Annotated in this window: 53 protein-coding genes and 4 pseudogenes (1 of these 57 only partly in view); 25 read left to right on the forward strand and 32 right to left on the reverse strand. The window is 63.4% G+C overall.

Going from position 1 to position 56,208, the window contains the following annotated elements:
* Positions 1-282 precede the first annotated feature (282 nt).
* A complete protein-coding gene (locus tag AWB67_RS13260) occupies positions 283-1,554 on the reverse strand; it encodes an SGNH/GDSL hydrolase family protein (protein ID WP_087656714.1) in 1,272 nt (423 codons plus the stop codon).
* 157 nt (positions 1,555-1,711) lie between these two features.
* On the opposite strand from AWB67_RS13260, the gene AWB67_RS13265 reads away from it, so the two are divergent.
* Positions 1,712-2,884: a methyltransferase gene (locus tag AWB67_RS13265; protein WP_087656715.1), complete on the forward strand. Its 1,173-nt coding sequence runs from the start codon at positions 1,712-1,714 to the stop codon at positions 2,882-2,884.
* Between the two features lie 7 nt (positions 2,885-2,891).
* Here AWB67_RS13265 and AWB67_RS13270 read toward each other — a convergent pair whose 3' ends face one another.
* Entirely contained in the window at positions 2,892-4,142 is a 1,251-nt protein-coding gene (locus AWB67_RS13270) for a TIGR03862 family flavoprotein (protein ID WP_087656845.1), read from the reverse strand.
* 158 nt (positions 4,143-4,300) lie between these two features.
* On the opposite strand from AWB67_RS13270, the gene AWB67_RS13275 reads away from it, so the two are divergent.
* From AWB67_RS13275 to AWB67_RS13315, 9 genes are all read left to right on the forward strand, one after another.
* Positions 4,301-5,794 carry an MFS transporter gene (locus AWB67_RS13275; protein WP_087656716.1) on the forward strand — a complete coding sequence of 498 codons (1,494 nt, stop codon included), beginning with the start codon at positions 4,301-4,303 and terminating at the stop codon, positions 5,792-5,794.
* A gap of 314 nt (positions 5,795-6,108) precedes the next feature.
* The gene (gene paaA / locus AWB67_RS13280; RefSeq protein ID WP_087656717.1) at positions 6,109-7,116 is read left to right on the forward strand and encodes a 1,2-phenylacetyl-CoA epoxidase subunit PaaA; all 1,008 of its coding nucleotides are present in this window, start codon (positions 6,109-6,111) and stop codon (positions 7,114-7,116) included.
* 67 nt (positions 7,117-7,183) lie between these two features.
* Positions 7,184-7,468 carry a 1,2-phenylacetyl-CoA epoxidase subunit PaaB gene (gene paaB, locus AWB67_RS13285; protein ID WP_025527963.1) on the forward strand — a complete coding sequence of 95 codons (285 nt, stop codon included), beginning with the start codon at positions 7,184-7,186 and terminating at the stop codon, positions 7,466-7,468.
* A gap of 12 nt (positions 7,469-7,480) precedes the next feature.
* Positions 7,481-8,281 carry a 1,2-phenylacetyl-CoA epoxidase subunit PaaC gene (gene paaC, locus AWB67_RS13290; RefSeq protein WP_087656718.1) on the forward strand — a complete coding sequence of 267 codons (801 nt, stop codon included), beginning with the start codon at positions 7,481-7,483 and terminating at the stop codon, positions 8,279-8,281.
* Positions 8,282-8,297: 16 nt separating this feature from the next.
* A complete protein-coding gene (gene paaD / locus AWB67_RS13295) occupies positions 8,298-8,843 on the forward strand; it encodes a 1,2-phenylacetyl-CoA epoxidase subunit PaaD (RefSeq protein WP_087656719.1) in 546 nt (181 codons plus the stop codon).
* A 14-nt stretch (positions 8,844-8,857) separates the two neighbouring features.
* Positions 8,858-9,946, forward strand: a complete 1,089-nt coding sequence (gene paaE, locus AWB67_RS13300; protein WP_087656720.1) for a 1,2-phenylacetyl-CoA epoxidase subunit PaaE — start codon at positions 8,858-8,860, stop codon at positions 9,944-9,946.
* Positions 9,947-10,019: 73 nt separating this feature from the next.
* Positions 10,020-10,829, forward strand: a complete 810-nt coding sequence (locus AWB67_RS13305; protein WP_087656721.1) for a DUF1835 domain-containing protein — start codon at positions 10,020-10,022, stop codon at positions 10,827-10,829.
* Positions 10,830-10,862: 33 nt separating this feature from the next.
* On the forward strand, positions 10,863-11,468 hold the full coding sequence (locus AWB67_RS13310) for a TetR/AcrR family transcriptional regulator (RefSeq protein WP_087656722.1): 606 nt from the start codon (positions 10,863-10,865) through the stop codon (positions 11,466-11,468).
* 222 nt (positions 11,469-11,690) lie between these two features.
* Complete coding sequence (locus AWB67_RS13315; RefSeq protein ID WP_374729819.1) at positions 11,691-12,353, forward strand: GNAT family N-acetyltransferase; 663 nt, start codon at positions 11,691-11,693, stop codon at positions 12,351-12,353.
* Between the two features lie 148 nt (positions 12,354-12,501).
* On the opposite strand, the gene AWB67_RS13320 is transcribed toward AWB67_RS13315, so the two are convergent.
* A complete protein-coding gene (locus AWB67_RS13320) occupies positions 12,502-13,005 on the reverse strand; it encodes an Lrp/AsnC family transcriptional regulator (RefSeq protein WP_087656724.1) in 504 nt (167 codons plus the stop codon).
* A gap of 140 nt (positions 13,006-13,145) precedes the next feature.
* Between AWB67_RS13320 and hppD the strand changes: the two genes are divergently transcribed.
* On the forward strand, positions 13,146-14,249 hold the full coding sequence (gene hppD, locus AWB67_RS13325; RefSeq protein WP_087656725.1) for a 4-hydroxyphenylpyruvate dioxygenase: 1,104 nt from the start codon (positions 13,146-13,148) through the stop codon (positions 14,247-14,249).
* Between the two features lie 103 nt (positions 14,250-14,352).
* Here hppD and AWB67_RS13330 read toward each other — a convergent pair whose 3' ends face one another.
* Positions 14,353-14,556, reverse strand: coding sequence for a hypothetical protein (locus AWB67_RS13330; protein ID WP_087656726.1), 204 nt, complete (start codon positions 14,554-14,556; stop codon positions 14,353-14,355).
* 351 nt (positions 14,557-14,907) lie between these two features.
* Here AWB67_RS13330 and AWB67_RS13335 point away from each other — a divergent pair, with 351 nt between their 5' ends.
* A complete protein-coding gene (locus AWB67_RS13335) occupies positions 14,908-18,498 on the forward strand; it encodes an indolepyruvate ferredoxin oxidoreductase family protein (protein ID WP_087656727.1) in 3,591 nt (1,196 codons plus the stop codon).
* A gap of 77 nt (positions 18,499-18,575) precedes the next feature.
* On the opposite strand, the gene AWB67_RS13340 is transcribed toward AWB67_RS13335, so the two are convergent.
* From AWB67_RS13340 to AWB67_RS13355, 6 genes and pseudogenes are all read right to left on the reverse strand, one after another.
* Positions 18,576-21,587 (reverse strand): YadA family autotransporter adhesin, encoded by a 3,012-nt coding sequence (locus AWB67_RS13340; RefSeq protein WP_235025141.1) that lies wholly within the window; start codon positions 21,585-21,587, stop codon positions 18,576-18,578.
* Positions 21,588-21,623: 36 nt separating this feature from the next.
* Positions 21,624-21,749 (reverse strand): annotated as a pseudogene (locus AWB67_RS43345) (ESPR domain-containing protein); the annotation flags it as partial.
* A 333-nt stretch (positions 21,750-22,082) separates the two neighbouring features.
* Positions 22,083-24,242 carry a YadA family autotransporter adhesin gene (locus AWB67_RS13345; RefSeq protein WP_235025142.1) on the reverse strand — a complete coding sequence of 720 codons (2,160 nt, stop codon included), beginning with the start codon at positions 24,240-24,242 and terminating at the stop codon, positions 22,083-22,085.
* Between the two features lie 144 nt (positions 24,243-24,386).
* A pseudogene (locus AWB67_RS43350) lies at positions 24,387-24,467 on the reverse strand (ESPR-type extended signal peptide-containing protein); the annotation flags it as partial.
* Positions 24,468-24,804: 337 nt separating this feature from the next.
* Positions 24,805-27,084, reverse strand: coding sequence for an NADP-dependent malic enzyme (locus AWB67_RS13350; RefSeq protein ID WP_087656730.1), 2,280 nt, complete (start codon positions 27,082-27,084; stop codon positions 24,805-24,807).
* 270 nt (positions 27,085-27,354) lie between these two features.
* Positions 27,355-28,572 (reverse strand): MFS transporter, encoded by a 1,218-nt coding sequence (locus AWB67_RS13355; RefSeq protein ID WP_087656731.1) that lies wholly within the window; start codon positions 28,570-28,572, stop codon positions 27,355-27,357.
* 302 nt (positions 28,573-28,874) lie between these two features.
* On the opposite strand from AWB67_RS13355, the gene AWB67_RS13360 reads away from it, so the two are divergent.
* Positions 28,875-29,561 (forward strand): orotate phosphoribosyltransferase, encoded by a 687-nt coding sequence (locus AWB67_RS13360; protein WP_087656732.1) that lies wholly within the window; start codon positions 28,875-28,877, stop codon positions 29,559-29,561.
* Positions 29,562-29,645: 84 nt separating this feature from the next.
* Here AWB67_RS13360 and AWB67_RS13365 read toward each other — a convergent pair.
* Positions 29,646-30,358: pseudogene (locus tag AWB67_RS13365) on the reverse strand (response regulator).
* A 287-nt stretch (positions 30,359-30,645) separates the two neighbouring features.
* Between AWB67_RS13365 and AWB67_RS13370 the strand changes: the two are divergent.
* The 3 genes from AWB67_RS13370 (at position 30,646) to argC (ending at position 32,988) form a co-directional block, all read left to right on the forward strand.
* Positions 30,646-31,248: a YbhB/YbcL family Raf kinase inhibitor-like protein gene (locus AWB67_RS13370; protein WP_087656733.1), complete on the forward strand. Its 603-nt coding sequence runs from the start codon at positions 30,646-30,648 to the stop codon at positions 31,246-31,248.
* A gap of 95 nt (positions 31,249-31,343) precedes the next feature.
* Entirely contained in the window at positions 31,344-31,910 is a 567-nt protein-coding gene (locus AWB67_RS13375) for a flavodoxin family protein (RefSeq protein ID WP_087656734.1), read from the forward strand.
* 130 nt (positions 31,911-32,040) lie between these two features.
* Positions 32,041-32,988: an N-acetyl-gamma-glutamyl-phosphate reductase gene (argC, locus tag AWB67_RS13380; RefSeq protein ID WP_087656735.1), complete on the forward strand. Its 948-nt coding sequence runs from the start codon at positions 32,041-32,043 to the stop codon at positions 32,986-32,988.
* 228 nt (positions 32,989-33,216) lie between these two features.
* Here argC and AWB67_RS13385 read toward each other — a convergent pair whose 3' ends face one another.
* The 4 genes from AWB67_RS13385 to AWB67_RS13400 all read right to left on the reverse strand — a co-directional run bounded on the left by AWB67_RS13385 (position 33,217) and on the right by AWB67_RS13400 (position 35,821).
* Complete coding sequence (locus AWB67_RS13385; RefSeq protein ID WP_087656736.1) at positions 33,217-33,582, reverse strand: response regulator; 366 nt, start codon at positions 33,580-33,582, stop codon at positions 33,217-33,219.
* A gap of 7 nt (positions 33,583-33,589) precedes the next feature.
* A complete protein-coding gene (locus AWB67_RS13390; RefSeq protein WP_087656737.1) occupies positions 33,590-34,021 on the reverse strand; it encodes a hypothetical protein in 432 nt (143 codons plus the stop codon).
* 221 nt (positions 34,022-34,242) lie between these two features.
* Positions 34,243-34,866, reverse strand: a complete 624-nt coding sequence (locus AWB67_RS13395; protein WP_087656738.1) for a LysE family translocator — start codon at positions 34,864-34,866, stop codon at positions 34,243-34,245.
* 82 nt (positions 34,867-34,948) lie between these two features.
* Positions 34,949-35,821: an NAD(P)-dependent oxidoreductase gene (locus AWB67_RS13400; protein ID WP_087656739.1), complete on the reverse strand. Its 873-nt coding sequence runs from the start codon at positions 35,819-35,821 to the stop codon at positions 34,949-34,951.
* 88 nt (positions 35,822-35,909) lie between these two features.
* Here AWB67_RS13400 and AWB67_RS13405 point away from each other — a divergent pair, with 88 nt between their 5' ends.
* Both AWB67_RS13405 and AWB67_RS13410 read left to right on the forward strand, forming a co-directional pair.
* On the forward strand, positions 35,910-36,671 hold the full coding sequence (locus tag AWB67_RS13405; RefSeq protein ID WP_087656740.1) for a Mut7-C RNAse domain-containing protein: 762 nt from the start codon (positions 35,910-35,912) through the stop codon (positions 36,669-36,671).
* A 69-nt stretch (positions 36,672-36,740) separates the two neighbouring features.
* Positions 36,741-37,013 (forward strand): hypothetical protein, encoded by a 273-nt coding sequence (locus tag AWB67_RS13410; protein WP_087656741.1) that lies wholly within the window; start codon positions 36,741-36,743, stop codon positions 37,011-37,013.
* Positions 37,014-37,019: 6 nt separating this feature from the next.
* Here AWB67_RS13410 and AWB67_RS13415 read toward each other — a convergent pair whose 3' ends face one another.
* The 6 genes from AWB67_RS13415 to AWB67_RS39530 all read right to left on the reverse strand — a co-directional run bounded on the left by AWB67_RS13415 (position 37,020) and on the right by AWB67_RS39530 (position 41,956).
* Positions 37,020-37,331 carry a cupin domain-containing protein gene (locus AWB67_RS13415; RefSeq protein WP_087656742.1) on the reverse strand — a complete coding sequence of 104 codons (312 nt, stop codon included), beginning with the start codon at positions 37,329-37,331 and terminating at the stop codon, positions 37,020-37,022.
* A 15-nt stretch (positions 37,332-37,346) separates the two neighbouring features.
* Positions 37,347-38,654: an MFS transporter gene (locus tag AWB67_RS13420; RefSeq protein WP_087656743.1), complete on the reverse strand. Its 1,308-nt coding sequence runs from the start codon at positions 38,652-38,654 to the stop codon at positions 37,347-37,349.
* Positions 38,655-38,887: 233 nt separating this feature from the next.
* The gene (locus AWB67_RS13425) at positions 38,888-39,202 is read right to left on the reverse strand and encodes a high-potential iron-sulfur protein (protein WP_087656744.1); all 315 of its coding nucleotides are present in this window, start codon (positions 39,200-39,202) and stop codon (positions 38,888-38,890) included.
* Between the two features lie 119 nt (positions 39,203-39,321).
* Positions 39,322-40,428 (reverse strand): NAD(P)/FAD-dependent oxidoreductase, encoded by a 1,107-nt coding sequence (locus AWB67_RS13430; protein ID WP_087656745.1) that lies wholly within the window; start codon positions 40,426-40,428, stop codon positions 39,322-39,324.
* Between the two features lie 184 nt (positions 40,429-40,612).
* Entirely contained in the window at positions 40,613-41,590 is a 978-nt protein-coding gene (locus tag AWB67_RS13435) for an AAA family ATPase (RefSeq protein WP_087656746.1), read from the reverse strand.
* Positions 41,591-41,716: 126 nt separating this feature from the next.
* Positions 41,717-41,956: a hypothetical protein gene (locus tag AWB67_RS39530; protein ID WP_125477594.1), complete on the reverse strand. Its 240-nt coding sequence runs from the start codon at positions 41,954-41,956 to the stop codon at positions 41,717-41,719.
* 417 nt (positions 41,957-42,373) lie between these two features.
* On the opposite strand from AWB67_RS39530, the gene AWB67_RS13445 reads away from it, so the two are divergent.
* Positions 42,374-42,895, forward strand: coding sequence for a hypothetical protein (locus tag AWB67_RS13445; RefSeq protein WP_087656748.1), 522 nt, complete (start codon positions 42,374-42,376; stop codon positions 42,893-42,895).
* A 46-nt stretch (positions 42,896-42,941) separates the two neighbouring features.
* Complete coding sequence (locus AWB67_RS13450; protein ID WP_087656749.1) at positions 42,942-43,748, forward strand: endonuclease/exonuclease/phosphatase family protein; 807 nt, start codon at positions 42,942-42,944, stop codon at positions 43,746-43,748.
* Between the two features lie 17 nt (positions 43,749-43,765).
* Here the strand turns inward: AWB67_RS13450 and AWB67_RS13455 are convergent, their stop codons facing one another.
* Entirely contained in the window at positions 43,766-44,188 is a 423-nt protein-coding gene (locus AWB67_RS13455) for a response regulator (protein ID WP_087656750.1), read from the reverse strand.
* 261 nt (positions 44,189-44,449) lie between these two features.
* Here AWB67_RS13455 and AWB67_RS13460 point away from each other — a divergent pair, with 261 nt between their 5' ends.
* Positions 44,450-45,067, forward strand: a complete 618-nt coding sequence (locus tag AWB67_RS13460) for an alpha-ketoglutarate-dependent dioxygenase AlkB family protein (RefSeq protein ID WP_087656846.1) — start codon at positions 44,450-44,452, stop codon at positions 45,065-45,067.
* A gap of 6 nt (positions 45,068-45,073) precedes the next feature.
* Here AWB67_RS13460 and AWB67_RS13465 read toward each other — a convergent pair whose 3' ends face one another.
* Positions 45,074-45,448 carry a RidA family protein gene (locus AWB67_RS13465; protein WP_200822230.1) on the reverse strand — a complete coding sequence of 125 codons (375 nt, stop codon included), beginning with the start codon at positions 45,446-45,448 and terminating at the stop codon, positions 45,074-45,076.
* Positions 45,449-45,536: 88 nt separating this feature from the next.
* Entirely contained in the window at positions 45,537-46,550 is a 1,014-nt protein-coding gene (locus AWB67_RS13470) for a 1-aminocyclopropane-1-carboxylate deaminase (RefSeq protein ID WP_087656752.1), read from the reverse strand.
* 164 nt (positions 46,551-46,714) lie between these two features.
* Here AWB67_RS13470 and AWB67_RS13475 point away from each other — a divergent pair, with 164 nt between their 5' ends.
* Both AWB67_RS13475 and AWB67_RS13480 read left to right on the forward strand, forming a co-directional pair.
* Complete coding sequence (locus AWB67_RS13475; RefSeq protein ID WP_087656753.1) at positions 46,715-47,176, forward strand: Lrp/AsnC family transcriptional regulator; 462 nt, start codon at positions 46,715-46,717, stop codon at positions 47,174-47,176.
* Between the two features lie 20 nt (positions 47,177-47,196).
* Positions 47,197-47,694 (forward strand): MgtC/SapB family protein, encoded by a 498-nt coding sequence (locus AWB67_RS13480; protein ID WP_235025144.1) that lies wholly within the window; start codon positions 47,197-47,199, stop codon positions 47,692-47,694.
* Between the two features lie 23 nt (positions 47,695-47,717).
* Here AWB67_RS13480 and AWB67_RS13485 read toward each other — a convergent pair whose 3' ends face one another.
* From AWB67_RS13485 to arsC, 3 genes are all read right to left on the reverse strand, one after another.
* Positions 47,718-48,758, reverse strand: coding sequence for a putative outer membrane beta-barrel protein (locus tag AWB67_RS13485; RefSeq protein ID WP_087656754.1), 1,041 nt, complete (start codon positions 48,756-48,758; stop codon positions 47,718-47,720).
* Between the two features lie 122 nt (positions 48,759-48,880).
* A complete protein-coding gene (locus AWB67_RS13490; RefSeq protein WP_087656755.1) occupies positions 48,881-49,171 on the reverse strand; it encodes a hypothetical protein in 291 nt (96 codons plus the stop codon).
* A gap of 125 nt (positions 49,172-49,296) precedes the next feature.
* Positions 49,297-49,719: an arsenate reductase (glutaredoxin) gene (gene arsC, locus AWB67_RS13495; protein WP_087656756.1), complete on the reverse strand. Its 423-nt coding sequence runs from the start codon at positions 49,717-49,719 to the stop codon at positions 49,297-49,299.
* 462 nt (positions 49,720-50,181) lie between these two features.
* Here arsC and AWB67_RS13500 point away from each other — a divergent pair, with 462 nt between their 5' ends.
* Together AWB67_RS13500 and AWB67_RS13505 are read left to right on the forward strand one after the other, a co-directional pair.
* Positions 50,182-50,466, forward strand: a complete 285-nt coding sequence (locus AWB67_RS13500; RefSeq protein ID WP_087656757.1) for a hypothetical protein — start codon at positions 50,182-50,184, stop codon at positions 50,464-50,466.
* Positions 50,467-50,590: 124 nt separating this feature from the next.
* Positions 50,591-50,803 (forward strand): cupin domain-containing protein, encoded by a 213-nt coding sequence (locus AWB67_RS13505; RefSeq protein WP_235025145.1) that lies wholly within the window; start codon positions 50,591-50,593, stop codon positions 50,801-50,803.
* A 23-nt stretch (positions 50,804-50,826) separates the two neighbouring features.
* Here the strand turns inward: AWB67_RS13505 and AWB67_RS13510 are convergent.
* The 5 genes and pseudogenes from AWB67_RS13510 to ttcA all read right to left on the reverse strand — a co-directional run.
* Positions 50,827-51,275: pseudogene (locus tag AWB67_RS13510) on the reverse strand (DUF2501 domain-containing protein).
* A 62-nt stretch (positions 51,276-51,337) separates the two neighbouring features.
* Positions 51,338-52,528, reverse strand: coding sequence for an ABC transporter substrate-binding protein (locus tag AWB67_RS13515; protein ID WP_087656759.1), 1,191 nt, complete (start codon positions 52,526-52,528; stop codon positions 51,338-51,340).
* A 268-nt stretch (positions 52,529-52,796) separates the two neighbouring features.
* Positions 52,797-54,614, reverse strand: a complete 1,818-nt coding sequence (gene glmS, locus AWB67_RS13520; protein WP_087656760.1) for a glutamine--fructose-6-phosphate transaminase (isomerizing) — start codon at positions 54,612-54,614, stop codon at positions 52,797-52,799.
* Positions 54,615-54,697: 83 nt separating this feature from the next.
* A complete protein-coding gene (gene glmU, locus AWB67_RS13525; protein ID WP_087656761.1) occupies positions 54,698-56,059 on the reverse strand; it encodes a bifunctional UDP-N-acetylglucosamine diphosphorylase/glucosamine-1-phosphate N-acetyltransferase GlmU in 1,362 nt (453 codons plus the stop codon).
* 70 nt (positions 56,060-56,129) lie between these two features.
* Positions 56,130-56,208, reverse strand: partial view of a tRNA 2-thiocytidine(32) synthetase TtcA gene (ttcA, locus tag AWB67_RS13530; protein ID WP_087656762.1) — the end only. 890 nt of this gene lie beyond the right edge of the window; the window shows 79 of its 969 coding nt (coding positions 891-969); its start codon lies beyond the right edge, outside the window; its stop codon occupies positions 56,130-56,132.

Consider the following 56,208-nt stretch of genomic DNA (forward strand, 5'->3'; position numbering starts at 1 on the left):
TAGTTTTTAAAGAACATTCGCACGAACCGGCGCCCACACCTTCAGTCGCCTACAGCACTCAACTTCAGCGCTTCGTTGTGCGTCGCTGCATCAGCAGCAGAGAAACGAGATTATGAAGAATCTTTTTCCCTTTGTCAACAAGTTTTTCGCTTTCGCTTCCAAACTTACCGACTTTGGAGACCACTTGTTTCCTTCGCGGCCCTCGTCGTGAAACGAGGAGACGAATAATAGGTGAACCAGACGACAATGACAAGGGCGTGACGCAAAAATATGTTGGGACGCTCAACGCCCTTGCTGGACGGCGATCACGTCGATGGGGACGGCTTCCGCCATCGCCGCGTAGCCAGCGTCGCTCGGGTGGATGTGGTCGCCGCTGTCGTAGCGACGCAGGAGCGAGTCCGGGCGCGCCGGGTCGCGCAGCGCGCGGTCGAAATCGATGACGCCGTCGAATGCACGGCTCGAGCGGATCGATTCGTTCACCGCCAGCCGGATCTTCTCGCGCTCCGGCGGTAGCGATGCCGGCGTCAGCGTGGCCCCATATATCTTGATGCCGCGCTGGTGCGCCTGTGCGATCAGCCGCTGGTAGCCGCGGATCAGCGAGTCGGCGGTGACTTGCGTGTGCGGGTCGTCACAATCGAGGCCGTCGCGCGCGGGCATCGCGGCGAAATTGATGTCGTTGATGCCGATCAGCACGATGATCGCGCGCACGCCCGACTGGCGCAGCGCGTCGCGCTCGAAGCGGCCGATCACCGCCTCGCCGTAGCACGGCGAGTTGCTGAGCAGCCGGTTGCCGCTGATTCCCGCGTTGACGATCGCCGTCCCCGGGACGCCCTTTTCCGCGAGCCGCCGCGCCAGCGCGTCCGGCCAGCGGCGGTTGGCGTTGGGCGTCGAGCGCATGCCGTCGGTGATCGAATCGCCGATTGCGACGATGCTCTGCCCCGACGCATCGTCGACGGCGACGCTCGACAGCCACGCGTATTGCGTGAACCTGGTGCGGAAGGCGTCAGCGGCGGTATCGTCAGCGTGGTTGCCGGGAGTCGACACGTAGTTGATCTGGCTCGCTACCCGGTGCCACGCGGCCAGTTTTTGGTCCTTACCTATATAGAGGCTGACGGCGAGTGGCTGGTTCGCCGCCACATCGAAGGCGACGGGGTCGCTCTCGACCTGACCGCCCGGCGCGATCGTCACGCTCTTGTTGCCGGCGAACGTGACCGCGCGGTCCGTGCCCCGGCGCGCCGCCGCGCCGCTGCCGCTCACGGCCCGCGCGATGTGCGCCGCGTCGATCACGAGTGGCGTCGTGCCGTACACGTTGCTCAGCCGCAGACGCGCGCGCTTGCCGTCGAGGCGCGGGTAGATCAACTGCCTCACCGTGCGGCCGCCGACTTCCGGCGAGCGATAAAGCGGCGGCAAGTTCGCCTGTTGGGGGATCGCCTGGAGCGCCGTCGACCAGGCGCTGACCCAGTGGGCGTTGTCGGCGGGGGTATCGGCGAAAGCGGGGATCAGCGGCAGGAACTGGGCGCAAAGGCACGCGGCAGCAAGGATTCGAAGCGTCATTCGGTGGTCGCGGGCTGAACAAAACGTCGATTGTGCCTGATCGGTCGCGACCGTCGCACAGACTCGCCTTTCACGCAAAAACGAGACGCTTCGTGGAAAAGCCTCAGAATGTAGGCATAGGCCAGCCGGCCCCACCTCGTTTCGGTATCCAATTCGCATGCAATCCAAGAACTCCGTCAGTCTCGCCGTTAGCCCGCTTCAGCTCCATTGGGAGGAGGACGGCGAGAGCCGCTCGGCCCTTTGGCGCTCGGAAAGCGGCAACGCGCCGCCGAAGCGCGTCGTGATCGGCGACGATCAGCTCACCGCCGATTCCGCCTATCGCCTCGCGTGCGAAGGCACGGCGATCCTGTGGCGCGGCGACTTTCAGAACGCGCGGCAGTTGTTGCAGGCCGTCGTGAGACGAATCGAGAACAAGCCGAAGAAAACACGGAGGAAAGCGGACGAAGCGCCGCCGCCTTCGCCGGTCGACAGCTTCAATCTCCACCGGCTCGCGCAGTCGCAGCGCGCCCGCACGCTCGCGATGTTGCTGCTCCCGCTCGACGAGCAATACGCGATTCCACTGCGTCGCGCGCCCGACGTACGCGAGGCCTGCGAGGAAGCATACGGGCCGTCGAGCGGGCCGTCGGTGGTGTCGCTGCGTGAGGTGCTCGGGCTCGTCGGCGCGCACGAGTGGCGTAAGAAGGGCGTCGAGATCGCCGCGCTCGGGGCGCGCATCCACCCTTACTACGGCGTGTTTTCGCCGGTGCGCGGCGAGTACATCAAGCTCGTGGCAGACCAGCCGCTGCCGTCGAAGACGCTCGCGTTCGACATCGGCACCGGCACCGGCGTGCTCGCGGCGCTGTTGGCGCAGCGGGGCGTGGAGCGCGTCGTCGCGACCGACCTGGATGCCCGCGCGCTCGCCTGCGCGCATGAAAACATCGAGCGGCTGGGGCTCGCGTCGCAGGTGGACGTGGTGAAGGCCGACTTGTTCCCCGAAGGCCGCGCGCCGCTCGTCGTGTGTAATCCGCCGTGGCTGCCCGCGCGGCCGAGCTCGGCGATCGAGCACGCGATCTACGATCCCGAAAGCCGCATGCTGCGCGGCTTTCTCGGCGGCCTCGCCGCGCATCTGACGCCCGGCGGCGAAGGCTGGCTGATCCTTTCGGATTTCGCGGAGCATCTCGGCCTGCGCACGCGCGCGCAGTTGCAGGAATGGATCGACGCGGCCGGCCTGAAGGTCGACGGACGGCTCGACGTGAAGCCGCACCATCCGCGCGCCGCCGACAAAACCGATCCGCTTTACGCCGCGCGCTCGAAGGAAGTGACGTCGTTGTGGCGACTCGTCGCCGCGTAATGCACGCTCACGTGCGCGCCGCGAGATACGCGAGCGCGCCCTCACCCGCGACGATCCCGCTCGCGAGGCACGCCGTCAGTAGATAGCCGCCCGTCGGCGCTTCCCAGTCGAGCATTTCACCCGCGCAGAAGACGCCTGGCAGCGCCGTGAGCATCGAATGCGCGTCGAGCGATTCGAACGCGACGCCGCCCGCGCTGCTGATCGCCTCGGCGATCGGACGCGGGCGCAGGACCTTCAGCGGCAGCGATTTGATGCGTTGGGCGAGCGTCGGCGGATCGGCGAAATCTTCCTTGCTGACGCATTCGCGCAGCAATCCCGCTTTCACGCCCGTGATGTGCAGCCGGCTTTGCAGATGACTCGACATCGACCGGGCGCCGCGCGGATGTGTCACCTCTTCCAGCACGCGTTCCGGCGTAAGACCCGGCGCGAGGTCGAGCAGGATCGTTTTGTTCTCACCTTTGGCGCGCTCGCGGATCGGCGCCGACAGCGCGTAGACCAGACTCCCTTCGATTCCCGTCGCGGTAATTAGGCACTCGCCGGCGCGCCAGTCGATGCTGCCGTCGTCGCGCGCCAGCCCGATCGCCACTGATTTCAGCGGCTCGCCCGCGAACCGGCTGCTGAAATGCTCGCTCCAGTCGACGTCGAAGCCGCAGTTCGACGGCTCGAACGGTTCGACGCGCACGCCGCGCCCTTCGAGATGAGGCACCCACGCGGCGTCCGAGCCCAGGCGCGGCCAGCTCGCGCCGCCAAGCGCCAGGATTACGGCATCGGCTGAAACGTGCGCTTCGCCGTTGGGAGTGGTGAAGGCGAGCGCCCTCGACGCGTCGTGCGCCCAGCCGGTCCAGCGATGCCGCATATGAAACTGCACGCCCGCCCCGCGCAGCCGATGCAGCCAGGCGCGCAGCATCGGCGCGGCTTTCATGTCAGTCGGGAAGACGCGGCCCGAGCTGCCGACGAACGTTTCGATTCCTAATTCGTGGACCCAGCTTTGCAGGGCGTCGGCACCGAAACGGTTTAATAAAGGCTCGATTTGTCCAGCGCGTGCGCCATAGCGGGCAAGAAATTGCGTCGCCGCTTCGGAATGAGTGAGATTCATCCCACCTTTGCCCGCCATCAGAAATTTGCGGCCGACTGACGGCATCGAGTCGTAGACATCGACGCGCGCCCCGCCGGCAGACGCCACTTCGGCCGCCATCAGCCCGGCCGGCCCCCCGCCGACGATGGCAACGCGTGAAATTTCTGGTGATTTGAAAGACATGCTGTTCAGGCGCAAATAACGAGACGCCATTTTCGCATCGCGCCAATCGGACACCGCCGTCATTCATCAAATAACAAAAATGAATTTGTCCGCGGGCGACCCACGACGTAGCATCGCGCGATCATTGCCTCGTCAACCTATTTTTCACCAGGTATTTCATGTCAGCTTCCCTTGCGCCCGAGCGCTCCAGTGCGCCGGCCTCCCCGAGCGCCGTTGACGCGCGCCCCGTCATCCGCAGCGCCGCCGATGTCTCCAGCCTCGTCAATCGGGGCGCGGCGATCGGCAGCGACGCGCGCGTCGTCGTCGCGATCGCGCTTGGCGGCGTCTTTCTCGATGCCTACGACCTCGGCGCGCTCGCGTTCGGCATCAAGGACATCGCCCGCGAATTCTCGCTGACGCCGACCGGCACCGGTTTCGTCGCGTCGGCGATCACCTTCGGCGCGATCATCGGCGCACTGATCGGCGGCTACCTCACCGACAAAATCGGTCGATATCGCGTCTTCATGGCCGATATGTTCTTTTTCGTCGTCGCGGCTATCGCTTGCGCGCTCGCGCCGAACGCCTGGGCGCTCGGCGGTGCCCGCTTCGTGATGGGACTGGGCGTCGGCATCGACTTACCGGTCGCGATGGCGTTTCTCGCCGAATTCTCGCGGCTCCAGGGTCGCGGCAACAAGGCCGCGCGAATCGCGATGTGGTGCCCGACGTGGTACGCGGCGATCAGCGTGTCATATCTATTAGTGCTCGGGCTGTACGCGGTGCTGCCGGAAAGCCACTCCGGCTGGCTTTGGCGGCTGATTCTCGGCTTCGGTGCGGTGCCGGCGATCGTGATCATCGCGATCCGGAGCCGCTATATCAGCGAGTCGCCCGTGTGGGCGGCCAATCAGGGCGATCTCCCGGCGGCGGCCGCGATTCTCAAGCGGTCTTACGGCATTGACACGCGGGTCGACGCGGACGGTTCAGCGGCGAAAATCGCGCCGCGCAAGGCGACATGGAGCAACTACGGCAAGTTGCTGCGCGGCGTGTACCTGCGGCGGACCGTGCTCGCGACGGTCATCGCGGTGGCGTCGTCGTTTGCGTATAACGCGGTCGCGTTCGGGTTACCGGTCATCATTTCGAGCTTCCTCAAGCAGTCGATGCTGACTACGATCCTCGCCTCGCTCGCGCTCAACCTGTGTTTTGCGTTCGTCGGCGGGTTGATCGCGGTTCGGACGGTGCCAAAGGTCGGCGCGTGGAAGCTGACGGTGGGCGGCTACGCGTTTCAACTGGTCGCGCTCGTGGGGCTCGCGATCGTCGGGCGGCCGGAGAACGGCGCCGAAGTGGTCACGGCGATCGCGTTCCTCGCCGCGTTCCTGCTGGGACAGGGCTTCGGGCCGGGGTCGCACAGCATGACGTTCGCGTCGCTGAGTTATCCGACTTCGCTGCGGGGCGTTGGCGTCGGCTTCAATCAAACGCTGATGCGCTCCAGTTCGACGGTTTCGCTGTTCCTGTTTCCGGTGCTGTCGGCGGCGCTCGGGACGAAGGTGTTCTGGATCATCGCGGTCGCGCCGTTGGCCGGATTGGTCGCGTTGCTGGCGATCCGGTGGGAACCCTCTGGGTATGACGTCGATGCGGAGGACTTTGAGCCTGCACGAAAGGCTGATTTCGCATCGTGAGAAAGCGTGCGGGAACATGGGTGACACCCGTTCCCTGATACGTCGGAGGTAATTAAGGCCGCTGCGGTTGAGCGGCCTTTTTCTATGGAACGCGCGATTTGCAACGCGCCGCAGGCTCGCTGGTTCAGCTTGGCGTGCGAGGACATCGCTGAGACAGCAACGCCTCTATATAGATAGTAAATAGCGCACCGAAAATCGCTCTCTCTTCCTCGTCGAGACAAATCTCCTCTCATCAATCTCAAAAAAAGTTATAAACCGACCGGCCGGTCGGTTTATAATCGCCGAACAGCGACTTCCTTGAGCGAGCGATCGTCATGTACACCCAATCCCTCGATATCCCCGGCAACGTCCAGCCGATCGGCGCATCGGCCGATGTGAACGCCTCTCCCGAGCAGCAGCGCTTCGACGCCGTCATGGAGGCCGACGGCAAGATCGAGCCGCAGGACTGGATGCCCGAGGCTTACCGCAAGACCCTGGTCCGCCAGATTTCGCAGCACGCGCATTCGGAGATCATCGGCATGCAGCCCGAGGGCAACTGGATCAGCCGCGCGCCGAGCCTGAAGCGCAAGGCGATTCTGCTCGCGAAGGTGCAGGACGAAGGCGGCCACGGCCTCTATCTCTATAGCGCGGCCGAAACGATGGGCGTCTCACGCGATCAGCTCGTCGATGCGCTCCACGCGGGCAAGGCGAAGTATTCGAGCATCTTCAATTACACGACGCCCACGTGGGCGGACGTCGGCGTGATCGGCTGGCTGGTCGATGGCGCCGCGATCATGAACCAGATCCCGCTCTGCCGCTGCACGTACGGCCCGTACGCGCGCGCGATGATCCGCATCTGCAAGGAAGAGTCGTTCCATCAGCGCCAGGGTTTCGACGCGCTTCTCTCGATGATGAAGGGCACGCAAGCGCAAAAGGACATGGTGCAGCAGGCGGTCGACCGCTGGTGGTGGCCGGTGCTGATGATGTTCGGCCCGAGCGACAAGGATTCGATCCACAGCGGCCAGTCGTTCCAGTGGGGCATCAAGCGCATTTCGAACGACGACCTGCGTCAGAAATTCGTCGATGCCACCGTCGAGCAGGCGAAGATTCTCGGCGTCACGCTGCCGGATCCGGACCTCAAATGGAACGAGGAACGCAAGGCGCACGACTACGGCGCGATCGACTGGGAAGAATTCTGGCGCGTCGTGAACGGCGACGGCCCGTGCAACAAGGAGCGCCTCGCCACCCGCGTGAAGGCGCACGACGACGGCGCCTGGGTCCGCGAAGCCGCGCTCGCGCATGCCGAAAAGCAAGCCACCCGCGCTCACCAACAAGCTGCATAGGACGATTTTATCTATGGGGCCAGAGTAATGCGCTAAAGCGCCAACTCTGGACCGACAGGAGACAAACATGAACAAAGAATGGCCGATCTGGGAAGTTTTCGTTCGCAGCAAGCAAGGGCTCGATCACAAGCATTGCGGCAGCCTGCACGCTCCCGACGCGAGCGCCGCGCTGCGCATGGCGCGCGACGTCTACACGCGCCGGCAAGAAGGCGTGAGCATCTGGGTGGTACCGTCGGCGGCGATCACGGCGTCCGATCCGGCCGACAAGGCCGAGCTCTTCGAACCGGCCGGCGACAAGATCTACCGTCACCCGACCTTCTTCGTGCTGCCCGACGAAATCAACCACATGTAAGGCGCTAGCGACATGACGACGCCCCAGCATCTCCAGTACATCCTGCGACTCGCCGACAACGCGTTGATTCTCGGCCAGCGCAACGCCGAGTGGTGCAGTCACGGCCCGGCGCTCGAGGAAGATATCGCGCTCGCGAACATCAGCCTCGATCTGATCGGCCAGGCGCGCCTCTTGTACTCGCACGCGGCCACGCTCGACGAACAGCTCAACGGCGTGAAGAAGACCGAAGACGACTACGCCTATTTCCGCACCGAGCGCGAATTCGCGAACTACACGATCGCCGAGCTGCCGCATTTCGGGCCGCTCGCGGGCACCGCGCGCACCGAGCGCGACTACGCCGTGACGATCGTGCGCAATTTCCTGTACTCGGCGCTGATGAGCCATCTGTGGACGGCGCTCGAATCGTCGACGGACGCGCAGCTCGCCGCGATCGCCGCGAAGTCGCTGAAGGAAACGCGCTATCACCTGCACCACGCGGGCGACTGGCTGATCCGCTTCGGCGACGGCACCGAGGAATCGCATCGCCGCGCGCAGGCTGCGCTCGATTACCTGATGCCGTACACGCGCGAATTCTTCAGCATCGATGACGTGGAGACGGCGATCGCCGCCGCGGGCATCGGCCCGCTGCCGAGCGATATAGAAGCAGCATGGCGCGAGGACGTCGACGCGGCACTCGCCCAGGCGACGCTCAAGGCGCCCGCCGACGTAAAACACGTGAGCACCGGCAAGCACGGTGAACATTCCGAGCACATGGGCTATCTGCTCGCTGAAATGCAGAGCCTTGCGCGCCAGCATCCCGGCGCGAGCTGGTAAGCCCGAGGATTCCACGATGAGCGCACACGCCATGATGACCGCCGATGCCACCCTCGAACGCGCCTGGGACGTGCTGGAAAGCGTGCCGGACCCGGAAATTCCCGTGGTGTCGATCCGCGAACTCGGCATTTTGCGCGACGTCCGCCGGGGCGCCGACAACGCTCTGGAAGTCGTGATCACGCCGACCTACTCCGGCTGCCCGGCGATGTCGCAGATTGCCGAGGACATCGGCGCGGCGCTCACTCAGGCGGGTCTCGGGCCGCATCGCATCGAAACGGTGCTCGCGCCCGCGTGGACCACCGACTGGATGACGGCCGAAGCGCGCGACAAGCTGCGCCGCTACGGCATCGCGCCGCCGACGGGCAACTGCGGCTCGCAGTCGGTGCCGCAAGTGAAAACGATCCGCTTCGTTCCGCGCCCCGCCGCGAACGACAAGCCCGCCTGCCCGCGCTGCGGCTCCGTGCACACGGAACGCCTCGCGCAGTTCGGCTCGACGGCATGCAAGGCGCTTTATCGCTGCATCGACTGCCGCGAGCCGTTCGACTACTTCAAACCATATTGAGACGACCCCCGATCATGGCGACTCCGCAATTCCATCCGCTGCGTATCCGCGACGTACGGCCCGAAACCGCCGATGCCGTCACCGTCTCCTTCGACGTCCCCGAATACCTGCGCGACGCGTTCCGCTTCACGCAGGGCCAGTTCGTGACGCTGAAGACGCACATCGACGGCGAGGAGACGCGCCGCTCGTATTCGATCTGCGTCGGCGTGACCGACTACGACCGCGACGGCGAGCTGCGCATCGGGATCAAGCGCGTACGCGGCGGCCGCTTCTCGAATTTCGCGTTCGACACGCTGCAGCCAGGCCACGAAATCGAAGTGATGACGCCGGACGGGCGCTTTTTCACGCACCTGAACGCGGATCACGCGAAGCATTACGTCGCGTTTTCGGGCGGCTCGGGCATCACGCCGGTGCTGGCGATCGTCAAGACGACGCTCGAAACGGAGCCGACGAGCCGCTTCACGCTGATCTACGGCAACCGCAGCGTCGATGCGATCATGTTCGCCGAGGAACTCGAAGACCTGAAGAACCGCTTTATGAGCCGGTTCTCGCTGTATCACGTTTTGTCGGACGATTTGCAGGACGTCGAGCTGTTCAACGGCGTGCTGAACCAGGAAAAGTGCGCCGCGTTCCTGCAGACGCTCGCGCCGGCCGCCGAAATCGACGAAGCGTTCATCTGCGGTCCCGGTCCGATGATGGACGCCGCCGAAGCGGCGCTGAAGGAAGCGGGCGTGCCGCCGAAGCAGGTGCACGTCGAGCGCTTTGGCACGCCGCTGCCGCAAGCGGGCGCGCCGACCATCGAAATCACCGAGGACACGCCGGCCGCCGATCTGGAACTGATCATCGACGGGAAGAAACGCAAGCTGCGTCTGCCCTACGTGGGCGTAAGCGTGCTCGACGTCGGGCTGAAGGCGGGCCTGGCGCTCCCGTACGCGTGCAAAGGCGGCGTGTGCTGCACCTGCCGCGCGAAGGTGCTCGAAGGCGAGGTGAAGATGGAGAAGAACTACACGCTGGAGCAGCAGGAAATCGACGACGGCTACGTGCTGACGTGCCAGTGTCATCCGGTGAGCGATCGTGTCGTCGTGAGTTACGACGAACGTTGAGCGCGATATCGGTTGGCTTACACTCAGGGATCGCTTTCTGCGGTCCCTTTTTTGTTCGCCGGCCACTTTCACGATGAGCATCATCCACGTTACGAACGGCGATCACGCCGCCGACACCCTTCGCGAAGCGCTCAAGCTCGCCGAACGCGACGAGCGCGTGATCGCGCTGAAGGACGATCTCGCGGTCGGGCCGTTGAAGGGCGTCGATGACGCTCCGGAAACGCGTGCCACGTTCTGGAGGCATGTGCTGACGCGCGAGGGCAGCGACTTCGAGGCCGAGTTCGAGAAGCAGGAAGCGCAACTGCAAAGCCTCGTGCGCAACGACGCGCAGATCGTCGTGTGGCACGGCCAGAGCGCGTCCGATCAGCTCGCGCTGCGGCGGGTCGCCTATCATCTGCGCAACTCGCCGCAGCGTCTGAACGAAGCAAAGCTATCCGAACGCGACCTGCCGATGGTCATCGACGCCGACGGCCACGAGCGCCGCCGCGGCCGCGCGGACGGCATCACGGCGGTCGGCATGTTCGCCGCGCAGGAACTGCTCGCGAAACTGCCGAGCGCCGCGCCGATTTCGGTGCTGCGCATCGGCCGGCTCGCGCTCGAATGGCAGGAAGCGAAGCATATGAACGCCGAAACGCGCGGCTGGCACGAGAACACGTTCGTCTCGGGCAACTTCGCCGACATCGACGAAGCGATCCTCGACGCGCTCACTCCTGATTGGCAAGACGCGCGGCGCATCGCGGGCGAGATGATGGGCGGCGACTTCGGCTTCCTGGTCAGCGATTCGATCGCACTCTGGCGATGCCGCGAGCTGGCAGCCGCGGGACGGCTTAAACTTCGCGGCGAGCCGGGCAATATCGTCCAGGCAGAACTCCGGCGCAAATAAGCGCAGCCCTTCCAGCAATTCCACAGAAGATAAATGGCCCGCACAAGAGCGCCCGACCACGACACCCAGCGCGAGCAGATTCTCGAACTCGCCGCCGCCAAATTCGCGCAAACGAGCTACCCGAGCACTTCGATGGCCGATCTCGCCGCGGCGAGCGGCACGTCGAAAGCGCGTCTGTACCACTACTACGCAAGCAAGGAAGCGATCCTCTTCGACCTGCTCGACCGCTACACGAAGCGGCTGATGCTGATCATCGCGGAGGTGGAAGGCGCGAGCCAGCGACGCGGCTTGACCGAGCGCGAGGCGTTCGCCGAGCTGGTGCGCGCGTTTCTCGCGGAATACGAGACGTCGCACAGCCGCCACGTCGCGCTGCTGAACGACGTGAAATACCTCGAAGACGCGCAACGCACGATCGTGCTCGACCGTCAGCGCGACATCGTCGCCGCGTTCGCCCGGCAATTGGCTCGCGCATACCCGACGCGCGCGACGAAGGAAAACCAGACCGCGCTCACGATGATGGTGTTCGGCATGATCAACTGGACGTTCACGTGGCTGAAGCCGGGCGGCAAGCTGGGATATCGCGAATTCGCGGAACAAGTGGTGGACGTGATCGAGAATGGCCTGAACGGCGACGCATGAATTGTTGCGGGACAGCATGTCGAATTTACAATTCGATGTCATTGGGAGATACCGGCCCCAATTAATTGATATTTCACGACATTTTTTGTACTAAACGTTCTTTTAGAAGGCTGTCTCAGCGTCAATTTAAGGGTTTTCCCGTATCCGAATTTCACTCTTCGGTAAAATTCGTTTTGCGATGCAGCACGTCGCATGACGATTTAAGGAGAACCCATCGTGAACATCATTTTTAACCGCTTTGCCGCACCCAGCCTCGCAGCCGAACGCGCGCTGCCTGAGGCAGGTCGAACGCCGGTTCTCGTTCGCGAGTTGTCATCGGGCGACCGCGAACGTCTCCTCACCCACTTCCTCGCACTCGACGAAGACGATCGCCTGTTGCGTTTCGGCCAGATCGTGCCAGACCACGTGATCGACAACTACGTGCGCAACATGGATTTCGCGCGTGACACCGTCTTCGGCGTGTTCGACTACGAACTGCGTCTGATCGGCGTCGGCCATCTGGCCTATCTGCCAGCGGAAGGCGACAAGCGCACGGCCGAATTCGGCGTGTCTGTCCTGGAACGCGCACGCGGCCAGGGCATCGGCACGAAGCTCTTCGAGCGCGCCGCCATCCGCAGCCGCAACACGCAAGTGTCGATGCTCTATATGCACTGCCTGTCGCGCAACTCGACGATGATGCACATCGCGAAGAAATCGGGCATGAAGATCGAGTATGCGTATGGCGAGGCAGACGCCTATTTGTCGCTCACGCCGGCCGATCAGAGCAGCCTCATCGCGGAAATGCTTCAGGAACAGGCCGCTGTGTTCGATTACACGATCAAGCGCCAGGCGCGTCGTGCGTCGCAGATGTTCCAGGTGTTCATGCCTACGGCGGACGCGGCTTAAGGATCAGCGCGGGGTTGTATCGGCCAGAGTAAGCGCTAAAGCGTTAACTCTGGCCCATGCAACGAAGTTGCACTGCGAGTGGCACCGAAACAAGAAAGGGCGGCCATGACCGCCCTTCTGCTTTTTTGAGCTTCTGCGTGCGACAGCTTTATAACAGCGGCAGCGCCGTCGTTTCCTTGATGCGTTCGAGCGAGAAGCTCGTTTTCACGTCGATCACCGACGGATGGTGCAGCAAATGATCCTGCACGAAACGCGAAAAGTGCGCCATGTCCTTCACCTGCACGCGCAGCAGGTAATCCATGTCCCCCGTCATCGCGTCGCAGGCGACGACTTCCGGCCACTCCTGCACCGCCTCGCGGAATAAATCGGCGTGTGTCGCGGGATTCGACGATCGCGGCGTAAACGATGTCCCGCCGCGCTTTTCCAGCCGCACGTTCACATACGCGAGCAGCCCGAGCCCAAGCTTCTGTGAATCCAGCAGCGCGACATACCCGCGAATCACGCCGCTTTCCTCCAGCCGCCGAATCCGCCGTAAACACGGACTCGGCGACAAATTCACCCGGTCCGCGATCTCCTGATTCGACAGCCGGCCGTTCTCCTGCAGGATCGCAAGAATTTTGCGGTCAATCGCATCGAGCTCAATGTCGGCCATTTTCTGTCTCCTTCTTTTTAATCTTTGGCAGTAACTTGCGCAATCGTAGTCATCGGCGATTTATTTCGCAAGCATTCGCCGCGCGTACTTCAGTACACTTCTTCTCAATATTTCCACGCAAAGATTCGAAGGAGACACGCATGACATTCCAGGGCTGGGACAACCCGATGGGCACCGACGGCTTCGAGTTCATCGAGTACACGGCACCCGATCCCGTCGCGCTCGGCAAGCTATTCGAGCAGATGGGCTTCACCGCGATCGCGCGGCATCGCCACAAGAACGTGACGCTGTATCGGCAGGGCGAGATCAATTTCATCATCAACGCCGAGCCGGATTCGTTCGCGCAACGCTTTGCGCGCCAGCACGGGCCGTCGATTTGCGCGATCGCGTTTCGCGTCGCCGATGCGGGCCAGGCCTACAAGCGCGCGCTCGAACTCGGCGCCTGGGGCTTCGACAACAAGACCGGCCCGATGGAGCTGAACATCCCGGCGATCAAGGGCATCGGCGATTCGCTGATCTATTTCGTCGACCGCTGGCGCGGCAAGAACGGCGCGCAGCCGGGCAGCATCGGCGATATCAGCATCTATGACGTCGATTTCGAACCGATCGCTGGCGCCGAGCCGAACCCGGTCGGCCACGGTCTGACCTATATCGATCACCTGACGCATAACGTCCACCGCGGCCGCATGATCGAATGGGCCGAGTTCTACGAGCGCCTCTTCAACTTCCGCGAAGCGCGTTATTTCGATATCGAAGGCAAGGTGACGGCGGTCAAATCGAAAGCGATGAGTTCGCCCTGCGGCAAAATCCGCATTCCGATCAACGAGGAAGGCTCTGAGACGGCGGGCCAGATCCAGGAGTATCTCGACGCGTATCGCGGCGAAGGCATCCAGCACATCGCGCTCGGGACCGACGACATTCACAGCACCGTCGACGGCCTGCGCGACGCGAAGATCGCGCTGCTCGACACCATCGATACCTATTACGAACTGGTGGATCGCCGCGTGCCCAACCACGGCGAATCGGTGGCGGAACTGAAGAAGCGCAAGATCCTGATCGACGGCGTGCGCGACGAAATCCTGCTGCAGATTTTCACGGAGAACCAGATCGGGCCGATCTTCTTCGAGATCATCCAGCGCAAGGGCAATCAGGGCTTCGGCGAAGGCAACTTCAAGGCGCTGTTCGAATCGATCGAACTCGATCAAATGCGGCGCGGCGTGCTGAAAGACACCACCGCGAGCTGATAACGCAAGGCAAATAAAAAGGCGAGGATCGAAAACGATCCTCGCCTTTTTTGTTTTTGACGGCCCAAGCTCGGGGTGACGGCACCGGACAGGCCGCCGGGAATCAATCGTCCGAGTCGTCGTCGGATTCGGAGGCGGTGCGCCCCGCGTTGCCGCTTTGCGTGGACGGCACGCGCACCTGCGCAACCTGCTGCGCGGACGATGCGGTGATTTGAGACGGATTCGCGTTGCCGGCGCGAATGGGCGCGTTCATCGCGAAAAACGCGGCCGAAACCATCAGGAAACTCTGGATGTGGCGCTGTTTCATTTTTTCTCCTTCTGACTGCATGCTGCTTTATGTACGGCTAGTGCTGCTTCGTAAAGCGTGACTCCGAACTACGGTACGCAAAATGCGCAAGCGGCTGGTTAGACAGGAGTCTACCGTCCGGTTCCCGAAATCGGTCGAATTTACACCTCGTAACATCCGTGCGCAAAGCCACCTGAAAACTTCGTCAAACGGTCATAAACTTAGCTAACACGAGGATTTTTCAGCGGGTTTTTACCACTGCCGAAAAAGTCTGCAAGTCGTCACACTCACAATCCCGGCCGAAGCGTCCACAAGACGCCGAGGTCCGCAGAATGCTTTGGTGATCCCAAACTGGGTGGAGGAGTACACATAATGAATGCCCCGCTAAACGCTGAACAAAGAGCTTCGCTAGAAGCCGCACTCAAATCCGTCACGCTCGACGACAAATACACGCTCGAACGCGGCCGCGCGTACATGAGCGGCATCCAGGCGCTGGTCCGCCTGCCGATGCTGCAACAGGAACGCGACAAGGCCGCCGGGCTCAATACCGCCGGTTTCATCTCCGGCTATCGCGGTTCACCCTTGGGCGGCCTCGACCAGTCGTTGTGGAAGGCGAAGAAGCATCTCGCCGCGCACGGCGTCGTGTTCCAGCCCGGCGTCAACGAAGACCTCGCGGCCACCGCCGTCTGGGGCTCGCAGCAAGTCAACCTGTACCCGAGCGCCAAATACGACGGCGTTTTCTCGATGTGGTACGGCAAGGGCCCGGGCGTCGATCGCTCCGGCGACGTCTTCAAGCACGGTAATTCCGCAGGCTCGGCCCCGAACGGCGGCGTGCTGGTGCTCGCCGGCGACGATCACGCAGCGAAATCGTCGACGCTCGCGCATCAGTCGGAACACGTCTTCAAGGCGTGCGGCCTGCCGGTGCTGTTTCCGTCGAACGTGCAGGAATATCTCGATTTCGGACTGCACGGCTGGGCGATGAGCCGCTACTCCGGCCTCTGGGTCGCGATGAAGTGCGTCACCGACGTGGTGGAATCGTCGGCGTCCGTCGATATCGATCCGCATCGCACGAAAATCGTGATCCCGACCGATTTCGCGATACCCGACGGCGGTCTCAATATTCGCTGGCCCGATCCGCCGCTCGTGCAGGAAGCGCGTCTGCTCGACTACAAGTGGTACGCCGCCCTCGCCTACGTGCGCGCGAACAAGCTGGATCGCATCGAAATCGATGCGCCGAACGCGCGTTTCGGGATCATGACGGCGGGCAAGGCCTATCTCGACGTGCGTCAGGCGCTCGCGGACCTCGGTCTCGATGACGAAACCTGCGCGCGCATCGGCATTCGGTTGTACAAGGTCGGCTGCGTGTGGCCGCTCGAAGCGCAAGGCGCGCATGCATTCGCGCATGGGCTGGAGGAGATTCTGGTCGTCGAGGAAAAGCGCCAGATTCTCGAATACGCGATCAAGGAAGAGCTGTACAACTGGCCGGATGCGCAGCGTCCCCGCGTGTACGGCAAATTCGACGAGAAGGACGGCGCGGGCGGCGAATGGTCGGTGCCGATGGGCAACTGGCTGCTGCCGGCGCATTACGAGCTGTCGCCGGCGATCATCGCGAAGGCGATCGCGACGCGCCTCGACAAGCTCGATCTGCCCGCCGAAGTGCGCGCGCGCATCGCGACGCGCATCGCCGTGATCGAGGCGAAGGAACGCGCGCTGGCGAAGCCGCGCGTCGAAGCCGAGCGCAAGCCGTGGTTCTGCTCGGGCTGTCCGCACAACACGTCGACGAACGTGCCGGAAGGCTCGCGCGCGATGGCCGGCATCGGCTGCCACTACATGACCGTGTGGATGGACCGCAGCACGAGCACGTTCAGCCAGATGGGCGGCGAAGGCGTCGCGTGGATCGGCCAGGCGCCGTTCACGAACGACAAGCACGTGTTCGCTAATCTCGGCGACGGCACGTACTTCCATTCGGGCCTGCTCGCGATCCGCGCGGCGATCGCGTCGAAGACGAATATCACGTACAAGATTCTCTACAACGACGCGGTCGCGATGACGGGCGGCCAGCCGGTCGACGGCGTATTGACCGTGCCGCAGATCACGCATCAGCTCGCGGCCGAAGGCGCGTCGAAGATCGTGATCGTCACCGACGAACCGGAGAAGTACTCGGCGAACGTCGGCCTGGCGCCGGGCATCGACGTGCATCATCGCGACAAGCTCGACGACGTCCAGCGCGAGTTGCGCGAGATTGCTGGCACGTCGATCCTGATCTACGACCAGACTTGCGCGACCGAGAAGCGCCGTCGCAGGAAGCGCGGCGCGTATCCCGATCCGGCGAAACGCGTGGTGATCAACGAGGCCGTCTGCGAAGGCTGCGGCGATTGCTCGGTGAAGTCGAATTGCCTGTCGGTCGAGCCGCTCGACACCGAATACGGCACGAAGCGCCAGATCAACCAGTCGACGTGCAACAAGGATTATTCGTGCCTGAACGGCTTTTGCCCGAGCTTCGTCACGGTCGAAGGCGGACAGTTGAAGAAGCCGAAGGCATCGAGCGTCGCGGGCGATGCGATGCCAGCCGTGCCCGAACCCGATCTGCCTGAAATCGCGCGGCCTTACGGCGTGCTCGTGACGGGCGTCGGCGGAACGGGCGTCGTGACGATCGGCGCGCTGCTCGGCATGGCGTCTCACCTGGAGCAAAAGGGCGTGACCGTGCTCGACGTCACCGGCCTGGCGCAGAAAGGCGGCGCCGTGATGAGCCACGTACAGATCGCGAACAAGCCGGGCGACATCCACGCGACGCGCATCGCGATGGGCGAGGCGGATCTCGTGATTGGCTGCGATGCGATCGTGACGGCAAGCGACGAATGCGGCTCGCGGATGCAGCCGAACCATACGCGCGTCGTCGTGAACAGCGCGCAGACGCCGACCGCCGAGTTCATCAAGAACCCGAACTGGCGCTTCCCCGGCGCGAGCGCCGAGGCCGATATCCGCGCGGCGGCGGGCGAGCACGTGGCCATGGTCGATGCGAACCAGTTCTCCGTCGCGCTGCTCGGCGACGCGATCTATACAAATCCGTTCGTGCTCGGCTACGCATGGCAACGCGGCTGGGTGCCGCTGCGTCACGAGTCGCTCGTGCGCGCGATCGAATTGAACGCGGTGCAGGTCGAGAAGAACCTCGCGGCGTTCGAGTGGGGCCGTCGCGCGGCGCATGACGTAGAGGCCGTCCGCCGTATCGTGAATTCGCAAGGCAGCGGTGCGGCGCAGGGCGGCACGAGCAAGATCATCGCGCTGCATACGCCGAAGGCACTCGACAAGCTGATCGAAAAGCGCCTCGCCTATCTCGCCGACTATCAGAACGAAGCGTATGCGGCGCGTTACGGACGACTGGTCGCGCAGGTTCGCACGGCGGAGGCGGAACTCGGTTCAAACGACGGGCAGTATCCGCTGTCGGAAGCCGTCGCGAAGAATCTGCACAAGCTGATGGCGTACAAGGACGAGTACGAAGTCGCGCGTCTTTATGCCGATCCGGCTTTCGTGGAGAAGCTGAAGGGCAGCTTCGAAGGCGACTGGAAGATCAAGTTCCATCTCGCGCCGCCCGCGTTCTCGAAGAAGGACGCGAAGGGGCATCTGGTCAAGAAGCAGTACGGCCAGTGGGTGCTGCCCGCGATGCGCGTGCTCGCGAAGCTGAAGTTCCTGCGCGGCACGGCGCTCGATGTGTTCGGCAAGACGGAAGAGCGACGGATGGAGCGGGCGTTGATCGTCGAGTACGAGGCGCTCGTGAAGGAACTGATCGCCGGGTTGACGCTGCCGAAGCTCGCGCTTGCAATCGAACTCGCGAGTCTGCCCGATTCGATGCGCGGATACGGTCACGTGAAGGACAACAACGTGCAGGCCGCGAAGACGAAGTGGAACGCGCTGCTGGCTCGCTGGCGCGAAGGACAAAACGGCGAGGCGCGGCAAGTGGCTTGATTTTTTGTTGGCTTTGGTAAGTAGAAAGGGCGGTCCGTGTTGCGGACCGCCCTTTTTTTGCCAGCGTCGGACGCTTGTTAGAACTCGTAGCCCATTTGCGCGCGTACGCCCGTCTGACCGTGGCCCGTGACAGAGAGCGCACCGTTGATCAGCCACTGGCCGTCACGCGAGCGATATGTGGCGCCCGCACCGACCGCGCTGTAACCCGCATAGTTGCCGATGCCGGCTGCCACCACCGTCCTGCCCGCCTCGCGCGGCGCGATGCTCGGCATCGCCATCGCGGCTGCGATGCCCGAGAAGGCGTTGCGCTGCAAGGTCGAAATGCTCCCACCGAGATCGTTGCGCAACGCGTTCATCTGGTTGACGTTCGTCGCGTCCGTGCCGTTCATGCCCGGTGCGACATTCGTCAGACGGCGCTCGCTGCCTGACGAACCAATCGACACAGTATTGTCCTGATCCGCGACGGAGCCCGCGCCGAGCGCAACCGAATTGTTGCCACTCGCCCTGGAATTGGCGCCGATGGCAACCGCGTCCGTGCCGCTGGCAATCGGCACCGGCGCATTCGACGAGTTCACCGCGACGTAGTCGAGTCCGCCCTTCTGAAAGTTACTAACAAGGCCCGCATATTCGTCGAGCTTCGAATCGGTCGCGTTCAGTTGACGGCCGTTGACGGCGTCCGTGCTGGCGGCGGAAAGCTCGCCGTCCTTCACATTGGTCAGTTGCACGCCGTCCGTGACGGCCGCGTCCTTGCCGCCGAGCGTGACTTTCTGATGATCGGTCGAATCGTAGGCGACAGCGTTCGACGCCACTTCCGATACATTCGCCAGATCGCCCTTGATCGACGCGATATCGGTCGTGTTCTTCGTCACGCGGCCGTCGAGGTTGTCGATGGCCGCGCCCACGCTGTGCACCTGGGTGCCGCCGACGTTGTAGGTCGGCGCGCTCACGCCACCCTTGGCATCGACGCCTGCGCCGCCGCCGAGCGCCGCCGCGATCGTCGACGATGCGTTGAACAGTTGTGAGCCGTTGAGCGCATCCGTGCTCGCCGCGCTCACGGCGCCGTTCGCCACGCCGGTGACGACGCGCGGGCCGGCCGTGCCCGCGACGCTGATCGTGCCGCCGTCGGTCATCCCGCCGATGCTGATGATGCGCGTCTTCAGATCCTGCCGGACGATGCCGACCTGACCGGTTGCCACGTCGTTTGTCCAGGTGTTGACGGTGGTCGTGAGGTTGCCTATGTCCGTCGTGTTCTTCGCGACCTTCTCGCTGGTCGCGAAGAGTTGCGAACCGTTGACGGCGTCCGTGCTGTCGGCCTTCAGTGCGCCGGCTTTCACGTTCGTCAGGATCACGGGCGTTCCCGCATTGCCGAAGGTGACCCTGTCGTGTGCCGCGCTGTCATACTTGACGGTGTCGCCCGAAAGCGATGCGAGACCCTGATTCGTTTCGAACAGTTGGGCGCCGTTGACGGCATCCGTGCTCGATGCGCTGAGCGCGGCCTTTTTCACGTTCGTCAGGGCGACTGGCGTTCCGGCGTTGCCGAGCGTCACCTTGTCGTGGGCCGTGGTGTCGTATTTGACGGCCACGCCCGAGAGTGCGGTGAGTTCGTCGTTCGTCCTCGCGACGTTCTGGTTCGTGTCGTGCAGTTGCGAGCCGTTCACGGCGTCGGTGCTTGACGCAGAGAGCGCGCCCGCCTTGATGTTCGTCAGGGCTACCGGCGCATTGGCGATTCCGAACGTCACCTTGTCGTGCGCCGGAGTATCGTACTTCACGCGATCCTGAAGGCCGCTGTCGAGCGCGGTGATCGCCGAACCGACGTCGTTTTGCTGGCCGCCATTCGCGGCGTATGCGGGCGCTTGAACGCTGCCGTCGCCGTTGATCTTCGCGCCGCCGCCCAGCAACGAAGCCACCGTTTCCAGTTGCGTCGCGGTGCGCGTCACGTCCCGGTTCGTCGCGAAGAGTTGCGAGCCGTTGACAGCGTCGGTGCTCGTGTCGCTGAGTGCGCCGGCCTTCAGTTTGGTGAGGGTCGTGCCCACCGTGCCGCCGCCCAGCGTGATTTTGCCGAGCGTAGCGTCGTCGTAAGCGACGAGCGAATTGGTCGCGTTGCCGGATGCGTCGAGCTTCAGCCCCGTGCTCTTCAATTGGGCGATGTTCGCGACGTCGGTGTCCTGCGTGCCCTTCGCCACGTTGACAATCTGGCGTTGCGCCGTGGCTGAGCCCACGGAAACGCTGTCGGCGCGGTCCGCAACCGAACGGGTGCCGATCGCAACTGCGCCCTTTGCGCTCGCTGTAGCGGCGGGCCCGATCGCCATCGAGCGCTCGACCAGTGCGCGAGAATCGGACCCAATTGCGACGGAGGCCTCCACGCCTCCAGTGGAATCGGCGACCGCATTGCCGCCGACCGCCAGGCTTCCGGCGCCGGTGGCCGTCGCGCCGTCGGTGCTGCCCGCAGCGTCATTGGCTGCGAGGTACTTGTTCTTGGACGCGCTAACCTTTGTCGCGAGGTCATGGAGCTGCGAGCCGTTGACGGCATCGGTGCTGGTTGCGCTGACGTCGCCCGCCTTGACGAACGTGATCGTGCGCTGTTGCGATGTGCTGCCGACCGAAACCGTGTTGGCAGTTGCCGCCACCGACCCGGCGCCGAGCGCGACGGAATTGCTCTGCGAGGCGGTTGCACCGTGACCAAGGGCAAGCGCATCGGCAGCCGAAGACGTTGAGTGCGCACCGACCGCGACAGCACCCGGCGCGCCGGTCACGATGCCCGAAATGTTGACCGAATCGGACGAATTGGACGTACCCGTGCCGCCGTAGGGATTGAAGGCGAACGAGTTGGCCGACTTGGTCACCGTGCCGCCGTTCGGGGCAAAGAAAACGGTTTGCGCGGAACCCGCATCGAGCGTGAGGAAGTTGCTTCCCAGCACCACGGAGTTCAACGCATCGTTGGTAATTTGCGATCCGATGGAGACGGCGTCATTCACCGTGCTCTTGACCGTGTCACCGATTGCGAGCGAATTGTTCTCCCCGATCGAGGCCGCATTCTCGCCGATAGCGACATTATTCGTACCTGTGGAGACGCTGTTACCTATCTGCACTGGGCTGGCGATCGCGCTTTTCGCTCCGCTCAAAGCAACCAATGACAAAGCAACGACCTTCGCCGCGCGTCCGCTACGCTTACCGCGCGCAGGCCCTTGCTCCGATATAGCAACCCAAGCGCCCAGCGCCTCATTCCACACCGACTTGTATACCTTGTTCATTGCCCGATACCTGTTGAGATTAGCGATCGACGTACAGTGACGCGCTATCTCGTCACGACCTAGCCAACGCAAGATCGCGAATTTACTCAGCCCGGCCAACGGGTTTAACCAGTTTTATCCGAATTGTTGCAGTTGTTGTCAATTGGTTGCTGCCTCAAAAAACTACATGCACCCAATTGATTCGCGCTTTTTCTTGAGATTTCGTCAGACAGTACGACAAAGGAACAAGCCCTAGAAGAACGGCCCCGTTTTTGGGGCCGTTACTAGACAGCACACGACGCTAGGCGCCGTGCCATCACCAGCACATCACTGGCTCGCATCCCATCCGCACAGTCAAAACTCGTACCCCACCTGCGCACGGACGCCGGCATCGCCGTGACCGGTCGACGAAAAGCCGCCATTGAGCAGCCACGCACCGTCGCGCGAACGATACGTCCCGCTTACACCCACCGCGCTATAACCCTTGCAGCTGCCGATACCCACCGCCACAACAGTATTGCCCGCCTCACGCGGTGTCATGTTCGGCATGGCCAGTGCCGAAGCCACACCGCCGAACGCCGCCCGCTGGTTCGCCAGCACCGAATTGCGAACATCATTGAGCTGATTCACATTCGCGGCATCAGTGCCCGCCTTGCCCGGCGCAAGGTTCGTGATGCGACGCTCGTTGCCCTCTGAACCGACCGACACGGTATTGGGCTGATCCGCAACCGAGTTCGCACCGAGCGCAACCGAGTTGTCGCCCGTCGCCTTCGAATTCGAACCGAGCGCAACGGCGTCCTTGCCAGTTGCCGTTGGCAGCGGTGAACCCTTCTCCGAATTGATCGCGAGGTATTCGCTACCCGTCGAAATGTTGTTCACGATGCTTTCGTACTGGTCGATGCGCACGTTGGTCGCATTCAACTGCGCGCCGTTGATGGCATCCGTGCTGGTCGCCGAGAGTTCGCCGGCCTTCACGTTCGTGAGTTGCACGCCTTCGCCGCCGGCTGCATCGGTGCCCCCGAGCGTCACCTTGTCGTGCGCGTCGGAGTCGTACTTCACGGCGTTCTTCGAGGCTTCGTTGACGGTCGTAGTGATCTGTGTCACACGGCCGTCGATGTTGCTGAGGGCCGTACCGACGTCGTGCGTATCGACTCCGCCGACGTGGTAGGTCGGCGGCGTCACGCCACCGTTCGCATCGATGCCCGCGCCGCCGCCCAGCGCAGTCGCGACGCTGCTCGCCGTGTTGTGCAGTTGCGAGCCGTTGATGGCCTGCGTGCTCGTCGCCGACACTTCACCGGCTGCGACGCCGCTCACGACGCGGTTGCCCGCCGTGCCCGTCAGGCTGATCGACGTGCCGTCTGTCTTGGCGCCGATCGTGATCTCGCGCGACACTTCGTCCTGCGCGATCAATCCGGAAGACTTGTTGATGTTGTTGATCGTGTTGTTGATGTTGGTGATGTCGCCAGTGTTCTTGTTGACTTGCTCATTCGTCGCGTACAACTGAGCACCATTGACGGCTTCCATGCTAGTCGAGCTGAGCTTGCCGGCCTTGACCTTGTCGATCGTCGTACCGTTCACACCACCTAACGTCACCGAGTTCATCGTCTTGTCGTCGTAGGCGACGAGCGCGTTTGTGAAATTGCCGCTCGCGTCCGTTTTGATGCCTGCCTCCTTCAGTTGGCTCAGGTTGATCGCGTCCTGGTCGGCCGTGGCCTTGGCGACCTTGTGGATCTGCGTGCCGTTCGCCCCTTCCAGCGTCACCGAATCCTTCTTCGTCTTGTCGTCGTAGGCCACGAATGCGTTCGTGACGTTGCCGCTTGCATCCGTCTTGACGCCCGCATCCTTTAATTGACTCAGGTTGATCGCGTCCTGGTCGGCCGTGCCCTTGGCGACCTTGTGGATCTGAGTGCCGTTCGCCCCTTCCAGCGTCACCGAATCCTTCTTCATCTTGTCGTCGTAGGCCACGAACGCGTTCGTGATTGCGCCGTTTGCGTCCGTCTTGGCGCCGACATCCTTCAACTGGCTTAGGTTGATCGCGTCCTGATCCGCCGTGCCATTTGCGACCTTGTGGATCTGCGTGCCGCCCGTGCCTTCAAGCGTCACCGACGTCTTGCCCGGCCCATCGTACTTCACGGCGTTCTCGAGGCCTTTGTCGATTTCGTCGATCGCGTCGTCGACGGTATGCACAGGCTTGCCGCCAACCGTGAACGTCGGCGGCGTAACGGTGCCGGTCACCGGATCGATGGTCGTCCCGCCGCCCAATGCGTCCGTCACCACTTTCAACTGATTGACGTTGACGGCATCCAGGCCATCGGTGCCCGCCTTGACCTGCGCGATCTGACGGTTGCCCACGGCAACGGTGTTCGCACGATTAGCGACTGAATTACTACCAAGCGCAACTGAATTGGCAGCGCCAGCGGATGCGGACGCACCGAACGCGATGGCACCGACCGCAGTGGACTTAGCCAAGTGGCCGATTGCGATGGCATCGTTGCCGAGCGGGTTGGAGTCCACGACCGCCACAGAGCCGATACCGATTGCGAGATCATGAAGGCCATCGGCGGATCCGGTGGTGAACGCAGCCGTTGCCGTCCCTGATGTCCCAAACATCAATGCTGCCGCCACCGCGACCGCCTTCAACGAAGTGCTCGCGCGCTTCCCGCGCGCTGCGCTGAGTTCCGACGTTGCAATCCAGACGCCCAGCGCGTCGCTCCAAATCGATTTGAAAAACCTGTTCATGTTGAAATTCCGCGAGAGTTGACGTGGCTGACCGGACGCGCATCATTGCCTCGGACAACGGCCTAAGGATCCCGAACAAATACTGACGCACGCCCTAAAAGGGAACAATCCCGAACTCTACGCAGCAAGGAAACAAAATCGAACCAGAATCGTCCTAATCACGAGACAACTTTTGTAAGGATGGCAAATGATCCTCAACCATGAGAACAACGCTGTCCGATTCAATCTGTTATCCAGACGACCCACAAAAAAAAGCGGCCCGGAATTAACCGGGCCGCCCTTTTTTGCTTCTGTGCGGCATCCGGATGTCATCCGGATGCCAAATCAATTTACCTCATCACATCGCCGCTTTCACTCGCGCTCCCGCCGACGCCACCGCCGTCATGTTGATGATCCGCCGCACGGTCGCCGCCGGCGTCAAAATATGCACCGGCTTGTCGGTGCCGAGCAGGAACGGCCCGACCGTCACGCCTTCGCCGCTCACCATCTTGAGCAGGTTGTACGCGATGTTCGCCGCCTCGACGTTCGGCATGATCAGCAGGTTCGCCTCGCCGTGCAGCGAAGTGCCCGGGAACGCGGACTTGCGCACTGCCTCCGACAAAGCCGCGTCGCCGTGCATTTCGCCATCGACTTCGAGATGCGGCGCACGTTCCGCGATCAGCTTGCGCGCCGCGGCCATGCGCTTCGCGGAAGCCGTCGGCACGCTGCCAAAATTCGAGTTCGACACGAGCGCCACCTTCGGCTGGATGCCGAACTTCTCGATTTCGCTCGCCGCGAGAATCGTCATGTCGGCGAGCTGCTCGGGCGTCGGCTCTTCGTTGACGTACGTATCGCTGATGAAGAGATTGCGCCCCTGCAGCATCAGCAGGTTCATCGCGGCGAAGTTCTGCACGCCCTTCGCCTTGCCCAGCACCTGCTCGATGAACTTGAGGTGATCCTGATACGTATCGATCAGGCCGCAAATCATCCCATCGGCGTCGCCCATATGGACGAGGATCGCGCCGATCAGCGTGTTGAACTTGCGCAGCGCCGCCTTCGCGCTCTCCGGCGTCACGCCGTTACGCGCCGCGATGCTATGATATTCCTGCCAGCTTTTCTGATAGCGCGGATCGTCCTCGGGATTGACGATCTCGAAGTCGACGCCAGGCTTCAGCTTCGAGCCCATCTTCTTCAGCCGCATCTCGACGACCGCCGGACGCCCGATGATAATCGGCTTCGCGATCTTCTCGAGCAGCACGAATTGCGCGGCGCGCAGCACGCGCTCGTCCTCGCCCTCCGCGAACGCGATGCGCGCAGGCGCCGCCTTCGCCGCCTGGAACACCGGCCGCATCACCATGCCCGTGCGATACACGGTCGTGCTGAGTTCCTCGCGATAGGCGTCCATGTCGTGGATCGGACGCGTTGCGACGCCCGAATCCATCGCGGCCTGCGCGACGGCCGGCGCGATCTTGATGATCAGGCGCGGGTCGAACGGCTTCGGAATCAGGTACTCGGGGCCGAATTCGAGCGAATGGCCTTCGTAGGCTTTCGCGACCTCATCGCCCTGGTCGGTTTCCTCGGCGAGTTCCGCGATCGCGCGCACGCACGCGAGCTTCATCTCTTCGGTGATCGTGGTCGCGCCGACGTCCAGCGCGCCGCGGAAGATGAACGGGAAGCACAGCACGTTATTGACCTGGTTCGGATAGTCCGAACGGCCCGTCGCGATGATGCAGTCCGGGCGCACCTTCTTCGCTTCCTCCGGACGGATTTCCGGCTCCGGATTGGCGAGCGCGAGGATCAGCGGCTTGTCGCCCATCGTCGCGACCATCTCGGCTTTCAGCACGCCCGCGCTCGAGCAGCCGAGGAACACGTCGCAGCCGTGCATCGCGTCGGCGAGCGTGCGCGCGTCGGTTGTCGCCTGATAGCGCTCCTTCGACGCATCCAGGTTGCCGCGCCCTTCGAAGATCACGCCCTTCGAATCGACGACGAGCGTGTTCGACTTCTTGAGGCCGAGGTCGACGAGCAAATCGAGACACGCGATTGCCGCCGCGCCTGCGCCCGAGCAGACGAGCTTCACCTCGTCGAGCTTCTTGCCGACCACTTTCAGGCCGTTGAGAATCGCCGCCGACGCGATGATCGCCGTGCCGTGCTGGTCGTCGTGGAAGACGGGGATCTTCATGCGCTCGCGCAGCTTCTTCTCTATATAGAAGCACTCCGGCGCCTTGATGTCCTCCAGGTTAATGCCGCCGAGCGTCGGCTCGAGCATCGCAATCGCTTCGACGAGCTTGTCCGGGTCGGTCTCGGCGAGTTCGATGTCGAACACGTCGATGCCCGCGAACTTCTTGAACAGACACCCCTTGCCTTCCATCACCGGCTTGGCGGCGAGCGGCCCGATGTTGCCGAGCCCGAGCACGGCCGTGCCGTTCGTCACGACGCCGACGAGATTGCCGCGCGAGGTGTACTTCTGCGCGTCGAGCGGTTCGTCGAAGATCGCCATGCACGCGGCCGCGACGCCCGGCGAATACGCGAGCGAGAGGTCGAGCTGGTTGGAGAGCGGCTTGGTCGGCGTGACGGAAATCTTGCCGGGCTTCGGGTTCTGGTGATACGCGAGGGCGCTTTGCTTCAGTTGTTCGTCCATGATTAGCCTAGAGACGTTGGAGATTTTTCGAATAGGGGCCTCGCTGCCTTGACGCAGCCGCGGGGTGTCAATCGTGGATCGATCGTACGGCGGCGCCCGGCACGCCTTGTAAGGCGCGGCATCTCACCGATGCGGATGACAGCGGCGGACGGAGCTTTTTTTGGGAGAATTAGTGTACACCCCGCGCATTGAATGACGCGAAGCAGCATTCGCCGCAAAGCGATGGGCGAAACCCTTAGCCAGCGTGCTTTCGTGCGACGAAAGCCGCGCTTACTGGAGTTCAGCGCCGCGCCGTTCGGGGATGAGGAAGAGCGTCGCGAGGATGTCGAGCAGGTAGATCGACGCGAGCAGCGTCAATGCCGCGGCGAACGAATAGCGCGCCGCGAGCGCGCCCACGGCCACCGGCCCGAACCCGCCGACCGCCCGGCCGATGTTGAACAGCACGTTCTGCGCGGTCGCGCGGGCCTCGGTCGGATAGAGCTCGGAGATCAGCGCGCCGTAGCCGCCGATCATCCCGTTCACGAACACGCCCATCACCGCGCCGCCGATCAGGAGCGCGAACGGCGTCGTCAGATTCGAGTAGACGAAAACCATAACGACTGCGCCGATCTGATAGAGGAGGAACGCGGGCTTGCGGCCGAAGCGGTCGGCAGCGATGCCGAAGAGCCAGATGCCGAGCGCCATGCCGAGGACGGTCACGGCCGTCCAGACACCGGACTTCGTCAGCGAGTAGCCGAACGTCTTCGACAGATAGCTCGGCAGCCAGATCATCAGGCCGTAGTAGCCGAAGTTCTGCACCGAGCATAGGATCACCACGCCGAGACTCGCGCGCGCGGTGCGGGCGTCGTCGAAGAGGCGCCGGAGCGGGAGCTTGCGGCTCGCGCTTCGGCGTTCGGTGAAAAGCGCCGGTTCCTCGACGCGCCGCCGCACTGCAAACGACACGACCGCCGGCAGCAAGCCGACCGCGAACATCCCTCGCCAGCCGATCAGCGGCAAAAGCAGCGGCGTGAGGAGCGCGGCGGCGAGCACGCCCGCCTGCCACCCGAGCCCCACATACGACGACGCCCGCGCCCGTTGCCGTGCCGGCCAAGCCTCGGCGACGAGCGCCATGCCGATGCCGAACTCCCCGCCGAGCCCGATCCCCGCGACGGTGCGATAAAATAGCAGGTCGCCGAAGCCTTGCGCGAGCGCGCAGAGTCCGGTGAATACCGCGAAGAGGAGAATCGTCCACGTCAGCATCTTCACGCGGCCGTAGTAATCGGAGAGCGTGCCGAAGATGAGCCCGCCGGCCACCGCGCCGACGAGCGTCCACGTGACAAGCGAGCCCGCTTGCGTCGGCGTGAGATGCAGGTCGGCGGCGATCGCGGGCAGCATGAAGCCGAGGATGAGCAGATCGAAGCCGTCCATCGCGTAGCCGAGCATCGAGGCGACGAGCGCGCGCACGGCGTGGCGATCGGGAGAGGGACTGGCGACGGCGGAGGAAGTCATCGGGAGCAGCCGGACGCTCGGCAGGCGCCCGGGACATGAGAAGTGCCGCGAGTGTACGTGCGGCGCTTATCGCTCACAACCCGCAAAAAATTGCTGGATGCCGCGCGCTTTCAGGGTCTTTACAGACCGGCCGGCGCTCGCTTGAGCGACGCCAGTCAGGTAAAATCGCGGGCTACGCGCGCAGCAAACGTCTCGACAAACCCAGACGCTCCGGCCCCCGGTTTCGTCCTCCGTACACGCTGCGCCACGGGCCCACGGGCCGCCTCTGCGCTCAGCGCCACTCAAAGTCCAAGGATTCGCCCATGACAGGCAACGATCGCCAGACGATCTCCGACACCACCGCCAAAATGCTCCTGGAAGTGCAGGCGGTGCACTTCAACGCGGAAAAACCGTACATCTTCACGTCCGGCTGGGCGAGCCCGGTTTATATCGACTGCCGCAAGCTGATTTCGTATCCGCGCGTGCGCCGCGGCCTGATGGAAATGGCCGAAGCGACCATCCTGCGCGACGTCGGCTACGAGCAGATCGACGCGGTTGCGGGCGGCGAAACCGCGGGCATCCCGTTCGCGGCCTGGCTCTCGGACCGCCTGATGGTGCCGATGCAGTACGTGCGCAAGAAGCCGAAGGGCTTCGGGCGCAATGCGCAGATCGAAGGCCTGTTGACCGAAGGCCAGCGCGTGCTGCTGGTCGAGGACCTGACCACCGACAGCCGCAGCAAGATCAACTTCATCAACGCGCTGCGCACGGCGGGCGCGACGGTGAACCACTGCTTCGTGCTGTTCCACTACAACATATTCAAGGAAAGCGTGTCGGTGCTGAAAGACATCGACGTCGATCTGCACGCGCTTGCCACCTGGTGGGACGTGCTGCGTGTCGCGAAGGACGCGGGCTATTTCGAAGCGAAGACGCTCGACGAAGTGGAGAAATTCCTGCACGCGCCGGCGGAATGGTCGGCGGCACACGGCGGCGCGACGGCCGCGCCGCAATAAACTTTTGCAAAGTCCCTATTGAATAAGCCGCTGGTCCTCGATGGGCCAGCGGCTTTTTTCATCACGGATTAACAAGTTAATCGATTATAGAGTTTCGGGTTTTTGCGGCAGCGGCGTATCGAGATTGCCGTCGCCGACATACGCCGAGAGATTCAATAAGCCATTACTCTGCGCATATTGAAACAATTCGGAATCGCGGTCGATGCCGAGTTTGCGCATCGCGGTGTTTTTCTGCGTGCTGATCGTTTTGATACTGCGGCGCAATTGCGCGGCAATTTCAGTAATCGTCATGCCGGAAACGAAAAGCCGTACCACTTCCAGCTCGCGTTTCGACAAAACCACGTCCCGCTGCGCGCCGCTCGCGCTCAAGCCCATGCTACGAGCGCCTTCTGTACCGATGGCCCTATATATTCCTTCCCGCGCATGACCTGCACGACCGCAAGGCCAATGTGGCTCAGGTCGTCCGCCTTGCTGATCACGGCGTTCACGCCGACTTCGCGCAGACGCTTGACCAGCGCCGGATTTTCGAGCATCGTCAACACGACGATGCGCACGTTCGAAAACTGCCGTCCGATATAGCCCAGCAAAGGCATGCCGTCGCCGAATTGCCCGCCTGGCATGGCAAGATCCGAGACAAGTACGTCGCAGGGGGTTTTCTGCAAGAGCGGAATGAGTTCCGTGGACTGGCGCGCCTGTCCGACTACTTCGATCTCCGGAAAGCGGAGCAATGCCTGCGCCGCGCCGAATAAAATCACCGGATGGTCGTCGGCGATTATCACCCTGATTCGCTGGCTCATTATTCCTCCACCCACTGCAATTGACCGGACGCCTCGCGAACAAGCGTCGTCATGTTGTTTTCCATGTTTTGATCCATCCGAAACTTTGCGATCGAGCCGTCCGCGTCGCACAAAGGTCAATACAAGAACCCTGCGCCATCTTTACGTGACGAGCAAAAAATTTTAATGCTTTGTTGCAATCTTAAACTCGAAATCCGCATAAAGCCCATTTCTGAGACAAAATACATCGTTACGATCAGCGTAACGGTGCTAGGGAGCACCGGCGCCTCATCCGGAGAAACCGCACTATGCCCCTGGCATGTTTGGCCCTGCGTTTCGCTGCGCCTCGTCCGCGCCGCTCCACGATGGTCCTCGCGATGCTGTGTTCGGCCGTGATCGTATCCAAGGCGCCTCGTGCACACGCCGAAGCGGCGTTCACCGTCAGGAGCGCCGATCTACCGGCTGGCAAGGCCGTACCGCCCACATTGCTCTTTGATCAGACGGACTGCAAGGGGGGCAACCACTCGCCGCAACTCTCCTGGCACGGCGCGCCCGCCGAAACGCGCAGCTTCGCGATAACGATCTTCGATCCCGACGCGCCCGGTCGCGGCTGGTGGCACTGGGCGGCGGCCGGCATTCCCGCGACCGTGACGCAACTGCCGCCGAACGCGAGCGGATCGGGCGTCTTGCGGAAGATGGGCGCGGTCGAGGCCCGTAACGACTTCGACACCGACGGCTACGCCGGCCCCTGCCCGCCGCCCGGCAAGCCGCATCGCTATGTGATCACGGTGTACGCGCTCAACTCCAGCGACTTGCGGCTGCGTCAGGGGCGTCCGGCGCTGATGTTCGAGCACGAAATCCGCACGACGACGCTCGCCAGCGCGCAGCTCGTCGTTACTTACGGTCGATAGCGAAAACCGGCGTCTTTCCTCGACAAAATTTGTCTTTGCTAGACTGGGCGCGCTCAGTCGACCCCGCAGCGCAGGACCCAAGGACATCACCCACCATGCCGAAAATCGTCATCGTTTATCACAGTGGCTACGGCCATACGAAGAAAGTCGCCGAAGCCGTGCTCGCCGGCACGCAGGACGCGGGCGCCGAGTCGAAAATCGTCGCGGTCGGCGATCTCGACGACGCCGCCTGGGCCGAGCTCGACGCCGCCGACGGCATCATCTTCGGCGCGCCGACCTACATGGGCGGCCCGTCGGCGGACTTCAAGAAATTCGCCGATGCCAGCTCCAAGCCGTGGTTCGCGCAGAAGTGGAAGGACAAGGTGGCGGCGGGTTTCACGAATTCCGCGACCATGAACGGCGACAAATTCAACACGATCACCTACCTCGTCACGCTCGCGATGCAGCACGGCATGCTGTGGGCAGGCACCGGCATGATGCCGTCGAACACGAAGGCCGCCACGCGTAACGACCTGAACTTCGTCGGCGGCTTTACGGGGCTGCTCGCGCAATCGCCGGCGGATGCGTCGCCAGACGAAGCGCCGCCGCCCGGCGATCTCGAAACCGCGAAGGCGTTCGGCGCGCGCGTCGCGGCCGTGACGGCGCGCTGGACGGGCAGGTAGGCATCGCCGGGATCGGCCGATCGGCCGATTCTGGTTGCGCGCCATACCGCTGACTTCGAAGCACATTAAAATAGCGCTTTTGCCACTCCCCGCGCGCACGGCGCGGCGAGGCCGAACCAGCGAGATCGAGATGACCACGAAAGTATTTGTCGACGGACAGGAAGGCACCACCGGCCTGAAGATTTTTGAATATCTGTCGGAGCGGCAGGACATCGAGGTGTTGCGCATCGACGAAGCGAAGCGCAAGGACATCGAAGAGCGCCGGCGCCTGATCAACGCGTCGGACGTCACGTTCCTGTGCCTGCCGGACGTGGCGTCGCGCGAATCGGTGTCGCTCGTCGAGAACGGCAATACGTGCGTGATCGACGCGAGCACCGCGTTTCGCACGCAGGACGACTGGGCGTACGGCCTGCCGGAACTGACTCGCGCCCAGCGCGAACGGCTGCGCACGGCCAAACGCATCGCGGTGCCGGGGTGCCATGCGTCGGCGTTCGTGCTGTCGATGCAGCCGCTGGTGGCGGGCGGCCTCGTCCCCGCCGATTTCGACGCGCACGCGTACTCGATCACGGGCTACAGCGGCGGCGGCAAGAAAATGATCGCGGACTATGAAGCGGGCGGCAACGCGCGGCTCACGAGCCCGCGTCCGTATGCGCTCGGGCTGACGCACAAGCATCTGCCGGAGATGGCGGTGCGCTCGGGGCTGAAAAGCGCGCCGATCTTCACACCGATCGTCGGCAACTTCCTGAAGGGGCTGGCGGTCACCACCTATTTCTCGCCGAACCAGCTCGCGCGCGCCGCCAAGCCGCAGGACGTGCAATCGATGCTCGCCGAGTACTACGCGAACGAGCCGTTCATCCGCGTGCTGCCGTTCAACGCGGAAAGCAATCTCGACGACGGTTTCTTCGACGTGCAGGCGTGCAACGACACAAATCGCGTCGATATCTTCGTGTTCGGCAACGACGAGCGCTTCGTGACCGTGGCGCGGCTGGACAATCTGGGTAAGGGCGCGTCGGGCGCGGCGATCCAGTGCATGAATCTGCACATCGGCGCGGATGAAGAGGCGGGGTTGAAGCGGTAAGGACAACGGAGGCGCGATTGCTTCGACCGCCAAAGCCGATTCGCTGAAAAGCGCATCGGCTTTTTCTTTCGCCGAAACGCGCAAAACGCGCAGCCGAAAAAAAACCCGCCTGCGAGGGCGGGTTGAATCCATATCAGTGGAGACATGGAGGAGACAAGAACGACTGTACCAAAATCATTGGTGCGCCGCAACATCGCGCGACGCTCTGTCTCGCTCCTGCAACGTTTTCTACGGCTGTGTCATGGACAAGATGAAGCCCAACTGATCCGCCGACACCGGCTTTACGAGATGAACGTCGAAACCGGCATCCTGCGTCATCTCGTGATGCTGCGGCTGGCCCCATCCCGTCAGCGCGACGATCAGCAGCGAGCGTCCATTCGGCAAGGTCCGCAGCGCGCGCGCCGCCTCCAGGCCGTTCATCTGCGGCATGCCGAGATCGAGGATCACGACCTCCGGCGCGAATTGCTGCGCGACATCGACGGCCTGCGAACCGTTTGCCGCAAGCGCCACCTCGTAGCCCATTCCGTTGAGCAGGTTCGACAGCCCGATCAGGGAGTCGTCATCATCGTCGGCGATCAGGATGCGTTTGGTCACGGCAGTCTCACTTGTTGCCCGATATCACGAGCTTTAGCTTATTGGCGCCCGCCGTCGTCGCGACGATCTGTGTGCGCCGGCCGCGCGCGCCCAGATAGAAGTGCTGGCGGGAAGGAGAATTCTGGTCGTGGGTGGCGTCGGGCAGGCACGACGCGATGTCGGCCGCGACGCCCTGCAGCGCATCCGCGCTCGTTCCGCCGTGGGACGTCCACACGCATTGATAACTGCCGTGCGTCGCTGCGCATTTGGCGTCGTCGCCATAAGGGAGCGCGACAGCGCGGCCGTCTTCAGGCGTAAGCGATGAAAATCCAGGCGCCGCCGCGACGATGTGTTTAAGCGCGTCGCAGGGAGTGGGTGTGTCGTCGGCGAAGGCGGGGAGCGCGGCGCAAAGCAGCAGCGCGGCGATGGCTGAGGCGACCGCTCGTCCTAAAGCAAACATGTGGCGCCTCCCTTTGTCGCTATTCTTCTTCGATCGACGCAAGACGTTGTTCGAAGGGCACTGTGCACCCGGATTCCGCGTACGTATGTTCGAAAGCGAATGAAACACATCATCTAATAGCAAGACACGATCCACGACAGAATTCGTCGGATGTTTCACGATTCACGCCAATATCGTGGATTTTTCATACGATTTGCGACGACGGCCATTTCAGAGCGCATTCAATGCCTCACGAGGGCCATCATCGCTCCGAAGCCGACGAAAATGCCGCCCGTCAGCCGGTTGAACGCCTTCGCGACATTCCCGCTCTTCAACTGTGCGCCGATCCGCGTGCCGAGCGCCGCGTAAATCAGATACCAGCTCACTTCGATCACAGCGAACGTCGCGACGAGCACGCCAAATTGCGGCAGCGTCGGACGGGTTGCGTCGATGAATTGAGGGAGGAGCGCGGCGGCAAACACGATCGATTTCGGATTGCTACTCGCGATCAGGAAGCCGTTGCGGAAAAGCGCGAAGCTGGCAGTGTTCTCCGCGGCGGGGATGTCGACTTCGGCTTCGGACACTTTCGCCCGCCAGCTTTTCACGCCGAGCCACACCAGATACGCAGCGCCAGCGAACCGCAGCGTGTCGAACATCGCGGGCCACGCTTCCAGAAAGACACCGAGCCCCGCCGCCGATACCGAGAACATCAGCACCAGCGCCGACAAACAGCCCGCCATCGTCGCACTGGAGCGCCGCAATCCGTGGCGCGCGCCGTGCGTCATGACGAGGAGCATGTTCGGCCCGGGGATCGCGGACAGGACGAATACAGTGGCGACAAAAAGCGACCAGATATGCAGATTCATCGCGGCGGACTATTTTTGAGATAGGACCGGATTATGCCGTCTGCAGACGCAGTCGCCTATTCATTCCACGTTTATTGACAATTCAGCGCCCTGCCCGCCGCGCCGCGACTTCGCCGAGCACCGCGAAATCCTTGTCGCCGCCGCCGTGCGCGACGGCATCGATCAGGCTGTCGCGCACGAGGCTCGCGATCGGCAGCGGCGTATCGACGGCTTCCGCCGCCGCGAGCGCAAGCCGCACGTCCTTCAGCCCGAGCCGCGCCTTGAAGAGCGCCGGTTCGTAGCAGCGGTCCGCGATCATCTTCCCGTAGCCTTGATACACCGGCCCCGGAAAGAGCGTGTTCGTGATGATGTCGAGGAAAGCGTGCGTTTCGATGCCGTGCCCCGAGACCAGCGCCGCCGCCTCGCCGAACGTCTCGATCGCTGATGCCAGCATGAAATTCGCCGCCAGTTTCAGCACGTTCGCGTGCTGCGGATTCGTGCCGACGCGCCATGTCTTCTGGCCGATTGCGTCGAGGACAGGCTGCACGCGCTCGATCGCGTCCTCGGCGCCGGCGGCGAGGATGTTGAGCTTGCCCGCCGCCGCGACGTCCGGCCGGCCGAGCACCGGCGCCGCCACGTAAGCGACGCCGTGTTGGGCGTGCAACTCGGTGAGTTCGGCGGCGAGCGCTGCCGAGATCGTCGCCATGTTGACGTGGACAAGGCCCTTCGGCGCGTGCTTCAGCAGGCCGCCGTCGATCAGGACAGAACGCAACGCAGCGTCGTCGGCGAGCATCGAAAAGGCGGCGTCGCCGGAAAACGCCTGCCCAGGTGTATCGACGACCGACGCGCCCAAGTCCGCCAGCGCCTTCGTGCGCGCGGCCGAGCGGTTCCAGACGCGCACCGTGTGTCCCGCCTTCAGCGCATTGCCCGCTATCGCGCCGCCCATTTCGCCCAGTCCGATGAAACCGATGTCCATGTCATGCTCCTTTCAATGAAGAAAATGCGGAGCCAGTAGATCACATCGACCTGAAGCATGCAGTGCCGGGCGATGCGATACTCGTTACATGGTTCACGCACACTTTCGTTTCCACCGCGAACTGAACGAATTCCTCGCGCGGCCGCAGCGCGAGAAGGCGTTCATTTGCGCGTGCGCGAAGGGATCGTCGACGAAGCACATGATCGAGGCCCTCGGCGTGCCGCACACGGAAGTCGAGCTGATCCTGCAAAACGGCGAGCCGGCGGGGTTCGACGCGCCGATCGCCGACGGCGATTCGATCGGCGTCTATCCGAAGCACGCGGTGCCGTGCGGCATGGAAACCGGCGCGCTGCTGCTCAGGCCGCCGTTGCGCGGCGCCGGATTGCGTTTCATCGCCGATGCGCATCTCGGCGCGCTCGCGCAACTGCTGCGGCTCGCGGGCTTCGACACCCGCTACGACAACAATTTCCCCGACGATGAAATCGAACAACTCGCGCTCGACGAGCATCGCGTCGTGCTCACGCGCGATCGCGAGTTGCTGAAGCGGCGCAGCGTCGTGCACGGCTGTTACGTGCGCGCGCTGCAAGGCGATGCGCAGTACCGCGAGATTGCCGACCGGCTGGATCTCGCGCCGCATGTGCGCGCGTTCCGGCTCTGCCTGATGTGCAACGCGCCACTGCGTGCGGCGCATCCGCACGATCTCGACGGCCGCGTGCCCGAAGGCGTGCGCGAGCGGCACACGCGCTTCGTGACGTGCGACGTCTGCCGCCGCGTGTTCTGGGAAGGGACGCACTGGAAGCGCATGCGCGAGCGCATCGACGCCCTCGCCGACGCGAGCAGACCCGCGTGACGGCTAGACCGCGAGAATAAGCTCGTACAATACGCGGCTTCCCATCCACCCCAACCCCCGGAGCTTCTTGTGAAGAAATTCGACCTCGAAAAAAACAAGGCGCTCAAGCTCGCCAACGATCTGAAGCAGAGCAGCGCCGCGCGTGTCGGCCAGGCAGGCGCGCAGCCGAAGCTCGACCGCCGCGAACAGCGCAAGCTGGATCAGGAAAAAGGTCTCGTGCCGTTCGCCTGCAAGCTCGACGCATCGCTCGTCAAGCAATTGCAGGAACGCGCCGCCGCGCACGAAGGCGGCATGACCGAAGCGCTCGCCGACCTGCTCGTCGCAGCCGGACTCACGCGCTAAGCCTCGCTAAACGCTGCCTTCCTTTTCGATCACCAGAATGCGCGCTTGGCCGACCGGCTCGGCGTAGTGCTCGTCGCCGGCCTGCGCGTGGACGATATCGCCGGCCTTGAGCATCAGCGTTTCCTCGCGGCCGTCGCGCCGCACGTGCATTTTCACCTCGCCGTGCATTACGGCGAAGACTTCCTCGCCGTCGTTGACGTGCCATTTGTACGGCTTGTCCGTCCAGTGAAGGCGGCACGAGATGCCGTTCATCACGCAGACGTCGAGCGCGCCCCACGCGCGTTCAGCCGTGAAATTCTCGCTTTCGATGACTTTCATGTTCCTGTCCGTTGGCTATCGGCTCAGCTGCCGCGCCTCGTCGACATCGACGGGGCGCGTCGCCGGAATGCACGCTATCGCGACCAGCGACAGCACGAGTCCCGTCATCACGTAGAACGTCGGCGCGAGCTGCGAGCCGGTCGTGCGGATGAGCCACGTCACGATGAACTGCCCGAAGCCGCCGAACAGCATCACCGCGATGTTGTACGCGAGCGATAGACCCGTCGAGCGGATATGCGCGGGAAAAAGCTCCGCGATCAGCGCGCCGAACGGGCCGTAATATCCGGATAGCGCGATCGACAGCAGCGCCTGCACCATGATGAGCCGCATCATGCTCGGCTCGGCGGCGAGCCACGCGAAGAGCGGATAGATGATCACGAGCGTGATCAGGAGCGACCACAGCGACAGCCCCTTCCGGCCGATGCGATCCGACCACGCGCCCGCGATCGGTGAAAGCACCGTCAGCAGCAGATTCCCCACGATCAGCGCCGTGAACGACTGCCCGAACGGCAGGCCGAGCTGCTTGACGGCAAACGTCGGCAGATAGCCGATCAGCACGTAAACCGTCACCGTCAGCGCGATCACCGAGCCGAGTCCGCACAGCACTTCACGGCTGTGTTCGCGAAAAACTTCGCCGAGCGTCGCGCGGCGGGCGGTCTTTTTCGCGTGCAGGAAGGCTTCCGTGTCCATCATGTTGCGCCGGATGTAGAAGCCGACCGGCCCGATGACAAGCCCGAGAATGAACGGCACGCGCCAGCCCCACGAATGCAGCGCCTCGGGCGACATCCCGCGCGAAATCGCCGCGCCTACCATTGCGCCGAGCAGAAGCGCGGCCGCCTGGCTCGCCATCTGGAAGCTGCCATAAAACCCGCGCTTCGAGAACGGCGCGGCTTCGATGAGCAGCGCCGTTGAACTGCCGAACTCGCCGCCCGCCGAGAAGCCCTGCAACAGCCGCGCGAACACGATGATGAGCGGCGCGCCGAGGCCGATCGCCGAATAGGGCGGCGCGATCGCAAGCAGGAGGATGCCGAGCGTCATCAACCCGATGACCAACGTGAGCGCCGCCTTGCGTCCGGCGCGATCGGCATAGAGCCCGAGGACGATGCCGCCCACCGGCCGCATCACGAAAGCCACGCCGAAGGTCGCCGTGGTGAGGAGAATCGAAGCGTAGTCGCTGGTGCTCGGGAAGAATAGTTGCGCGATCACGACGGTCATGAAGCCGAACACCGTGAAGTCATACCATTCGAGCGCGTTGCCGATCACGGCGGCCGCGACGGCGCGCGTGTTCGGTGGCCTGACTGTCTTTCGATTCACAGTTGCCATGAATGCTCCCGCCCCTCGGGCGCCATGCCTCGGTTGGATGGTCCATCTGCCGCGAATCCGGCGTTCGACGGATTTATGCCTTGGCGAGTGTAATTACGGCGCGCATCGTTATCAAGCAATGAAAAAAGCGCGCTCGACCGTGAGGTCGGCGCGCTTCCTTTCTCTCAGGCCGGCTTTTGGAGAAACCGTGTCTTTCAGGCCCCGGCGGATCGCCGCGGGTCAGGGCCCTCTCTTCAGGCTTTTTTGTTGTAGGCGCTGCACCAGCCCTTCGTCGCCACCTGCTTGTTGGCGAACATCGGGCACGGCGCCCAGGCGTCGGCCGCTTTGCCCTGATAGAACGAGCAGTTGCCGCAATCCTGGCCGGCGACGAATTTCGTGTACTTGGCTTTGTCCACCTTGCTGGCGTCGTGCTTGTAGCCGAGTGCCTGCGCGGTCGGATCGGTTTCCTCGACCTTTGCGGCATCGGCGGCGAAGGCGGTGCGGCTCAGTGCCAGCGTCGAGGCCACGCCGATGCTCGATATGAGAAACGTGCGACGGGATGTCTTCATGATGACTCGCTCCATGTATTGGGGGGACGACGCGCCGTTCTGACGACGGCGATACCCCAGCATATCAACGGGAAGCGGCCTCAAGAAGCCCAAATGTCATAGATAAGGGCGCCAACAACTCAGGTGAGACGCATCATCTCGACGACGCGATCGGCGATCGCAAGCGACGCCGTCAGCCCCGGCGACTCGATGCCGAACAGGTTCACGAGCCCGCGCACGCCATGCGCGGACTTGCCCTGGATCATGAAGTCGGCGGCGGCCTGGCCGGGGCCGGAGAGCTTCGGCCGAATGCCCGCGTAGGCCGGTTGCAGCGCGCCGTCGGGCAGGCCCGGCCAGTACGCGCGGATCGCGGCGTAAAACGCGTTCGCGCGTTGCGGATCGACGTCGTAGCTGATCGACTGCACCCACTCGACGTCCGGCCCGAACTTCGCCTGCGCGCCGAGATCGATCGTGAGATGGACGCCGAGGCCGGCTTCGTTCGGCATCGGGTAGATCAGGCGGTCGAACGGCGCGCGGCCGCTGACGCTGAAATAATTGCCCTTCGCGAAGTAGAGCGGCGGGACGTGGCGATCGTCGAGGCCGCGGATCTTGCGCGCGATATCGTTCGCGAACAGGCCCGCGCTATTGACGAGGTGCGTGGCGCGCAGACGCGTGGGCGTGGCGCCGCCGGTCTCGATGATGAAGCAGCCTTCGCTCGCGTCGATCGCGGTAACGGGCGTGTGGAACGCGATGTTCGCGCCGTCGCGCTCGGCGTCGCCTTGCAGCGCGAGCATGAACTGATGGCTGTCGACGATGCCGGTTTCCGGCGACCAGACCGCCTCCACGCATCGCAATTGCGGCTCCATCGACATCGCCTCGGCGGCGCTCAAACGTTGCAGCCCGGTGACGTGATTCTCGATGCCCTTTTGCTCGATCGCCGCGAGTTGCGGCACCTGGTTGCGCGCGGTCGCGACGAGCAGCTTGCCGCAGCGCTGGTGCGGCACGCCGTGCGACTGGCAGAATTCGTAGAGCATCGCGCGGCCGCGCACGCAAAGCTCGGCCTTCAGCGACCCGCGCGGATAGTAAATGCCCGCGTGAATCACCTCGCTGTTGCGCGAACTCGTGCCGATCCCGACCCCTTCGCCCGCCTCCAGCACGACGACTTCGCGGCCGCGCGCCGCGAGCGCCCGGGCGATCGCTAGTCCGACCACGCCCGCTCCAATCACTACGCATTCGATCTGTTCCATGTCTTTTCCGTCGCAGGTTCATCCAATGCATTCTACTTTCTGGACTATTGCGTGTTGCACAACAACCGCACATGAATTAGATCGTTTTCTGCACAGATTTCAGAAAAGGCAAGAAATCGTCTGTTTTGAGCCGAAAAAGCCGCCTTTCGACGGCCTTTTTGGCAAGTTTTAAAACAACGGGCTTTCAGAATCCGATCGCCTTCTTGCGCGAATTGTGGTCGATCTGGATGTCGCGCGCCTCCACCTGATGCCGCGAATCGATGCGCGCGTTGCCGAACGCGTTGAGCATCGCCCGGCGCATCGCGCGCGGCGAGGCCTTCGTCAGCGCGTCGAGCGGCGCGTCGCCGAGCGTTTCCGGGAAGCGCCGGCCCCACACGTGCGCGTTGCGGATTTCGGCGTAGATCGCCTGCGCAATGCGGCGCGCGCCGTCGCGATCGGGCGGCGGAATCTCGTACACGTTCATGCGGTTCAGGAGCGGCTCGGGGATCGCGCGAGCGTCGTTGGCGGTCGCAATCCAGACGACGTTGCCCGCGTTGATCGGCACCTCGGCGAATTCGTCGACGAAGGATTCCGCCGTGTCGTGTTCGAGCAGCGCGTAGAGCGCGCCGAGTGGGTCGTACTGGGCGTCGCCGGTGGCTTTGTCGATTTCGTCGACGGTGATGACCGGGTTCGCGTAGCTGCCGTTGACGAGCGCGTCGAAAACCTTGCCCGGCTTGGCGTTGCGCCATTGCGACGACGCGCCCGACAGGATCCAGCCGGCGGTGAGCGAACTCATCGCGACATAGTGGCTTGTCGTGCCAAGCAGCCGCGCGAGTTGTTTCGCGAAATGCGTCTTGCCGATGCCGGGCTCGCCGAGCAGCAGGATCGGCATGAGTTCGAGGCGATCCTCGGTTTCGAGACAGAGCGCAATCTGCTTGCGGATATCGGCGAGCGGCTCTTCGAAGTTGGGCAGATTGCCGACGAGATCGTCGATCGACGGCATGCGGTTCGGCTTCACGCAAAAGCGCAGGTTGCCGACCTTGAGCATTTTTTCGTAGGTGGCGCGAAGGGCTTCGCTCGAGCTTTCGGAGAGATCGTTCAGCGCGGTCTCGACGTCGTCGAGACTGAAGACCTTGCTGAACGATGCGACCGCAAGCTCCTGTTTGACCACGGCTGTCGTCATGTCACACCCCGTCGTTTTCTATAGTCGATGAGGTCAGTGTATCGACGACAAAAGGGCTGGCAAGCGAGCAGTCGTGGGGGGGTGCTGCTAATTTGGGAGGGGTTTTGAGGGACGTGCGCCGCGCAATCACACGTCAGTGCTGGCTGGCTGCTCGGCCTGCTCGGTATGACACCACCCGCGCGGCGTCTCGCGCATGACGAAATGCAGCGTGCGCTCGGTCACATTCAGCGCAGTTACTAGATTCTTGATGGCTTCGTCGCCGTCCGCGTGTTGCAGATAGATGGCGCGCATGGCGAAATCCGCCAACCGCGCGACGGGCTCGACGGACTTTTCCCACTTCGCGATGGCCTGGTCGGTCTTGTCCATCAACTGGCCGACCGCGCTTTGAGACAAGCAGAGCGCTTGACGCAGATAGCGGAATACGGCGCCGGTAAGCGGTGTGATTTTTCGCGTCAGCGCGATGCAGACGGCCTTAATGAGGCCATCGAGATCGTGGAAGGAGACGGCCTTTCCGTAAGACGTATCAATCTTCTTACTCAAAAGTCTACTGACAATATGGGGACAGCTTCGTCAACAAGTATGACAAAAGCGCCTCACCCCAACCCTCTGTATCATCGACGCATTCCTACCCGGCCAAACCCGCCACATCCGGGAGCAAATCCTGCTGTCTGGCGCAAAGCTGAACCCGCCGCACATCGCGGTGTCAGAAACACGTTCCCGACCCGCGGGCCGCCCAGCGTGAAAAAACGCCTCGCCACCCCGCATTCCAGGAGAATCCTTTCGATGCTGAAACACCCCGCCGCCCGCCTGCTGACCCCGCTCCTCCTTGCCGCATCGCTCGCCGCGCCTTTCAGCGTAGAAGCACAGTCGTCCGCGTCGCAGCCGGTGAAGTGGGAGCTTCAGGTACTGCGCGACGGCCAGCAGATCGATTCGTTCTCCGCGACGACCAACGTCGGCCAGGCGCGCACCGACACGCATCACAACGTCGTGAAAAACAGCGTAGGCTGCGCAGACAAACCGGCCGGCGACATCGACTTGCAACGCACACTGACCGTCTCCCCCGTCCACGCATCAGCCGACGACATCACGCTCGCAATCGAAGCGCAGGAGACGCTCGAAGAAGCCACGTCGCGCACGACCGCGCAGGGCTGCAAGTTGCCGCCGCAGCCGCGGGTCGTGAACGCGTCGCATCCGGGCCTCGTGCTCAAGCCCGGCGAATGGTCGAACTGGACGATCGTCGACAAGAATCCCTCGCTGGCGTATCGGGTGCGGGCCAGCCTGAACACCGCGGCGGCGGCTCAATGACGGCCTGAGTGTCCGGCGGGCCGCGCCGCTCAAAAACACCAAACGCATGCGAAACCCCGAACTTTTACCGCGCAGCTTTCCGACCGGCCATCAACCGCCCGAATTCGTCGCGGTGAGCTGGAACCTGCACAAGGGCCGCTCGCCGCTCGGGCTCCAGGCCTGGAAGGCGATGCAGCGCTGGGTCCAGTCCACCAACGCCGACGCCTATTTCCTCCAGGAAGCGATGGCCCGGCGCATGCCGCAGCCGATGCTCGCCACCGGCTTCGGCAATCCGCTCGACGCCCCGCCCGACGACATCTGGCATTGCCAGGCGACCGAAATCGCGACCTCGCTCGAATTGCAGATCGCGCTCGGGCCGAACGTGTTCAAGCCTTCGTGGCGTCATGGAAACGCGATTTTGTCGCCGCATCCGCTCGATCTCTCCGGCCGCTGGGACATCTCGGCGCATCGTTTCGAGCGGCGCGGGCTGCTCGTCGCGCGCGCGACCTTCGCCGGCCGCGCGATCACGCTCCTGTGCGCGCACCTCGCGCTGACGCGCCAGGCGCGGCTGCGTCAGATGAACTGGATCGCGCACTGGATCGCGAAGGAGGCGCCGGACGGCCCGCTCGTGCTCGCGGGCGATTTCAACGACTGGCGCAACGATTCCGTGCCGCTCTTCGGCGAACTCGGGATGCACGAGGTGGCGACGCTGCTCGGCGAATCAGGGCGGACGTTTCCGGCGTTTTCGCCGGCGCTTGCGCTCGACAAGATGTTCATCCGTGGCATGAAACCAGTCGAATGGATCACGCCGACGCAGGACACCGCGTGGCTCTCCGATCACCTTCCGTATATGGCGAAGCTGCGCGTGGAGTGACCTGAAGCGTTGAAGCGTCAGAAATTGCGCTTGTGGTCCGGCCCGAATGAGCCGTCGATCAGCGTTTCGAGATCGGCGAAGGAAACCGGCTTGACGATGTGATGATCGAAACCTGCGGCGGTGGCGCGCGCCCGGTCGTCGGCGCCGCCGAAACCGGTGAGCGCGAGCAGAAGCGCAGCGCGCGTCGACGGGAGCTTGCGCAGCTCGCGTGCAACCGCGAAGCCGTCCATCCCCGGCAAACCGATGTCGCAGATCACGACTTCCGGCCTGAATTCATCGACGATGGCGAGCGCGCTCGCGCCGTCGTGCATCGTGCGCACGTCGTGGCCGAGCGTTTCGAGCAACATCGAAAGGGCTTCCGCCGCGTCGGCGCTGTCGTCGACGAGAAGGACGCGGCGCGCGGGCGCCGTGCCATCATTGGCACCGGTCGTCGTGTTCATGGGGTCCCCGTGGTCCGCTGAATGCGCGCGGCATCGCCGGCGCACTTATTGAGATAAACGCGGCCGACTGTAGCACACGGTTTCCGGCGGAGTAAATCCGGCACAGGCCTCTAATAATGGCCATCCGGCGCTTGCTTGACCGGCCTCAAAATCGACGACGGCACAATTTCGGGATAATCGATGCGCACGGACTCGCCGTCGCGCGTCTGCTATCGTGATTCTTCTTGCCGCGCGACGCGGCCGGATTTCACGTCTCCCAACATGTTCGACCTTTTCGACGACATCCCCAAGCCGGACATCGACTGGCAGCCGGACTGGCTTCCCGCCGACACCGCCTCCGACCTGATGGCGGCGCTGATCGACGAAGTCTGCTGGCGGCAGGACACGATGACCACGCCCGGCGGCCGCGTGCCGCTGCCGCGCCTCACCGCGTGGCAGGGCGAGCCGGACGCCGTCTACACGTACTCGGGCATTCGCAACGTGCCGCAGCCGTGGACGCCCGCCGTCGCGGAATTGCGGCAGCGCGCGGAGGACGCGTCGCGGGTGCGCTTCAACAGTGTGCTGCTGAACCGCTACCGCACGGGTCAGGACAGCATGGGCTGGCACGCCGACAAGGAACGCGAGCTCGGACCCGAGCCGGTGATTGCTTCGGTGAGCCTCGGCACGACGCGTACGTTCGAATTCCGCCACGCGCGCACGCACGCGACGCACACGCTGCCGCTCTCGCACGGCAGCCTGCTCGTGATGCGCGGGCGCACGCAGCTCGAATGGGTGCATCGCGTGCCGAAAGAGCCGGAGGCGCGCGGCGAGCGCATCAATCTCACTTTTCGATGGATAGACGCGAACGCCGCGCCGAAGGCCAGGTCGCGACGTACGTGATCCGCGCTACGGCCGTTTAGCGACGAAATCGATCTCGACGAGCGCATCGCGCGCAAGTCCCGTCACGCCGATGCAGGTCCGCGCTGGCAGCGGCTTCGGCACAAAATATGACTTGTAGACGGCGTTCATCGCGTCGTAGTCGCGCTTGAACTCGGTCAGGAAGATGCGCACGCTGACCACGCTGTCGAGCGTCAGACCGAGTCCGCCGAGCACGAGGATCAGGTTGTCCATTACGCGCCGCGTCTGGGCCGCGACGCCTTCGGGGAGCGGGGCGTTGTCGTCGGCGGGATCGGTCGGCATCTGGCCGGTCAGGAACACCCAGCCGTCGGCTTCCGCCGCGTGGGAGAACGGGCCGACAGGCGTCGGCGCGTTTTCGACCATGGTGAATTTGGGTTGCTGGGGCACGGGCGGTCCTTTTCGTGTTGAGTGAGGCGGTTACGGTAGCGCGTCAAAAAGGCCGCCCGTCATCTCACGCAAACGCCTTGTGATACGCGTTCAACGCCGGCGCCCCGCCAAGATGCACGTACAGCACGTTCGCGCCCGGCTCGAACTCGCCCGCCTTCGCCATGGCGATCAGGCCCGCCATCGATTTCCCCTCGTACACCGGATCGGTCAGCATCGCCTCCAGCCGCGCGGCGGTGCGGATCGCGTCGATCGTCGCCTCGTCCGGCAAGCCGTAGTCCGGACCGGCAAAGCGCGGATCGATGATCACGTCGGCGTCGTCGATTGGCTTATCGATGCCGATCAGCTCCGCCGTCTGCCGCGCGATCTTCGTGACGGCGCGGCGCGTCATCGCTTCGTCGCAGGCCGTGTCGATGCCGATCAGCCGGCGCGGCCGCTCTTGCGCCTTGAAGCCCGCGACCATGCCGCCCTGCGTCGAACCGGTGCAGGTCGCGGTGATCACGGTATCGAAGAACACGCCCGTCTCGTTTTCCTGGCGCGCGAGTTCGTCGGCGAAATTGGCGTAGCCGAGGCCGCCGAGCGGATGATCCGACGCGCCCGCCGGAATCGCGTACGGCTTGCCGCCCTCGCGGCGCACCTGTTCGAGCGCGCGTTCCCACGTCTTTTTCACCTCGGTCGAATAGCCCTCGCCCTCGAGCAGCGTCTCGGCGCCCATCAGCCGCGATAGCAGGATATTGCCGACCTTGTCGTAGACGGGATCGTCCCAGTGCGTCCATTCCTCTTGCACGAGCCGGCAGCGCATGCCGAGCACCGCGGCCACTGCCGCGACCTGCCGCGTGTGATTCGACTGGATGTTGCCAATCGAGACGAGCGTGTCGGCGCCTTGCTTCACGGCATCGGCCGCGAGCCATTCGAGCTTGCGGATCTTGTTGCCGCCGAACGCGAGCCCCGACGAGACGTCGTCGCGTTTCGCCCACACCGAGACGCCGAGCGCCTTCGACAGCCGTTCGAGCTTGTGGACCGGCGAGGGAAAGAAGCCGAGCGAGACGCGGCCGAAGCGCTTTTCGAGGTCGAGTGCCATGAGTGAGGTCCTTGGTTCGTGACAAAGAAAGAAACCTCATTCTAGGAATTAGTGCGCGGAATGTGCTTCGTACAAAAATCGCGTTCAATGTAGTATGTTTTCTTCAATGCTTTAAATCGAACATATGGTTTGTAGCTAGGCTATTAAACAAAAAAATCTTCACCATGACCGAACTCGATGCCACCGATCGCAAGATCCTCCGCGCCCTTCAGAACGACGGCCGTCTGAGCAACGCCGAACTGGCGAAACTCGTCGGCCTGAGCGCGGCGGCGTGCTGGAACCGCACGAAGCGTCTCTTCGACCTGCGCGTAATTCAGGGCGTGCACGCGCGTATCGACCCGGCTGCCGTGCAGCGGCCCGTGCTGGTGCTGGTCGGCGTGGTGCTCGACCGCTCGACGCAGGAAAGCTTTGCGCTCTTCGAAAGTGCCGCGCGCGAGTTGCCGCAAGTGCTCGAATGCGTGCTGGTCGCGGGCGACGTCGATTATTTCCTCAAGGTGCGCGTGCGCGATCTCAACGCGTTCAACGTGTTCCATAGCGAAAAGATCCTCGGCCTGCCGAACGTGCGGCAAGTGCGAACCTTCTTCGTCATGAACGAGGTCAAACTCGACGGACAATTGCTTTTCTGACGCTTCTTGCGAACCAAAACATGCTGCCTTTCCCCATCCTGCTGGAAGTCGTAATCCGCATGCTGTCGGCGGTAGGGATCGGCTGCATCATCGGGCTCGATCGCGATCTGCACGGCAAGCCCACCGGCATGAAGACGCTCGGCCTCGTGTCGCTCGGCGCCTGTCTCGCGACGATGTCCGCGCAGGGTTTTTCGATGCAACCGCTCACCGCCAACGCTGACGTGTCGCGCGTCGTGCAGGGCATCATGACTGGCATCGGCTTTCTGGGCGCGGGCGTCATCATCCAGAATCCGAGCCTGAACCGGATTCGCGGGCTGACCACGGCCGCGTCGATCTGGGTGACGGCGGCGGTAGGAATCGTGTGTGGTTTGGGGCTGTGGAGCGTCGCGCTGATCGCGACCATGATTCTGATCCTGCTGCTGACGGCCGGGCGGGTCGTCGAGAAGGCGCTGCACCGGCAATGGATGAAGAAGCCGCCCGAAGAACGCGAGGCGCGCGCCATGCCCGACGACGACTGAGCGCCGCCGTCAATAGGAAGTCGTCAGAACCGGTAGCCCACGCCCGCGAGAATCACGTCGGTGTCGCGGTTGTAGCGCGTGACGATGCGGTTCCATGTGACGCGCGTCGTCCAGTGCTCGCCGAACCGGTACGCCGCCGACATCGAGACGATGCCGGCGAAGCGGTCGTCGGTGTCGTTGTCGCCGGTGACGTCGGTGTTCGACCGCTGGTTCAGCGCGATGTAGACGCCCGCGCCGACGCCGAGCGTAAAGCGATCGCTGAAGAAGGCGCGCGTCGCCCAGAGTTGGGTCGTGAGGCCGTCGCGGCGCACGAGATCGCTGTTGCCTTCGTGCAGATAGCCGACCGTGACGTCCATGTATTTCATGAGGCCGCGGCGATAGTCGAGCGCGGCGGCAAGCGATGTTTCCGACCCCGTACTGTTGACGATCGTCTGGCCGAGAAAGGCGGTGACTTCGTTGCCGGTGACGCGGGTCGTGCGGTCGGGCGCCCAGTCGCGCGGGCCGGGGGTATCGGGGGCGTCGAGCTGATAGGCCACGCCGAGCATCGCCGCCGACGTATTCGGCCCGCGCTGCACCTGCACGCGGTTCAGCTGTAATTGCGCGATCCATCGGTTCGCCATGTAGTACTGCGCGCGCACGCTGTACACGACGCCCCACCCGTGCAGGTCGGAATAACTGCCGCCGTCAGAATCGGTCGAGGTATCGAAATAACGATATGGACCGACGCCCGCCGAGAGCACGAAGCGCCGGTTCGCGAGCGGCAGGCGCGCCCAGCCCTGGATCAGATGGCCGTCGCGATGATGGTTGGTGACGTGGCCTTCGTTGAGCCAGGTGAAACTGGCGGCGAAATATTCACCCAGACCTTCCTCGTAGGACCCCGCCCAGGAATACGTGTGCTCGCCGATACCGCGCGATACGCCACCCATCAGCGACAGTTCCTGCGCGTGGAGCGTTCCGGAGGCGGAGATAAGAAGGAAAGCGGCGAGGGCAAAGGGCGTCAAGCGCTCGAATCGCTGGTCGCCATGACACAGCGGCGTCGGACGGTACCGGGGAGATAAAGGCATGCGCGTCGTCCGGCTTGGAATCAAGTCAGGATCGTAGCAGCGTCTTGCTCGAAGCGCCGTCGAGCGTCCTCAAAGCACGAACGGCGACGAGCTCTTTGTTCTCTTCGCCGTTCGTTCAATCCTTACCAGCCATGCCGATCATGCCAGCGTTCCTCGCGACGCTCTTCATGGCGCCAGTGGCGTTCGCGACGCCATTCGCGACGCTCGCGCCATTCGCGTTCGCGCCAGCCGTCGTAATCGCCGTAGCCGCCGTACGCCACCGCTACCGGCGGCGGCGCGACATACACCGGCTGCGGCGCCGCGTAATACGCCGGCACGCCGATCCCGACCGCGAGATCCACATGCGCCGATGCCGCCGTCGACGCCGCCAGCACCGCCAGTCCCAAAGCCGCCCCGATCATCTTCTTGTTCATATCGCTTCTCCTTGCACCGAGTGCAATGTCAGTGACTACGGAACGCAGTCTAGAGGGCGATATCCGATACAAGTGCTACAGCGAAGCCAGAAAGGTAACGCGTCGTAACGGCCGTCGAGCGGGACTCAGCGCACGCGCTGACCCTTTTCATCGATGACGACTTCGCCGTCCTCCTTCGCAAACGGCCCCTGCTGCGGCGACGGCAGGATATCGATCACGAGCTCCGACGGACGGCACAGCCGCACGCCGAGCGGCGTCTCGACGAAAGGACGGTTGATGAGGATCGGATGGGCCAGCATGGCGTCGATGAGCTGATCGTCGGTGAGGGCGGGGTCGCCGAGGCTCAGTTCGGCGTACGGCGTGCCCTTTTCGCGCAGCGCGTCGCGCACCGACATGCCCGCGCGTGCGAAGAGGTTCGTGAGCGTCGCGCGGTCCGGCGGCGCGACCAGGTATTCAACGACCCGCGGCTCGATGCCGGCGTTGCGGATCAGCGCAAGCGTGTTGCGCGACGTGCCGCACTGCGGGTTGTGGTAGATCGTGACGGTCATGATGTTTCCTCGCGGTTTGCGCCGTGTTCGAAGGCGGTCATTCACCATTTTAGTGTCACCCCGGCCGATCTATTCGCGCGCCCTGAATCGATATCGAATGGCGGAAATGTCATCTGCAAGCCAGACTCGGCGCGCATCGCGACGAGCGGCGCGATTGTGCTGTCAATTCGCGCATCGGCACGCTATAACCAAACTGCAGTGCGGCTTTACATACCTTGTCTAGCTTGCGTACCGGACCTCGCGTCCGTAAAAGCCGGCATCTCACCGGCGCACCGCTCTGCAGTTTTCGCGGTAACAGTCCAACTAGTTCGGCACGCTGGTGTGACCGGCTGATGACCGACGCATTTCCGCCCAGCGCGACTCTGCCCCTTTCTCGCGGCACGCGCCTTGCAAGCGGAGAACCGAGCCCGCCGATCGTCAGTGCGGGACCCCTGTGATCAGCGCTTCATGAAAGGAGTCGCTATGAAAGCCCGTTTGGTATTGACGACGCTCGTCGCTTCCCTCGTAGCTGTCGGAGGCCTTGCAACCGCGCAGGAAACGTATCGCACCGCCCAGCCGCCGATGCAGGGCGCGGACACCACCGGCCAGCAGATGGCGCAGCCCGGCATGCAGCAGGACGCGAACGCGCCCGCCCAACCCGCCGATAGTTCGTATGGCGGCGCGCCGGCAACCCGCAGCGTGGCGGGCGGCATGACGTCGAAGCCGTGCGTGCGCGGCACGCAATGCGATATCTTTTTTGGCCAGTGACGTGTGCAATGGGGAGAATCCCGTCGAGGCGTTGTCCTCCGGCGGATTCTCCTCTTCGATCGTAGGAACCCATGACACGCGATGATTTCTCGCCGAACTGGCGAGCGAAGGATTTCAGAAAATCGTGACGGTCACGCGCGAGGCGGGCCAGTCACTCGATACCCACACGCATCCGTTCGAGGCGAAGGCGTTGATCGTCGAAGGCGAATTGACGATTCGCGCACGCGAGTCGGAGCGACGGTTTCAGGTGGGCGATGTCTTTCATCTGGCTTCCAACGAGTCGCACTCGGAAAGCTACGGGCCTTCCGGTGTCGTGTATCTCGTCGGGCGGAAATAGACGCGTTTCAGCGCCTTTCAAGCTCACAACATCGATTTGCCCTGCGCGAGAATCTTGTCGCAGACCTGCTTTGTGACCTGCTCTTTCAGTCCGCCGCCGCTCAAGTCGACTTTCTGCCCGCTGCTGCTGCTGAGGATGCCTTTGGCGCCGTCCGTGTAGCCGCTGTCCGACGACGACGATCCGCCCAGCTTGCCCATCAGCGAATCTTTCACCGACGATGCGCCGCTGCCGCTCAGGTAATTGTTCTTGATGCAGTATTCTATGATGCCGGTGACATTGCCGAGGCTGCCGGAACTGAGCGACTGGCCCGACAGCGCGAGCTGCCGAGACCGCCTAATCCACCCGCCGCGCCCGTCGCGCCTGTCGCGCCACCGTTGTTTTTCAGGAGATCGCCGAGTTGGGCATGTGCCGGCGGCAAGCAGGCGATGGTCGCGAAGGCCGCCGCGATGGTGAGGGTTGTTCGCAGTTTCATGCTCGTCACCTTTTCGAGGGCAGGTAGGTTCTTACTATAGTGCTTTTCGGCGACCGCGCTTTTCACCGCGCCGCCATCCGCTCCGCGCGCCTCACCCGCAGCCGCTCCAGCATCAGCGCTCCGATCACACTCGCCTGCGCGATCAGCACCAGAATCACCACGCATATCTCCACCCGATACCTCTCCAGCAGCGAATCCGGCCGATGCAGAAACCGCGTGTCCGCCGGAACGAGATTCGGATCGATTTTCCAGCGTTCCATTTCCCGCATGTCGACGGAAACTATTGAGGGCGGCGCCGGCATGATGACTGGCGAACGCGTGCCCGGATGGCGAAGGATGCGCAACGCCATTTGTCCGGCGAGCGTGCCCTGCTCCGCCCAGCTCGAAATCGATCCGCCGATGATCCCCGCGCCGAGATACGTATCGAAGAAGCTGTAGATCGGCGAATGCGCTCGCTCCGCGAAAAGCGAGATGAGATCGCGCGGGATGAAAGTCCGGCCGCGTGCGTCGCGGAACACGCTCGAGTACAGGATGATCGTCTGCGGCGGCAACTGGGCGACGCGCTCCAGCATGTCTTCGATCGGGACGTCGGAGATCCAGATCACCGGGAGGTCCTTGAAGCGGCTCGACACCACGCTCTCCACTCGCCCGCGCCACGCCTGATCGTACGACGACGTACCCGCGATCACCGCGATACGGTCGGCGTTCGGCTGGAAGCGCCGGGCCAGATCGAGCGTCCCGGCGACATCGAACGCGATGCGCACGCCCGACACGCGCGCCGACAGCGTGTGCGTGCGGAAATAATCGTCCGGAATGCCGCAGAAGACGATCGGGACATCGGGCCAGAGCATGTCCGCGTTGCGCTCGAGGAATTCGAGCGCCGGCTGGCGCAACGCGATGATGATGTCGGGCTTGCGGCTCGCGAACTTGCTGTTCAGATACTGCGTGACGACGGCATCCGGCACCGGACTGCTGGATTCGAGCGTGTGAAGCGGCTCGGTGATGAACTCGGTGGACGCATCGGTGGCGCGCGAGAAGACGTCGCGAATGCCGCGATCCTGCGCGACGGCTGAGGGCAGATAGGGATCGCCGCCCTGCATGATTAGGACGCGCCAGCGCTCGGGCGGCAAGTGCGTGCTGTACGCCGATGCGCTGAGCGTGAGCGGGATCGCGATGACGAGGGCGCTCGCTAGTCGCGCGATGGAGCAGCGTCGCCTGCGATGCGAGCGGATTCGAGCGAAGCAGGGTGTCATCTTCCGGCCTCTCTGGAGAAACGCGGTCGATCGGGGACGGGCTGAGGTTTGCGCTTCAGCGCGGGGTGTCGCGTGGTCGCATTGCTCTGATTCTAGTGCGACAGCAATGCTGCAAGGGGGTGGATTGCGATAGTGCTAAATGCGGTACCCAGGCGGCGTGTGTGTGGCGGAAGGTGAAACAATCGTGGGGTAGACGCCAAAGCGATCATGCCGGCGGGACGCCGGCATGATCGCTTTCGTTTGTCGTCTCACGGACGGTGAAAAAACCTCACTCCACCGTAACCGACTTCGCCAAGTTCCGTGGCTTATCCACATCCGTCCCACGCGCACACGCAGTGTGATAAGCCAGCAACTGAAGCGGCACGACGTGCAGGATCGGCGAGAGCGGCCCGTAATGCTCCGGCATCCGGATCACGTGGATACCATTCTCGCTGACGATCCGCGTACCCGCATCGGCAAACACATAAAGCTCGCCGCCACGCGCCCGCACTTCCTGCATGTTCGACTTCAGCTTTTCCAGCAGCGTGTCGTTCGGCGCCACCGTCACCACCGGCATCGCTTCCGTCACCAGCGCGAGCGGCCCGTGCTTCAACTCACCCGCCGGATAAGCCTCCGCGTGGATATACGAAATTTCCTTGAGCTTCAACGCACCTTCCAGCGCGATCGGATAGTGCAGTCCGCGTCCGAGGAACAGCGCATTCTCCTTGCGCGCAAAGTCTTCGGCCCACGCGATGATCTGCGGTTCCAGCGCGAGCACGCTGTTCAGCGCCGCAGGCAAGTGCCGCAACTGCGTGAGATAAGCCGTTTCCTGCTTCGCATCGACAAAACCGCGCATCTTGCCGAGCGTCACGGCAAGCACGAACATCCCGACGAGCTGCGTCGTGAACGCCTTCGTCGATGCAACGCCGATCTCCGTCCCTGCATGCGTGAGGAACGACAGTTCCGTCTGCCGCACCATCGCGCTCGTCCCGACGTTGCACACGGCCAGCGTGTGCTTGTGCCCGAGCGATTGCGCATGTTTCAACGCAGCCAGCGTATCCGCGGTCTCGCCCGATTGCGAGATCACCACGACGAGCGCCTTCGGATCCGGCACCGACTCGCGATACCGATACTCGCTCGCGATCTCGACCTGCGTCGGAATCTTCGCGATCGATTCGAGCCAGTACTTCGCCGTCAGCCCCGAGTAGTAGCTCGTGCCGCACGCGAGAATCAGCAAGTTGTCGATACCGTCGAACGCTTGCTTCGCGTTCTCGCCGAAGATCGATGCATCGAAATGATCGGCTTGCGGGATCGTGTCGGTGATCGCGCGCGGCTGCTCGAAGATTTCCTTCTGCATGAAGTGGCGATACGGCCCGAGTTCCACCGCGCCGCCGTAAGCCGCGACCACGCGCACTTCGCGCACGGCGGGCACGCCTTCGCGATCGACGATCTTCACGCCGTCGAGCGTGATCTCCACGACGTCGCCTTCTTCGAGGAACGCGAAGTGATCGGTGCTGCCGGCAAGCGCGAGCGCGTCCGATGCAAGGAAGTTCTCACCGTTACCCACGCCGACGACGAGCGGCGAACCCTGCCGCGCGCCCACCACCGTATGCGGCTGGTCCTTGTGCATCACGGCGATCGCATACGCGCCGTGCAGTTGCTTGACGGCCTCGCGCACGCTCTGGAACAGGTCGCCGCGATACATGCTGTGGATCAAGTGCGCAATGACTTCGGTATCGGTCTGCGAGACGAACTCGTAGCCCTTGTCGCGGAGCATTTCACGCAGCGACTCGTAGTTCTCGATGATGCCGTTGTGTACGAGCGCCAGCGCATCGCGCGAGAAGATCGGGTGCGCGTTGTCCGTGACGGGCGCGCCGTGCGTTGCCCAGCGCGTGTGGGCGATGCCCGTCACGCCGTCGAGATGCGAGTCGCGCACCTGGGCGTCGAGATCGGATACGCGCGAAACGCTGCGGGCACGCTTCGGCGCGCCGTTGCTCATGACGGCGACGCCGCACGAGTCGTAACCGCGATATTCAAGCCGGCGCAGTCCTTCGACCAGCACCGATACGATGTTGCGCTGCGCGACCGCGCCGACAATTCCACACATGGTTTCTCGTCCTTCTCTAAGTTTGTTTGCAACGCACGCTGTGGGTGCCGCTGCTGCTGCGATCAATCGATATTCGTGAAGGCTCAGGCCTTCTTCTTGGTCGGCCGCACGTAGCCTTGCCGGCTCACCTGGGTCTTCCCGTTCATCACAAGTTCGCCCTCGCCGACGTCCTTCCACACCGTCGTGCCCGCCGCGATCGTCGTGCCGCGGCCGATGCGCACCGGCGCCACGAGTTGCGTATCGGAGCCGACGAACACGTCGTCCTCGATCACGGTGCGATGCTTGTTCGCGCCGTCGTAATTGCAGGTGATCGTGCCCGCGCCGATGTTCACGCGCGCGCCGACATCGGAATCGCCGACGTACGACAGGTGATTCGCCTTCGAGCCGCGCCCGAGCACGGCGTTCTTCACTTCGACGAAGTTACCGACATGCGCTTCGTCGCCGAGCTTCGCGCCCGGACGCAGCCGCGCATACGGCCCGAGCACGACGTTCGCGCCAGTCGTGCCGCCTTCGATATGCGTGAACGCATCGATCCGCGTGCCCGCGCCGATCACCGCATCGCGGATCACGCAGTTCGGGCCGACCGTCACGTTGTCCGCGAGCGTCACGCGCCCTTCGAACACGCAGTTCACGTCGATCGACACATCGCGGCCGCATTCCAGCGTACCGCGCACGTCGATGCGCGCCGGGTCCAGGAGAGTCACGCCCGCGACGAGCAGATCGTTCGCCACGTTGCGCTGATGCACGCGTTCGAGTTCGGCCAACTGCTGCTTGCTGTTCACGCCGAGCGTTTCCCACTCTTCGTCGGGCTGCGCGGTGACGATTTCGACGCCCGCTTCCAGCGCGCGCTCAACCACGTCCGTCAGGTAGAACTCGCCCTGCGCGTTGTCGTTCCTGAGCGATGCGAGCCACGTCGTCAGTTGCTTCGTCGGCGTGGTGATGATGCCCGTGTTGATCTCGGCGATCTTGCGTTCTTCGGCGCTCGCGTCCTTCTGCTCGACGATCTTCTGCACCGCGCCGTTAGCATCGCGCACGATGCGTCCGTAGCCGGTGGGATCGTCGAGGGTGACCGTGAGCACGCCGTAACGGCCATTCTCGGCGGCATCGACGAGTCGCTTCAGTGTGCTGGCACGCGTTAGCGGCACGTCGCCGTAAAGCACGAGCGTCGGCACCGACGGATCGACGAACGGCAGCGCCTGCTGCACGGCGTGGCCGGTGCCGAGTTGCTGCTCCTGCACGGCGAACTGCACGTCGGGCGCGGCAACGGCTTCGCGCACCTTCTCGGCGCCATGCCCGATCACGACGACGAGCCGCGTCGGCTTGAGCGAACGCGCGGTCTCGATGACGTGCGACAGGAGTGGCCTGCCAGCCAGCGGATGGAGCACTTTCGGCAAGGCGGAATTCATGCGTTTTCCCATGCCCGCCGCCAGAATCACAATGTTCATCGCATCACGTATTTATAAGAATTGGAAAGACCAGCAGGACACATCAAGCCGCATGCTGCTGGAGATTGCATCAAAGTTCATCGAACGGCACGATTGAAACCGTCTTGGCCGCGCCTGACGGTTCGCTCGCACACGGTTCTTCGTCGAAC

Source organism: Caballeronia terrestris (genome assembly GCF_001544515.1).
GTDB lineage: Bacteria > Pseudomonadota > Gammaproteobacteria > Burkholderiales > Burkholderiaceae > Caballeronia > Caballeronia terrestris.

Excerpts from the sequence above, each read along its gene's own strand:
- AWB67_RS13455 (WP_087656750.1), bottom strand. The coding sequence starts at position 44,188 with ATGAACACGACGACCGGTGCCAATGATGGCACGGCGCCCGCGCGCCGC.
- AWB67_RS13320 (WP_087656724.1), bottom strand. The coding sequence starts at position 13,005 with ATGGCCGACATTGAGCTCGATGCGATTGACCGCAAAATTCTTGCGATC.
- AWB67_RS13425 (WP_087656744.1), bottom strand. The coding sequence starts at position 39,202 with ATGAAGACATCCCGTCGCACGTTTCTCATATCGAGCATCGGCGTGGCC.
- AWB67_RS39530 (WP_125477594.1), bottom strand. The coding sequence starts at position 41,956 with ATGGACAAGACCGACCAGGCCATCGCGAAGTGGGAAAAGTCCGTCGAG.
- AWB67_RS13330 (WP_087656726.1), bottom strand. The coding sequence starts at position 14,556 with ATGAAACAGCGCCACATCCAGAGTTTCCTGATGGTTTCGGCCGCGTTT.
- AWB67_RS13415 (WP_087656742.1), bottom strand. The coding sequence starts at position 37,331 with ATGAAAGTCATCGAAAGCGAGAATTTCACGGCTGAACGCGCGTGGGGC.
- AWB67_RS13485 (WP_087656754.1), bottom strand. The coding sequence starts at position 48,758 with ATGCCTTTATCTCCCCGGTACCGTCCGACGCCGCTGTGTCATGGCGAC.
- AWB67_RS13515 (WP_087656759.1), bottom strand. The coding sequence starts at position 52,528 with ATGACACCCTGCTTCGCTCGAATCCGCTCGCATCGCAGGCGACGCTGC.
- glmS (WP_087656760.1), bottom strand. The coding sequence starts at position 54,614 with ATGTGTGGAATTGTCGGCGCGGTCGCGCAGCGCAACATCGTATCGGTG.
- AWB67_RS13480 (WP_235025144.1), top strand. The coding sequence starts at position 47,197 with ATGCTGCCTTTCCCCATCCTGCTGGAAGTCGTAATCCGCATGCTGTCG.
- AWB67_RS13375 (WP_087656734.1), top strand. The coding sequence starts at position 31,344 with ATGCCGAAAATCGTCATCGTTTATCACAGTGGCTACGGCCATACGAAG.
- AWB67_RS13435 (WP_087656746.1), bottom strand. The coding sequence starts at position 41,590 with ATGACGACAGCCGTGGTCAAACAGGAGCTTGCGGTCGCATCGTTCAGC.
- AWB67_RS13420 (WP_087656743.1), bottom strand. The coding sequence starts at position 38,654 with ATGGCAACTGTGAATCGAAAGACAGTCAGGCCACCGAACACGCGCGCC.
- AWB67_RS13360 (WP_087656732.1), top strand. The coding sequence starts at position 28,875 with ATGACAGGCAACGATCGCCAGACGATCTCCGACACCACCGCCAAAATG.
- paaE (WP_087656720.1), top strand. The coding sequence starts at position 8,858 with ATGGCGACTCCGCAATTCCATCCGCTGCGTATCCGCGACGTACGGCCC.
- AWB67_RS13430 (WP_087656745.1), bottom strand. The coding sequence starts at position 40,428 with ATGGAACAGATCGAATGCGTAGTGATTGGAGCGGGCGTGGTCGGACTA.
- AWB67_RS13405 (WP_087656740.1), top strand. The coding sequence starts at position 35,910 with ATGGTTCACGCACACTTTCGTTTCCACCGCGAACTGAACGAATTCCTC.
- paaC (WP_087656718.1), top strand. The coding sequence starts at position 7,481 with ATGACGACGCCCCAGCATCTCCAGTACATCCTGCGACTCGCCGACAAC.
- paaB (WP_025527963.1), top strand. The coding sequence starts at position 7,184 with ATGAACAAAGAATGGCCGATCTGGGAAGTTTTCGTTCGCAGCAAGCAA.
- AWB67_RS13450 (WP_087656749.1), top strand. The coding sequence starts at position 42,942 with ATGCGAAACCCCGAACTTTTACCGCGCAGCTTTCCGACCGGCCATCAA.
- paaA (WP_087656717.1), top strand. The coding sequence starts at position 6,109 with ATGTACACCCAATCCCTCGATATCCCCGGCAACGTCCAGCCGATCGGC.
- AWB67_RS13490 (WP_087656755.1), bottom strand. The coding sequence starts at position 49,171 with ATGAACAAGAAGATGATCGGGGCGGCTTTGGGACTGGCGGTGCTGGCG.
- AWB67_RS13355 (WP_087656731.1), bottom strand. The coding sequence starts at position 28,572 with ATGACTTCCTCCGCCGTCGCCAGTCCCTCTCCCGATCGCCACGCCGTG.
- hppD (WP_087656725.1), top strand. The coding sequence starts at position 13,146 with ATGACATTCCAGGGCTGGGACAACCCGATGGGCACCGACGGCTTCGAG.
- AWB67_RS13350 (WP_087656730.1), bottom strand. The coding sequence starts at position 27,084 with ATGGACGAACAACTGAAGCAAAGCGCCCTCGCGTATCACCAGAACCCG.
- argC (WP_087656735.1), top strand. The coding sequence starts at position 32,041 with ATGACCACGAAAGTATTTGTCGACGGACAGGAAGGCACCACCGGCCTG.
- paaD (WP_087656719.1), top strand. The coding sequence starts at position 8,298 with ATGAGCGCACACGCCATGATGACCGCCGATGCCACCCTCGAACGCGCC.
- AWB67_RS13475 (WP_087656753.1), top strand. The coding sequence starts at position 46,715 with ATGACCGAACTCGATGCCACCGATCGCAAGATCCTCCGCGCCCTTCAG.
- AWB67_RS13370 (WP_087656733.1), top strand. The coding sequence starts at position 30,646 with ATGCCCCTGGCATGTTTGGCCCTGCGTTTCGCTGCGCCTCGTCCGCGC.
- AWB67_RS13390 (WP_087656737.1), bottom strand. The coding sequence starts at position 34,021 with ATGTTTGCTTTAGGACGAGCGGTCGCCTCAGCCATCGCCGCGCTGCTG.
- AWB67_RS13335 (WP_087656727.1), top strand. The coding sequence starts at position 14,908 with ATGAATGCCCCGCTAAACGCTGAACAAAGAGCTTCGCTAGAAGCCGCA.
- AWB67_RS13445 (WP_087656748.1), top strand. The coding sequence starts at position 42,374 with ATGCTGAAACACCCCGCCGCCCGCCTGCTGACCCCGCTCCTCCTTGCC.
- AWB67_RS13260 (WP_087656714.1), bottom strand. The coding sequence starts at position 1,554 with ATGACGCTTCGAATCCTTGCTGCCGCGTGCCTTTGCGCCCAGTTCCTG.
- AWB67_RS13265 (WP_087656715.1), top strand. The coding sequence starts at position 1,712 with ATGCAATCCAAGAACTCCGTCAGTCTCGCCGTTAGCCCGCTTCAGCTC.
- AWB67_RS13465 (WP_200822230.1), bottom strand. The coding sequence starts at position 45,448 with ATGGTCGAAAACGCGCCGACGCCTGTCGGCCCGTTCTCCCACGCGGCG.
- AWB67_RS13470 (WP_087656752.1), bottom strand. The coding sequence starts at position 46,550 with ATGGCACTCGACCTCGAAAAGCGCTTCGGCCGCGTCTCGCTCGGCTTC.
- glmU (WP_087656761.1), bottom strand. The coding sequence starts at position 56,059 with ATGAACATTGTGATTCTGGCGGCGGGCATGGGAAAACGCATGAATTCC.
- AWB67_RS13270 (WP_087656845.1), bottom strand. The coding sequence starts at position 4,142 with ATGTCTTTCAAATCACCAGAAATTTCACGCGTTGCCATCGTCGGCGGG.
- arsC (WP_087656756.1), bottom strand. The coding sequence starts at position 49,719 with ATGACCGTCACGATCTACCACAACCCGCAGTGCGGCACGTCGCGCAAC.
- AWB67_RS13305 (WP_087656721.1), top strand. The coding sequence starts at position 10,020 with ATGAGCATCATCCACGTTACGAACGGCGATCACGCCGCCGACACCCTT.
- AWB67_RS13500 (WP_087656757.1), top strand. The coding sequence starts at position 50,182 with ATGAAAGCCCGTTTGGTATTGACGACGCTCGTCGCTTCCCTCGTAGCT.
- AWB67_RS13460 (WP_087656846.1), top strand. The coding sequence starts at position 44,450 with ATGTTCGACCTTTTCGACGACATCCCCAAGCCGGACATCGACTGGCAG.
- AWB67_RS13400 (WP_087656739.1), bottom strand. The coding sequence starts at position 35,821 with ATGGACATCGGTTTCATCGGACTGGGCGAAATGGGCGGCGCGATAGCG.
- AWB67_RS13310 (WP_087656722.1), top strand. The coding sequence starts at position 10,863 with ATGGCCCGCACAAGAGCGCCCGACCACGACACCCAGCGCGAGCAGATT.
- AWB67_RS13275 (WP_087656716.1), top strand. The coding sequence starts at position 4,301 with ATGTCAGCTTCCCTTGCGCCCGAGCGCTCCAGTGCGCCGGCCTCCCCG.
- AWB67_RS13395 (WP_087656738.1), bottom strand. The coding sequence starts at position 34,866 with ATGAATCTGCATATCTGGTCGCTTTTTGTCGCCACTGTATTCGTCCTG.